53 protein-coding genes and 1 tRNA gene (3 of these 54 only partly in view) are annotated in these 57,037 nt (G+C 61.4%); 19 read left to right on the forward strand and 35 right to left on the reverse strand.

All coding sequences use genetic code 11. The annotated features are described in order from the left end of the window. Nucleotides 1-218 carry the 3' portion of a TRAP transporter large permease subunit gene (locus tag O9320_09700; protein MCZ8311116.1) on the forward strand. Its footprint begins 1,474 nt before the window's first position, so 218 of the gene's 1,692 nt are visible here — the last part of the coding sequence; its start codon lies beyond the left edge, outside the window; the stop codon is at nt 216-218. A gap of 90 nt (nt 219-308) precedes the next feature. On the opposite strand, the gene O9320_09705 is transcribed toward O9320_09700, so the two are convergent. The 4 genes from O9320_09705 to O9320_09720 all read right to left on the reverse strand — a co-directional run bounded on the left by O9320_09705 (nt 309) and on the right by O9320_09720 (nt 3,706). Continuing rightward, the gene (locus O9320_09705) at nt 309-1,400 is read right to left on the reverse strand and encodes a TRAP transporter substrate-binding protein (protein MCZ8311117.1); all 1,092 of its coding nucleotides are present in this window, start codon (nt 1,398-1,400) and stop codon (nt 309-311) included. Nucleotides 1,401-1,723: 323 nt separating this feature from the next. Then, nucleotides 1,724-2,209, reverse strand: coding sequence for a hypothetical protein (locus O9320_09710; protein MCZ8311118.1), 486 nt, complete (start codon nt 2,207-2,209; stop codon nt 1,724-1,726). Beyond that, complete coding sequence (locus O9320_09715; protein ID MCZ8311119.1) at nt 2,190-2,561, reverse strand: rod-binding protein; 372 nt, start codon at nt 2,559-2,561, stop codon at nt 2,190-2,192. Before O9320_09715 ends, O9320_09710 begins: the two co-directional genes overlap by 20 nt. Further along, a complete protein-coding gene (locus O9320_09720) occupies nt 2,561-3,706 on the reverse strand; it encodes a flagellar basal body P-ring protein FlgI (protein ID MCZ8311120.1) in 1,146 nt (381 codons plus the stop codon). Before O9320_09720 ends, O9320_09715 begins: the two co-directional genes overlap by 1 nt. A 205-nt stretch (nt 3,707-3,911) precedes the next feature. Between O9320_09720 and O9320_09725 the strand changes: the two genes are divergently transcribed. Further along, nucleotides 3,912-4,340 carry a flagellar assembly protein FliX gene (locus O9320_09725; protein MCZ8311121.1) on the forward strand — a complete coding sequence of 143 codons (429 nt, stop codon included), beginning with the start codon at nt 3,912-3,914 and terminating at the stop codon, nt 4,338-4,340. A gap of 168 nt (nt 4,341-4,508) precedes the next feature. Continuing rightward, nucleotides 4,509-4,928, forward strand: a complete 420-nt coding sequence (gene dksA / locus O9320_09730) for an RNA polymerase-binding protein DksA (GenBank protein ID MCZ8311122.1) — start codon at nt 4,509-4,511, stop codon at nt 4,926-4,928. A 20-nt stretch (nt 4,929-4,948) separates the two neighbouring features. Here dksA and O9320_09735 read toward each other — a convergent pair whose 3' ends face one another. From O9320_09735 to O9320_09755, 5 genes are all read right to left on the reverse strand, one after another. Beyond that, entirely contained in the window at nt 4,949-5,434 is a 486-nt protein-coding gene (locus tag O9320_09735) for an Lrp/AsnC family transcriptional regulator (protein MCZ8311123.1), read from the reverse strand. Between the two features lie 111 nt (nt 5,435-5,545). Continuing rightward, nucleotides 5,546-6,328: a flagellar basal body L-ring protein FlgH gene (gene flgH, locus O9320_09740; protein MCZ8311124.1), complete on the reverse strand. Its 783-nt coding sequence runs from the start codon at nt 6,326-6,328 to the stop codon at nt 5,546-5,548. 39 nt (nt 6,329-6,367) lie between these two features. Further along, the gene (gene flgA / locus O9320_09745; GenBank protein ID MCZ8311125.1) at nt 6,368-7,327 is read right to left on the reverse strand and encodes a flagellar basal body P-ring formation chaperone FlgA; all 960 of its coding nucleotides are present in this window, start codon (nt 7,325-7,327) and stop codon (nt 6,368-6,370) included. Between the two features lie 22 nt (nt 7,328-7,349). Beyond that, entirely contained in the window at nt 7,350-8,135 is a 786-nt protein-coding gene (flgG, locus tag O9320_09750) for a flagellar basal-body rod protein FlgG (protein MCZ8311126.1), read from the reverse strand. Nucleotides 8,136-8,159: 24 nt separating this feature from the next. Beyond that, nucleotides 8,160-8,906, reverse strand: a complete 747-nt coding sequence (locus tag O9320_09755; protein ID MCZ8311127.1) for a flagellar hook-basal body complex protein — start codon at nt 8,904-8,906, stop codon at nt 8,160-8,162. 309 nt (nt 8,907-9,215) lie between these two features. On the opposite strand from O9320_09755, the gene O9320_09760 reads away from it, so the two are divergent. Together O9320_09760 and O9320_09765 are read left to right on the forward strand one after the other, a co-directional pair. After that, nucleotides 9,216-9,292, forward strand: a tRNA-Pro gene (locus O9320_09760). Nucleotides 9,293-9,408: 116 nt separating this feature from the next. Then, nucleotides 9,409-10,572, forward strand: coding sequence for a tyrosine-type recombinase/integrase (locus tag O9320_09765; protein MCZ8311128.1), 1,164 nt, complete (start codon nt 9,409-9,411; stop codon nt 10,570-10,572). Here O9320_09765 and O9320_09770 read toward each other — a convergent pair. Further along, nucleotides 10,532-11,134, reverse strand: coding sequence for a hypothetical protein (locus O9320_09770; protein ID MCZ8311129.1), 603 nt, complete (start codon nt 11,132-11,134; stop codon nt 10,532-10,534). The genes O9320_09765 and O9320_09770 overlap by 41 nt on opposite strands. 186 nt (nt 11,135-11,320) lie before the next feature. Beyond that, nucleotides 11,321-14,128: a MobA/MobL family protein gene (locus O9320_09775; GenBank protein MCZ8311130.1), complete on the reverse strand. Its 2,808-nt coding sequence runs from the start codon at nt 14,126-14,128 to the stop codon at nt 11,321-11,323. Nucleotides 14,129-14,480: 352 nt separating this feature from the next. Here O9320_09775 and O9320_09780 point away from each other — a divergent pair, with 352 nt between their 5' ends. Next, nucleotides 14,481-14,936, forward strand: coding sequence for a hypothetical protein (locus tag O9320_09780; protein MCZ8311131.1), 456 nt, complete (start codon nt 14,481-14,483; stop codon nt 14,934-14,936). A 225-nt stretch (nt 14,937-15,161) separates the two neighbouring features. Here the strand turns inward: O9320_09780 and O9320_09785 are convergent, their stop codons facing one another. From O9320_09785 to O9320_09835, 11 genes are all read right to left on the reverse strand, one after another. Continuing rightward, nucleotides 15,162-15,596, reverse strand: a complete 435-nt coding sequence (locus O9320_09785) for a hypothetical protein (protein ID MCZ8311132.1) — start codon at nt 15,594-15,596, stop codon at nt 15,162-15,164. Nucleotides 15,597-15,835: 239 nt separating this feature from the next. Next, nucleotides 15,836-16,926 (reverse strand): IS3 family transposase gene (locus O9320_09790; protein MCZ8311133.1). Its coding sequence is split into 2 segments (ribosomal slippage): nt 15,836-16,674 and nt 16,674-16,926, totalling 1,092 coding nucleotides; the frame shifts between segments, so codons are not numbered across the junction. A gap of 89 nt (nt 16,927-17,015) precedes the next feature. After that, nucleotides 17,016-17,777 carry a carbonic anhydrase gene (locus O9320_09795; protein MCZ8311134.1) on the reverse strand — a complete coding sequence of 254 codons (762 nt, stop codon included), beginning with the start codon at nt 17,775-17,777 and terminating at the stop codon, nt 17,016-17,018. Next, nucleotides 17,774-18,304: a hemerythrin domain-containing protein gene (locus O9320_09800; GenBank protein ID MCZ8311135.1), complete on the reverse strand. Its 531-nt coding sequence runs from the start codon at nt 18,302-18,304 to the stop codon at nt 17,774-17,776. The genes O9320_09795 and O9320_09800 overlap by 4 nt, the downstream gene beginning before the upstream one ends. After that, entirely contained in the window at nt 18,291-18,632 is a 342-nt protein-coding gene (locus O9320_09805; GenBank protein ID MCZ8311136.1) for a hypothetical protein, read from the reverse strand. Before O9320_09805 ends, O9320_09800 begins: the two co-directional genes overlap by 14 nt. A 9-nt stretch (nt 18,633-18,641) precedes the next feature. Further along, nucleotides 18,642-19,466, reverse strand: coding sequence for a peptidylprolyl isomerase (locus O9320_09810; GenBank protein ID MCZ8311137.1), 825 nt, complete (start codon nt 19,464-19,466; stop codon nt 18,642-18,644). A 5-nt stretch (nt 19,467-19,471) separates the two neighbouring features. Then, nucleotides 19,472-20,182, reverse strand: a complete 711-nt coding sequence (gene narI, locus O9320_09815) for a respiratory nitrate reductase subunit gamma (GenBank protein ID MCZ8311138.1) — start codon at nt 20,180-20,182, stop codon at nt 19,472-19,474. A gap of 12 nt (nt 20,183-20,194) precedes the next feature. Then, nucleotides 20,195-20,938 (reverse strand): nitrate reductase molybdenum cofactor assembly chaperone, encoded by a 744-nt coding sequence (narJ, locus tag O9320_09820; protein ID MCZ8311139.1) that lies wholly within the window; start codon nt 20,936-20,938, stop codon nt 20,195-20,197. Next, complete coding sequence (gene narH, locus O9320_09825) at nt 20,938-22,464, reverse strand: nitrate reductase subunit beta (GenBank protein MCZ8311140.1); 1,527 nt, start codon at nt 22,462-22,464, stop codon at nt 20,938-20,940. The genes narJ and narH overlap by 1 nt, the downstream gene beginning before the upstream one ends. Then, a complete protein-coding gene (locus O9320_09830) occupies nt 22,461-26,204 on the reverse strand; it encodes a nitrate reductase subunit alpha (GenBank protein ID MCZ8311141.1) in 3,744 nt (1,247 codons plus the stop codon). The genes narH and O9320_09830 overlap by 4 nt, the downstream gene beginning before the upstream one ends. Nucleotides 26,205-26,232: 28 nt before the next feature. Then, nucleotides 26,233-29,001, reverse strand: coding sequence for an MFS transporter (locus tag O9320_09835; GenBank protein MCZ8311142.1), 2,769 nt, complete (start codon nt 28,999-29,001; stop codon nt 26,233-26,235). A gap of 246 nt (nt 29,002-29,247) precedes the next feature. Between O9320_09835 and O9320_09840 the strand changes: the two genes are divergently transcribed. Continuing rightward, nucleotides 29,248-29,946: a cyclic nucleotide-binding domain-containing protein gene (locus tag O9320_09840; protein MCZ8311143.1), complete on the forward strand. Its 699-nt coding sequence runs from the start codon at nt 29,248-29,250 to the stop codon at nt 29,944-29,946. A gap of 1 nt (nt 29,947) precedes the next feature. Next, entirely contained in the window at nt 29,948-30,646 is a 699-nt protein-coding gene (locus O9320_09845) for a Crp/Fnr family transcriptional regulator (GenBank protein MCZ8311144.1), read from the forward strand. A gap of 548 nt (nt 30,647-31,194) precedes the next feature. Here O9320_09845 and O9320_09850 read toward each other — a convergent pair. Next, entirely contained in the window at nt 31,195-31,449 is a 255-nt protein-coding gene (locus tag O9320_09850; protein ID MCZ8311145.1) for a hypothetical protein, read from the reverse strand. Between the two features lie 134 nt (nt 31,450-31,583). Here O9320_09850 and O9320_09855 point away from each other — a divergent pair, with 134 nt between their 5' ends. The 3 genes from O9320_09855 to O9320_09865 are packed head-to-tail and all read left to right on the forward strand — an operon-like array spanning nt 31,584 to nt 34,637. Beyond that, a complete protein-coding gene (locus O9320_09855) occupies nt 31,584-32,798 on the forward strand; it encodes an efflux RND transporter periplasmic adaptor subunit (protein ID MCZ8311146.1) in 1,215 nt (404 codons plus the stop codon). Continuing rightward, nucleotides 32,795-33,928, forward strand: a complete 1,134-nt coding sequence (locus O9320_09860) for an ABC transporter permease (GenBank protein ID MCZ8311147.1) — start codon at nt 32,795-32,797, stop codon at nt 33,926-33,928. Before O9320_09855 ends, O9320_09860 begins: the two co-directional genes overlap by 4 nt. A 1-nt stretch (nt 33,929) precedes the next feature. Continuing rightward, a complete protein-coding gene (locus O9320_09865; GenBank protein MCZ8311148.1) occupies nt 33,930-34,637 on the forward strand; it encodes an ABC transporter ATP-binding protein in 708 nt (235 codons plus the stop codon). A gap of 713 nt (nt 34,638-35,350) precedes the next feature. On the opposite strand, the gene O9320_09870 is transcribed toward O9320_09865, so the two are convergent. From O9320_09870 to O9320_09910, 9 genes are all read right to left on the reverse strand, one after another. After that, entirely contained in the window at nt 35,351-36,697 is a 1,347-nt protein-coding gene (locus O9320_09870; protein MCZ8311149.1) for an MmgE/PrpD family protein, read from the reverse strand. Further along, complete coding sequence (locus O9320_09875; protein ID MCZ8311150.1) at nt 36,694-37,698, reverse strand: Ldh family oxidoreductase; 1,005 nt, start codon at nt 37,696-37,698, stop codon at nt 36,694-36,696. The genes O9320_09870 and O9320_09875 overlap by 4 nt, the downstream gene beginning before the upstream one ends. Before the next feature lie 11 nt (nt 37,699-37,709). Next, nucleotides 37,710-38,858 (reverse strand): mandelate racemase/muconate lactonizing enzyme family protein, encoded by a 1,149-nt coding sequence (locus O9320_09880; GenBank protein MCZ8311151.1) that lies wholly within the window; start codon nt 38,856-38,858, stop codon nt 37,710-37,712. Next, the gene (locus O9320_09885; GenBank protein MCZ8311152.1) at nt 38,855-39,850 is read right to left on the reverse strand and encodes a LysR family transcriptional regulator; all 996 of its coding nucleotides are present in this window, start codon (nt 39,848-39,850) and stop codon (nt 38,855-38,857) included. Before O9320_09885 ends, O9320_09880 begins: the two co-directional genes overlap by 4 nt. Before the next feature lie 83 nt (nt 39,851-39,933). Next, nucleotides 39,934-40,779 carry a formyltetrahydrofolate deformylase gene (gene purU, locus O9320_09890; GenBank protein ID MCZ8311153.1) on the reverse strand — a complete coding sequence of 282 codons (846 nt, stop codon included), beginning with the start codon at nt 40,777-40,779 and terminating at the stop codon, nt 39,934-39,936. Next, nucleotides 40,776-41,393 (reverse strand): hypothetical protein, encoded by a 618-nt coding sequence (locus O9320_09895; GenBank protein ID MCZ8311154.1) that lies wholly within the window; start codon nt 41,391-41,393, stop codon nt 40,776-40,778. The genes purU and O9320_09895 overlap by 4 nt, the downstream gene beginning before the upstream one ends. Beyond that, nucleotides 41,386-44,364, reverse strand: coding sequence for a sarcosine oxidase subunit alpha family protein (locus tag O9320_09900; GenBank protein MCZ8311155.1), 2,979 nt, complete (start codon nt 44,362-44,364; stop codon nt 41,386-41,388). Before O9320_09900 ends, O9320_09895 begins: the two co-directional genes overlap by 8 nt. Further along, complete coding sequence (locus O9320_09905; GenBank protein MCZ8311156.1) at nt 44,361-44,669, reverse strand: sarcosine oxidase subunit delta; 309 nt, start codon at nt 44,667-44,669, stop codon at nt 44,361-44,363. The genes O9320_09900 and O9320_09905 overlap by 4 nt, the downstream gene beginning before the upstream one ends. After that, complete coding sequence (locus O9320_09910; GenBank protein ID MCZ8311157.1) at nt 44,632-45,846, reverse strand: sarcosine oxidase subunit beta family protein; 1,215 nt, start codon at nt 45,844-45,846, stop codon at nt 44,632-44,634. The genes O9320_09905 and O9320_09910 overlap by 38 nt, the downstream gene beginning before the upstream one ends. A gap of 415 nt (nt 45,847-46,261) precedes the next feature. Here O9320_09910 and O9320_09915 point away from each other — a divergent pair, with 415 nt between their 5' ends. The 4 genes from O9320_09915 (at nt 46,262) to O9320_09930 (ending at nt 49,507) form a co-directional block, all read left to right on the forward strand. After that, a complete protein-coding gene (locus O9320_09915; GenBank protein MCZ8311158.1) occupies nt 46,262-47,092 on the forward strand; it encodes a transporter substrate-binding domain-containing protein in 831 nt (276 codons plus the stop codon). A gap of 61 nt (nt 47,093-47,153) precedes the next feature. Further along, nucleotides 47,154-47,900 carry an amino acid ABC transporter permease gene (locus O9320_09920; protein ID MCZ8311159.1) on the forward strand — a complete coding sequence of 249 codons (747 nt, stop codon included), beginning with the start codon at nt 47,154-47,156 and terminating at the stop codon, nt 47,898-47,900. Next, nucleotides 47,897-48,748, forward strand: a complete 852-nt coding sequence (locus O9320_09925; protein ID MCZ8311160.1) for an amino acid ABC transporter permease — start codon at nt 47,897-47,899, stop codon at nt 48,746-48,748. Before O9320_09920 ends, O9320_09925 begins: the two co-directional genes overlap by 4 nt. A gap of 12 nt (nt 48,749-48,760) precedes the next feature. Further along, a complete protein-coding gene (locus O9320_09930) occupies nt 48,761-49,507 on the forward strand; it encodes an amino acid ABC transporter ATP-binding protein (GenBank protein ID MCZ8311161.1) in 747 nt (248 codons plus the stop codon). 530 nt (nt 49,508-50,037) lie between these two features. Here O9320_09930 and O9320_09935 read toward each other — a convergent pair. The 3 genes from O9320_09935 to O9320_09945 all read right to left on the reverse strand — a co-directional run bounded on the left by O9320_09935 (nt 50,038) and on the right by O9320_09945 (nt 53,386). After that, nucleotides 50,038-51,360, reverse strand: a complete 1,323-nt coding sequence (locus O9320_09935) for an amidase (GenBank protein ID MCZ8311162.1) — start codon at nt 51,358-51,360, stop codon at nt 50,038-50,040. A gap of 7 nt (nt 51,361-51,367) precedes the next feature. Continuing rightward, nucleotides 51,368-52,375, reverse strand: coding sequence for a D-cysteine desulfhydrase (locus tag O9320_09940; GenBank protein ID MCZ8311163.1), 1,008 nt, complete (start codon nt 52,373-52,375; stop codon nt 51,368-51,370). Nucleotides 52,376-52,456: 81 nt separating this feature from the next. Next, entirely contained in the window at nt 52,457-53,386 is a 930-nt protein-coding gene (locus tag O9320_09945) for a LysR substrate-binding domain-containing protein (protein MCZ8311164.1), read from the reverse strand. A gap of 152 nt (nt 53,387-53,538) precedes the next feature. Between O9320_09945 and O9320_09950 the strand changes: the two genes are divergently transcribed. Further along, nucleotides 53,539-55,146: an ABC transporter substrate-binding protein gene (locus O9320_09950; GenBank protein MCZ8311165.1), complete on the forward strand. Its 1,608-nt coding sequence runs from the start codon at nt 53,539-53,541 to the stop codon at nt 55,144-55,146. Nucleotides 55,147-55,222: 76 nt separating this feature from the next. Beyond that, nucleotides 55,223-56,206 carry an ABC transporter permease gene (locus O9320_09955; protein ID MCZ8311166.1) on the forward strand — a complete coding sequence of 328 codons (984 nt, stop codon included), beginning with the start codon at nt 55,223-55,225 and terminating at the stop codon, nt 56,204-56,206. Nucleotides 56,207-56,210: 4 nt separating this feature from the next. Further along, a protein-coding gene (locus O9320_09960; GenBank protein MCZ8311167.1) for an ABC transporter permease crosses the window boundary here: on the forward strand, nt 56,211-57,037 show its 5' portion. It continues 1 nt past the right edge of the window; only the first 827 of its 828 coding nucleotides appear in the window; its start codon is at nt 56,211-56,213; the stop codon is cut by the window's right edge — 2 of its three bases fall inside, at nt 57,036-57,037. After that, nucleotides 57,035-57,037: the beginning of an ABC transporter ATP-binding protein gene (locus O9320_09965; protein MCZ8311168.1), read on the forward strand. The gene runs 1,620 nt beyond the window's last position; only the first 3 of its 1,623 coding nucleotides appear in the window; its start codon is at nt 57,035-57,037; its stop codon lies beyond the right edge, outside the window. Before O9320_09960 ends, O9320_09965 begins: the two co-directional genes overlap by 4 nt.

A 57,037-nucleotide genomic window follows, 5' to 3' on the forward strand; every position in this document is an offset into this window, starting at 1 on the left:
AAATCATCTACAAGGGCATTATCCCGTTCGTCGCGATCCAGATCTTTGTCATGGCGCTGCTGTGGGAGTTTCCCGAACTCGCGACGTGGCTGCCCGATCTCATCTATGGGCAGGATGCGCCCACGCTCGAGAACCAACCTTCGATGCCAACCGACTTCCTTGAGGATCCGGACGCGGATTCGCCGGGCGATCCGCCGATCGAAGAAGAAGCGGGCTGAGGCCCGTCGCGATAAAGCACCCAACAAAAAACCCCGCGAGCTTGCTGCTCGCGGGGTTTTCCGTTTGCCCGAAGGGGCTGGGCTTGCGGATTACGTGAGATACTTGAACGCGCGGACGCGGGCATTGAGCAGCGCGCCGTCGTTCCAGCGGGTGTAGGGCATCACCTGCGTGCGGAACTTGAGGTACGAGTCGAACAGCTTCTTCGTCATCGCGTCGCCGCGATCGCGCACTTCGGTGAGGAACTCGCCGGCCGCCGTACCGCAACCGTCGATGATCGCGCCGGGCAGGTTCAGGAAGCGCACGCCGTGGCGTGTGCGCAGCGTTTCCATGGCTTCGCCCGAGCGCGCCATGTATTCGGTCGTCATGTCCATGTCCATCGACTGGGCGGCGAACGTGACGATCGCCTTCAAGTCGGCGGGCAGGGCGTCGAAGCGCGACTTCGAAACCATGAGCTGCAGGTTCGAACCCGGCTCGTGCCAGCCCGGGCCGTAGCACAGCTTGGCAACCTGGTGCAGACCCATGGCGAGGTCGTTGTAGGGGCCGATCCATTCGGCCGCATCGACCGAGCCGGACTGCAGGGCCGCGAAGATTTCGCCGCCGGGCAGGGCCACCTGCTGGGCGCCGAGGCGCGTCATGATCTGGCCGCCCCAGCCGGGCATGCGGATCTTGAGGCCGCGGAAGCTTTCCAAGCCCGTCAGTTCCTTGCGGTACCAGCCGAAGGCCTGGGTGTTCGTGTTGCCGGCCGGGAAGGCTTTGACGTTGTAGTTGGCCGCGTGCTCGTCCCACAGCTGCTGGCCGCCGCCGTAGTTGAGCCACGCCGACTGCTCGGTCGCCATGAAGCCGAACGGCACGCAAGTGAAGAACTGGAACGCCGGGTGCACGCCGATATGGTAGTACGACGCGTCGTGGCCCATTTCGGCCGTGCCGTCGCGCACCGCCTGCAAGCACTGCAGCGCGGGGACAAGTTCGCCCGCCGCAAACACGCGAACCGTCAGGCGGCCGCCCGACATTTCGCCGATGCGCGCAGCCAGGCGCTCGACGCCCGTGCCCACGCCGGGCAGGTTCTTCGGCCACGAGGTGACCATGCGCCATTCCATGCGGCCTTGGCTGATGGCCGGTGCGGCAAGACCGGCGGTGGCGACGCCGGCGGCACCGACGGCAAGAAATTTGCGGCGAATCATGAGGGGGGCTCTCCTGGGTTTCCCTGTTGCGGTCGTCCGCTTGACGACCTTTGCTCTCTTTGCGCGGATGGCTCTTCGGCGACGTTTTGCATCGCCGGTCAATCCGGAAGTTTGTATCGCGGAACTTTGCGGCAAATTCAAGTCAAGATGGGATATGAATGCAAGAAAGCCCATATTTTACTGAGCTTAACCGCAAAATACATGTTTAACATGAACAGACAGTACAACCATCGACAGCGCTACGGCAGGACGGAGGGGGCGTTCTCGCCCGTATGCCGGCGGTTCTCGGACCGGCGCTCGCTATATTCAAATGGCGGCGAGGATCAGCAGCGTTCGTCGTACGCGACGGGCGCATACGAGAAGCCGGGTTTTTTGGTGTTGGCCTGCGGCTTCATGCCTTTGCGCGTGTAGCCGGCGGCGGCCGAGCGGTCGGCGTTCCACACTTCGGCGATCGCCTTCATCACGCCCTCGTTGACCTTGCGCGCCGACTGGATGGCGCGTTGGTTGCGCATGGCCACTTCGTGCACGCGCATGAGGGCGGCTTCGATTTCGCTCTGCACGACCGGGAGCGCGCTTTTGAGGGCCGCCGGATTCTCGCGCAGCTGGCGCACGCTCAACGCATAGAGGCGGCACAGCTCGCTCTTCTGCGTCTGCAGCTCGCCCACTTCCTGGGTCTTCATGTCGAGCAGCAGAGCGGTTTCGCGCTCCAACAGATGCACGAGATTGGCCGAGATCTTGACCAGCGTGTCGATCTGGACGCGGACATTGGCCGCACTCGTTGGCGTGGAATCACTGTTGTGCGGCTGCATTGGCTTGCTCCTGGATTTTGAGAATGTCGCGCGCGATCGACGAGCTCAGGCCCACGCCGCCCGCTTTGACGACGTTCTTGGCGTAGGCGTTGACCAGCAGCGAGCGGACGGTCTCTTCGCCCTGGCCGCCGCCGGTGGTCTTGTCGACCCCGACCGTGCTGAACATGTGGTTGAACATCTGTTCGAGAAACAGGGTTTCGAAATCGTCGGCAGTGCGCTTGATGTCTTTGGGGTCGAGCGTCTTGCCGGCGGCGGGTGCCTTGAGGGGCTTGAAGGCCGCACTCTTCGCGAGGTCGAGGGCACCGGCTGCGTTGCCTTGCGACAGGCCGGGGCTGGAGATCGAGCCCGCCATCACAGCACCGAGATTTCGGCTTGGAGGGCGCCTGCGGCTTTGATCGCCTGCAGGATCGTGATCATGTCGCGCGGCGTAATGCCCAGCGCATTGAGGCCGTTCACGAGCTCCTGCAAGGTCACGCTGCCGGGCAGGACGGCAAGATTGCGGCCGGTCCCTTCGTCGACCTGGATGTCGGTGCGGTTCACGGTCGTGGTGGTGCCGGTGCTCGAGAAGGGATTGGGCTGGCTCACCTGCGGCGTCTCGGTGATGCGGATTGTCAAGTTGCCCTGGGCGATCGCCACGGTCGAGATGCGCACATTCTCGCCCATCACGATGGTGCCGGACTTTTCGTCGATCACGACGCGGGCCATCTGGTCGGGCTGGATCTGCAGCTGTTCGATGTCGGTGAGGAAGCCGATCATGTCGTTGCGCCGGTTGGGCGGCGCCATCACGAGCACCGTGCCCGGATCGCGCGCGCGTGCCACCGGCACGCCCGCAAAGGCGCTGATCGCCTGGGCGATGCGCCGGGCGGTCGTGAAATCGGGATTGCGCAAGGTCACGTTCACGACCTCGAGCGAGGAAAGTTCGAACGTGACTTCGCGCTCGATGATCGCACCGTTGGCCACACGGCCGCCGGTGGGTGTGCCGCGCGTGACCGACTGGCCGGCACCGGAAGCGGCAAAGCCCGAAATCGCGACGGGGCCTTGGGCAACGGCATAGACTTCGCCATCGGCGCCCAGCATCGGGGTGACGAGCAGCGTGCCGCCCATCAGGTTGGTGGCATCGCCAAGGGCCCCGATACTCACGTCCATGCGGGTCCCGGTGCGGCCGAAAGCGGGCAGGGTGCCCGTGACCATCACGGCCGCGACGTTTTTGGTGCGCAAGGTGCTCGAAATGTCGCGGGTGTTGACACCCATGCGCTCGAGCATGCCGATGATCGACTGTTGGGTGAAGGGCGCGTTGGCGATGGTGTCGCCCGTGCCGTTAAGGCCGACCACAAGGCCGTAACCGACGAGCATGTTTTGGCGCACGCCCTCGAAATCCGCGATGTCCTTGATGCGCACGCGGCCCTGGGCTGCGGCGTCGGCGGGCAGCAGAACCGGGCTTGCGCACAAAACAGCGCCGAGGAACGCAAAAATCAGCTTGGTGGGTCGGTTGGCCATGGTCGTTTTTCCCGCAACTGGAGAGGTCCGCGTCAAGCTTTGCGAGACACGTGCCAGTCTCTAAATCGTTTATTTTCAATAGCTTGTTGTTAGCGGCTGGCAGCTTGGCTCGGCAAAACAACGTTTTGGCCCGGCAGAAATTGCCGATTGCGGAAAAATCGCTTCGCCCGCATCTTCTCCCCTGAAAGCCCAAGGAGATGGCGCCATGAAGGTCGGCGATACCGGCGGTCCTCGCAATGTTGGCGGCCCCAAATCGGCCGTCAAGCCAAGTGCGGGCAAAGGCAGCGACTTTTCCAAATTGCTGGAAGCGGCCGAGCGTGGGGCCGAATCCGTCGGCGGGCCGACGGCTGCCTACGGCGTGGGCGCTGTTTTCGGGGCGCAAGAGGTCGAGGACTCGGCCAACAAACCCGCCAACAAGCGCGCCCTCCAGCGCGCCGACGACATGCTCGACAAGCTCGATGCGCTGCGCCAGGGCCTGCTGACCGGCTCGATGTCGCGCGCCGATCTCATGGATCTGGCCAAACTGGTACGCGCGCGCCAGGAAGTGGGCGCGGACCCCGAATTGCGCGCCATTTTGGGCGATATCGAGCTGCGCGCGGCGGTCGAACTCGCCAAGCTCGAAAGCCTTCGCTGAAATTTCACATGGCTTTTCGCTTTCGGCACGGTATGTGCTTGCCCGCAAGACCAAGGCGACTGCGATTCGCGCGTCGCGCTTGATTTCGACTAGGGTACTCGGATACAAGCCGTGTCGATAAACAAAGCCAGTTCTTCCAAGACATCAGGGAGTTCGAACGGGGGCGCCATGACCTATCCTTTGTTGCCACCAGACTACCGCCCTTCGGACAACGAAGAGTTCATGAACCCGCTGATGCGGGAGTATTTCCGCCAGAAGCTGCTGAGCTGGCGGGCCGATCTGCTCAAGGACTCGACCGAGACGCTGCAGCATCTGCAGGAAGAAACGGTGCCCGAGGCCGACGTGACCGACCGGGCCTCGACCGAAACCGACCGTTTCACGGAACTGCGCACGCGCGACCGCGAACGCAAGCTGATCGGCAAGATCGACGCGGCCCTGCGCCGGCTCGACGACGGCAGCTACGGCTATTGCGAAGAGACGGGCGAGCCCATCGGCATCAAGCGGCTCGACGCGCGCCCGATCGCTACCCTGTCGATCGAAGCGCAGGAACGCCACGAGCGTATGGAGCGCATGCAGCGCGAAGACTGACGCCGATTTAGGGGGCCGGGCTAGCCGACCGTACGCAGGTCGGCGGCCGCCTCGGCGGGCAGGCAGGGGATGTATTCGCCGTCTTTGGCGATCGTGCGCACGCGCTCGAGCCGCACGGCAGAAACGCCCGGAATGCGACGCAGGAAATCGTCGGCGAGCGCTTCGATCTCGGCCTTGTCGCGCGCGCGCAGCTTCAGCATATAGCGCCGGTCGGACGCCAGCGGGTAGCATTCCTGCACTTCGGGCCGCACCATGACGGCAGCCAGAAACAATGTCTCGTCGAGCGCGCTCTCGAGCGTGATCTCGGCAAAAGCCAGAATCGGATAGCCCAAACGGGCGGCATCGACGCGCACGGTCCAGCTGCGAATCATGCGCGTGGCTACAAGCTTGCGGATCCGCTCGTTGGTGGCCGAAATCGACAGGCCGATGCGCCGCCCCAGTTCGGCGAGCGAAGCGCGCGCATCGGCTTGCAGCGCTTCGAGCAATGCCAAGTCCCGTTTGTCCATGGTTTCAATTTCGCGAAGCAAATTGCGAAAGTCAATCGCGCACAACCGACAAAACCAAAAAACCCCCGCCTTTCTGGCGGGGGTTTTTCGTCTGCAGGAGGGAGCAAGTCTTTAGAACGGCGAGACGATATCGAATAGTTGCTGCCCCCAACGCGGCTGCTGGAAGTCGGTGATCTGGCCCTTGCCGCCGTAGGCGATGCGGGCTTCGGCCAACTGGTCTTGGCGGATCGTATTGACCGAGGTGATGTCCTGCGGCCGGATGACGCCCGCGAGCTGCAGCACGCGGGCCTCGAAATTGACCCGCACTTCTTGCGAGCCGTTGACGACGAAATTGCCGTTGGGCAGCACTTGGGTCACGACGGCCGCAACCCGCAAGTTCAATGTTTCCGAGCGCTGGATGCGGCCCGTACCGTTGTTCGATGTGGTCGAGCTCAAGCCGCCCAGCGAAACCGTATTGCCGGTCGCGTTGTTGCTCGAGGTGTTGTTGTTGGCGCCGGGCAGGCGCGACAGCAGATCGGTCGTGCTGTAGCCCAGGAACTGCGAGGACACGTCGGCGCCTTCCGTGTTGGTGCGGCCGCGCGTCGTCGTATTGCTGAAGTCGGCCGTGTCCGCGATGCTGACGATTACGGTCACGATATCGCCAACCTGGTTGGCGCGGTTGTCCTTGAAGAACTGGCGGGCACCTGTGCGCCACAGCGAGGCGTTGTTCTGGCCCTCGCCTTCGGCGCGCGGCGGGGACGGCATCGTGATGCGCGGGTTGGTATCGGCCGGGTTCTTGATGGGGGTAAGGGCAGGGCCCTGGCCCATTTCCGAGAGGCGCGAGAGCGTGTTGCCGCAGGCCGCAAGGCTCGCGGCAGCACACACGACGAAGGCAAGGCGGAAGAAGGGTTTCATGGCGGGTCTCCGGTCAAACGAGCAAGAGGCGAAAAGGGGTTAGGGCTTGAGGGCGGCCAGGCGCGGCGACATCGGCACGGCGACTGTGTCGGGGCCGACGACGACGCCTTCGATCTGGCGGTTAGAGGTGGTGTTGAGAACGCGGATCGTGTCGCCGCGCGCACCTTCTTCGACCGCACGGCCCTGAACGCTGAGGCTCAGACTGCCCATTTGCAGCAGCACGGTGACGTTGGCATTGCGGGCCACGAGAGTTGCAGCGCGCACGTCGGTTTCGCGCACCGGCTCACGTTCGCGCAGGCGCTGGCGGGCGACCTGGCCGATCAGCTTGTCGGCACTTGCGATCACGTCGCGCCGTGTTGCGTCTTCGCGCACCTGCACCATTTCGACGTCGGCCGAACGGATCGTTTCGCCCGCCCCGATCGCACGGCGCAAGACCGGCAGGCGGGCCGTGGTCATCACGCGGCCCTGCAGCGTGAGGCGCTGGGCGCCGACATGGCTGCCGCCGGCGATCAGCGTTGCCGTGAAGCGGCCGTTGGCGCGGTCGAACTGGAGTTGGCGAACTTCGAGGTCGGCGGGCGCTTCGATCGGCAGCGAAACGCTGGGGGCGCGGCCGCCGAAATCGATTTCGTCGCTGGCACGCATGCCTTCGGCGAGCAGCGCTTGGCGCAGCACCGGCACGATGTCGGCCGACTCAAGCGTGCGGCCCATGCGTTCGACAAGCACGCGGTCGAAGCGCGTCTGCGGGCGCCAGGCAAGATTGTTGACGCGCGCGATTTCCATGAGCTGGGCGATTTCGACCGCGACGCGGCGGCCGGGCGCGGGCGCGCGCAGCACGGCGCGGTCGCTGTTCACGCCGTCGAACAGGTCCGAGAGGCGCACGAGATCGCCTTCGACGACGACAAGGTCGCTGCGCAGCGTTTGCGCGTGGGCGGCCGGGGCGAATGCTGCCGGCGCTAGGGTCGCGACGGCGGCGGCAAGGAGAAGGGCGAAGCGGGTCATGGTCGGTATCCTTCAGACTGGATCAGCGCATCTGGTTGACGGTGTTCAGCATCTGGTCGGAGGCCTGGATGATCTTCGAGTTCATCTCGTACGCGCGCTGCGCCGTGATGAGCGAGGTGATCTCGTTGACCGAGTTGACGTTCGAGCCTTCGACGAAACCCTGCTGCAGCGTGCCGAAACCGGCCGTGCCGGCCGTGCCGCCGATCGCGTCGCCCGAGGCCGCACTCGTCAGGAAGTTCGTGTTGCCGATCGGGATCAGGCCCGCTTCGTTGATGAAGGCGGCCATCGTGAACTGGCCGACCTGCTGCAAGGCCGTCTGGCCCGGGATCTGGACGAACACCTGGCCCGACTGGTTGACCGAAATGCTCGTGGCGTTGTTCGGCACCTGGCCGGGGCCGACCACCGCGAAACCGTCGGCCGTCACGATCGAGCCCTGGTTGTTGAGCTGGAAGGAGCCGGCGCGCGTGTAGGCGGTTTCGCCGGTCGGCAGCGTCACCTGGAAGAAGCCGCGGCCCTGGATCGCAAGATCGAGCGAGTTGTCGGTCTTGAGCAGCGAGCCTTGCTCGTGGATGCGGTAGACGGCCGTGGGCTTGACGCCGAGGCCGATCTGGATGCCCGCAGGCACCGTGCCGCCGGCGTCGGACGCCGCCGTGCCGGCGCGGCGTTGGGCCTGGTAGAGCAGGTCCTGGAACTCCGCGCGCTGGCGTTTGAAGCCGGTCGTGTTGAGGTTGGCGATGTTGTTCGAGATGACTTCGACGTTCAGCTGCTGGGCCAGCATGCCGGTCGCGGCGGTGTTGAGGGAGCGCATGGGTCTATCTCCTGGTCAAAAGTTTCAAGCGACGCGGGCGAGGCGGTCGATCGCCCGGCGGGCGCGGTCGTGTTCGCTGTCGATGATTCGTTGGGCGCTTTCGTAGCGGCGGGTGATGTCGAGCATCTGGGTGAGCTCGGTCACTGATACGACGTTCGAGCCTTCGAGAATGCCCTGGTGGATTTCGGCGCGTGCATCGGCCGGGACGGGGTCTTGCGTGCTGGCATAGAGCCCGCCGCCGAGGCGCGTGAGCGCCTGGTCGTCGACGAACGACACCAGATTCACGCGGCCGACATTGTTGGCGCCGTTGATGACGTCGCCCTGCTTCGTGATTTCGATGCTGGGCTCGTTGGGATTGACCGCGATCGGGCGGTTGTTGCGGTCGAGCAGCGCAAAGCCTTCCGTGTTGACGATGCGCCCGGTGCTGTCGAGGCGGAAATTGCCGTCGCGCGTGTAGCGCGGGCCGACCGGCGTCTCGACGACGAAATAGGCGTTGCCGTTGATCATCATGTCGAGCGGGGCGTCGGTCTTGATCGCCTGGCCCGGCCGCGTGTCGCGGTAGGTGCCGATACCCTCGACGAAAGCGAGTTTCTGCGCGCCGTCGCCGCCGATGCCGGGATTGCCGGCCTTGGGCGTCAGATACTGTGCGAACAGCAGCCGCTCGCCGCGAAAGCCCGTGGTGTTGGTGTTCGCCAGATTGTTGGCAACCGTCTCCATCTGGCGACGCAAGGCGCTTTGATGCGACAGGGCGAGATAAGAAGGGTTTTCCATCGTTCGGGTCCGTTGGGCAGAGGGGCGGTTGGCACAGGTCCCATTGCGGGGACAACGAAGAGGATTGCAGCCGCCGTGCCAGCTAATTAATCAAGTTAATTCATATGGTTAGGAAAAATCCGGAAGCTTTCGAACATGCCTCCCGGCAATTCCTGCCGGGTTGAAGCTGCCGCTTTGGCGCTTTGGCCTCGATCAGCAAAGCGAGCGTTGAAACTGGCGGGCGGGTGCGGCATAGTCCGCGCCCGTTCGTGCCTGTCTTCGCCCCAAAGACGATCTTGCGCGCAGGAACGGTTGAGGCCGGATCAATGACGGAGCGTAGCGCAGCCCGGTAGCGCATCAGTCTGGGGGACTGGGGGTCGTGGGTTCGAATCCCGCCGCTCCGACCAACAAAGAAGCCCGCTAGATCAATGGTCTAGCGGGTTTCGACGTTTTCGGGCTTGCGTCTGGTTTCCACGTAGTTTCCACTCAGTTTCCAACGGACTTGCCGTTGGAGGTTGGCTGGATGCCCAAAAGCGCGATGTTGCCCGTATTGCCTGGAATCAAGATTGTCTCGAAGACGCTCGCCGACGGGACGGTGAAGACCTTCTATTACCATCGAGCTACGAAGCTTGCCCTTGGCTCGGATCGGGCCCGCGCGGTCGCTCGCGCGGCCGAGATCGAAATGCTCGCTGGACCCGAACCGCGGCGCCGGCAGGCCGGGGCGCTGAGCGACGTCATCGCCAAATTCAAGGTCTCGCCAGAGTATGTCGGGCTTGCCGAGGGGACAAAGACGCTCTGGCTCCCTTTCTTGACGGACCTTGAGGAGCGGGTCGGTGACTGGGCACCAAAGATGTTCTCCCGTGCGATGGCCAGCAAGTTCAAAGCGACCCTGATTGCCAAGCACGGGTCGGGATCGGCCCGGAACCGCTTCAAATGCTATTCGCGCCTATGGAACTGGGCGGTCCAGAACGGCCATATCGAAGTCGTGAACCCGTTTACGGCACCCGGCTCGTTTGCGAAGGGGTGGCATAGCAAAAAGGCAAAGCCAATCTGGCGGCGCAATCACGTTGAAGCCTTTCTGACCGCCACGCGCGAAGTCAATGTCGGCGGAAACCCGGCCTTGGTCACGCATAAGGCTACTCGGACGGAAGGCGTTCCGGACGATATGCGTCTCGCATTTTTGCTGGCGCTTTTCACGCTGCAGCGGCGGGGTGACATTTTAAGGATTACCGGCGATAAAATTCGTGTCGATAATCACGGACGTTGGTGGATGAAGCTCAAGCAAGAAAAGACCTGGGCCGACGTCGAGTTCCCTGTCCATAAGCTCCTCCGGGCCGAAATCGAGCGCCAGAAGATCAATCCGGGAGAGAAGCGCCCGCTTGTGAAAACGAAGAGCGAGGGGATGTTCGACGATCGGAACTTCAGTCGGAAATTCCGGACTTGGCTGGAGGCGGCAAACATCCGCAGCCTCAACTTCCATGCCCTGCGGCGCAGCGGCATGGTTTGGTTAGCCGAGGCCGGTGTCAGTGCCCCGCGAATTGCTGGCCTCTCCGGGCACTCGATTGCCGTGACCCAGAAAATTCTCGACGAATACATCGTTCGGACGAAGGAGCTCGCCGAGGCGGCGATCGACGCGTTCGAACGGATCACTCAAGACGCTTTTCCAGTGCGCGTCGGACGAAGGTGAGGTCATCGTTGGGTGCCCCTGACTCGAACTCAGAGGCGACCTGTCCTCGCGCCAATCGTTCGATTTCAAATCGTGACCAGCGAAGATGGCGGCGCCGGCTGCTGCGATTTGCTGATGGTATGGGATGCAGCATAGGGGCGTAGCGCTGCAAAAAGGTTTTTGAGCTGACTTTGAAAATTTGAGCCGCTTCCGTGGTTGTCAGAATAGGCGCTTGATCGGTTGGGGGAGTTTGCTTGGTGGTGTGTAACTGTGATCGACGGATCGCCGGACGCGCGTGCTTTGAAGCGAGAAGAATTTTGTAGAGATGAAAAAGATCGACCTCCTCGACGACACGATTTAGAGGGGCGTCCGGTCGAAGATTTTTCGACTGAAGAGTTACCGGACCTGAGCTTGTCGCAGTTCGAGCGACGGAGGTGTCTAGATAGCTTTGTTTCTTTGGATTGGGTAAGGTCTTAGCTGCCTGCGCTTTGGCACAAGTCGATGCCTTCCAAAGTCCTTCGACAGGGCTTAGGTGGTTGTGTGAGATATCAATCTCACTTGGCTTGGTGCGTACGAGCTTCACAAGCCGAGAATGGGGCCGGCGTCTTAAAATCCGGCGCGGCGGAAGAAAAAACCGGAATACACTAAATTTATAGGATATTTTATATAAGTGCTATGCTTTCCCATAGGACGAAGTTTTGTAGCCTTCTGTTGCAGAGCTTTGCTCACCCCTCCCCACTGCTCTTCGTTTAGGCTGCGGTAACTCCGGCTACCTCTCCAAACCGAGCTCCTTCCGGCGCCGCATTTGTAGTGTTTCCGCGATGTCGCCTTTGCAGCTTGGTGTTGTTGTCCGCGGGGGAGGAATGTTACCGCCCGTCTCGATCTTTGGCGCCGCCGGGCCTGCCGATTTCGATGCGATTTTTGGCTGGGATTTAGACTCGCTCTTTTGATGACTCCCGTGTTTGGCAGGCTGCTGCACAAATGTGCGAGTTGGCTGATTGCTCGTGCGTGTTGCGGGAGTGTCGCCCCCGGTGTCGTGCTGACGAGTAGCCGACGTTGACGTAGTCGAGGAAAGAGAATTTGGCGACGAGATACCGGAAATCCTATTCCAAAGGCTTCGAATGACGCTCGCAGCACCGTCAAAGATCCCATTCTTGGCTGTATGTGTCTCTGGCGAAGTCGCGTTGCTTGGTGTTCCCTCGGAATGCTTCGGATTATTCGATGAGCTATTGTCCGATGTTTCCGCCGACGCCAAGTTCGGAGGCGGGTGGAAAGCGGCGATTGCATCTTCATGCTTCTTTTGGAGGGAGGGCGATAGTGCGACGAACTTCCTTTCGATCGGAGTTTCATTTCTTGACGTGTCGATGAAACGGAGAAGTGTCGAGAGGCTAACAGGACGATCCACGCGCGTAGGGTCGCCCTCGGGATGAGGACGAGATCGAGAGGCCAAAAGTTGCAGTACGGTGGAATTCGAGTGTAGCCTGCTGCGGGCACGCCGAATTTCCTCGAAAACTCTTCCGAGAGTGTTGTCGTTTCCATAGAGGCTACCGTGGCGACCGTCGGCAGCAAGCCGTAACAGCCCGCCCGGCTTTTGAAATTCCATGGTATTTTGCCGACCGGTCAACTTGACGGGTGAGAGGCCGTGGCGAGTGAGTATCTCGGCCACACGTGTCGCGCCCAAGCTAAGCGTCGTAGTTTCAATGAGCCCTTCTACAAGTTTTCTCCAGAACCGAACCTCATAGGTCGTTTCGTCCAAGTTTTTTTCGGATTTGGATGTTGAATTGACGATGTGCCAACCAGACGCGCGACCAAAGTGTAGCTGAATATCGACATAATCGCCGATCGCGATGGCGACACTGTCAGAGCATCGGCGAACGACGGGAATTTTCTTGTCATTCTCCAACTTCGGTGGAATCCATTTTGGCTTCAGACGCTGCTTCAGTTCCTGGAACACCCACTCGGGATCGACCTCTTCGAGTGTCGCAGGCCCTTTGGCAAACTCGCCCATGAAGTTATCTTGAACTTCTTCGCGCGCCATCTCTTCTTTGTACTTTTCCAAGGATGCGAGCGCCGACGCAACGGCCGCACCGGCACGCGAGAAACGCCAAACAACATCGATCAATTCCAACTGAGCGTCTTTCCCTTCGGAGTCGTGCAGAACGGTTACTTTTCTATTTTGGGCGCTGAAGATGGATTTGAGGAATTCCGCGCACGCCGCAACTGCATTGCGTGCTGCATCGACGTTTTTGACGCATTCAAATCTTCCCGAAAATGTATGTTCTTGTGGTTCGAAAGTTTCGAGCAGAATGTCCAATTCCTCTGTCGTGCGTGCAATTACTTCAAGGTCTTGGGTATGGGCTCGAATGCAGCTTGTGAGGATATCTGCAACACGCGGCGGCACGGAACGCTGTGGCGCGCCTGCGTCGCGGCGCAACAGCGCCGAGCGAGCCGGTCCAAGATGCTCGCCGGGTGGGCTGAGAATACCAATCTCGGTCGCGCGGCCGGGATAGAACAGTCGCTCGATCGGTTTGTCACCACGGCGTGCTACTTGTTCGGCGACTTCGTTGACGATCTCTGCATATCGGCGCCGAAGATAGGTCACCCAGTCGGGGCCTTGGAGGTTTCGGTTCTTTGTTGGCGCAAAAACCCAATCTGGAGCGCTGCTGCGTTCGAGATTCGCATGAGAAGGCATTGTTAGTATCGGCCGCGTACCGATCACAAAATGCGCGTGAAAATTTCTGCTGTCGCCCTGTTCGTCCGGTTTGTGTGTAGCCGCGAACCAGCCCAGTCTCTGGCGTGTGAATTCCTGACCAAACCGCTCGATTATCGCACGACGATCGGCCGACGAGACCCAATGTGGAAGCTCAATGATGATCCTGTCCTGGACGCGGGAGTCGCGTCTGTTTTCTGCGATATTCGCGGCGAGCCAGAACGCCTCGCGTTGCTTCGGCGAGTCGCCGATATTTCCGGTGCAAATAGGTCCCCGTTCGTCGCGTTCGATGTCATTGGCAGTTTTGGAATAGCCGCCCGAGCGCTCGATGTATCGTTGATGCTGCCGACAGCGATCAAGCGCACGCTTTGTTGCATTGAATTCGCGACCGACATGTGACGACGTCTTCGCGATATTCGAAGCCATCAGTTGACCGGCTGGCGTCTTCAGAAATGCGTGCCCGGACGGGAGAGACCACATCCGGGCGCCGCTATGGCGTTTTGCCTCCGACAGGGTTTTGAGGTGGAAAATCTCGGTGCGGGTTGGCCATAGTCCGACGCGATGGCCGCGGCGGACCTCGCGGGGGATCTGAGGGGCTGGTTTCCGCGACGTCGATGCCATCCGGAGATGAAAAGTCGATGCACCGACGCTCGTTGGTGCTGTTCCGAGCGACAGGGCGCGATAGCCGGGGCCTGATGTGGGCGAGGTGGTGCGTTTTGATGGTTGCTTTAGAGCGGCTGTCCGCAGTCGAATTCCGGGGCCGCGCGGGCCTCGTAGCATCTTGTTGATGGCTTCCCACTCGGCGGACTCGTCGAGGCGGCCTGCGCGTGGGATCTCCAGTTCATCGTTCGAATGCTTACGCGCCATTTTCTCCTCAATTCTCTGGCATCAGCGTTGCCGCCAACTGCGGCAACGCGTAATTGCGCCCGCTTTCGGGCCAGAATGGCCCGAAAGCGGGAAATCGGTGTCCGCTAACGCGGCCACACGTTGCTTGTGCGGGTGCTTCGCGGCTGCGCCGGTATTTGCCCGTTGCGCCTTACATAACCCCAATGTTCTTAAAATCCGGGGCGGCGGAAGCAAATCCAAACAATCGGGCCCGTGCCGGGCTCGAAGCCGGTTCTCAAAACGCGCTCCCGCCGCTCTGGATTTTAAGAGAGTCGAGGCAATACTTGCATTGCGCCGCGCCAATTCATGGCGCGGGTGGACTTAGGAGATAGCGATGTCGAAGAAAGTCGATATGCCCCGGCAGCCTGCGGAAACTACCGATCTGGCTATTCCAGTATCACAATCAACCACCGCCCTCGAACCGGCGCCGGCCTCGGGGGGATTTGACGGGTTGGACAGGGTCGAAATGGCGCCGATGACAGCGGCGGAGGAGCGGGCCGAGCGTCGTGCACGAAGAGCCGAAGCGGACTTCGTCAGAACGGAGGCGCGCAAAAACAAGTATCAACGCAAGCTGTATGAAATTGAGCGAGATGCCCGAGCGAGAGGGCGTGCGACGGAAACGCAGAAGAATCTCGCCGCGACTATATCTCTCCAGGAGATGCTCGCGGGAGATCTGCGCGCACGCGGATTCACGATGGTACGAATCAAAAAGCTGTTTGCGCTTTTGTCGCGCACGCCATTGACTGCCGAGCAGGTCGCGCAACTGATTGCGTCACATCAAATAAAGTAGGTGGGAGCACTGTCTATCGTCGTGGTGTCGCCAGTTGACGCTCGAAATCCTGGGCGCAGGGCGGTCAGCATTTCTGACGCTGCGGCTTGGCGATTTGAGCAGGCAATTGCAAGACCATGGAGCTGGCCTGATGCGGGCGACCCACCAAGTCTGGGCGCTAAGCCGTCCGCCCCGTCAGGCCAGAGACCAATCGTATTCCGAGAAGAAGCCGCTGGACGAAAACACTCAGACATTAACCCCGGAATTATCGGAAATCGTTCTCGTCCAGCGACGGTGTCGAGATAGCGGAACCAATCGGAACCGAAAATCGGCGTCAATCTCTCCGGATTCCTCGCCGTCTGAACGTGCCCATTCGAATAGATCTTGGATTTCAATAAGCCAAGCGCAGTTTAACCCGGGGAAAGTCTTCTCGTAGGCGTCCGCCCAAACAGCAATAATGTCGGCCCGAGAACAACGGTGCCGTTCGAGTGACATCGGCATCGATCCTTGCGAGAGCGATAGGGCTTCGGTCTCGGTGACGCGATGCAAATACCTATTGAAACGATTCTGAAGCGCGCCGATCGTCTGGATTCGTACGGTGCGGCGGGTGGCGATTGGAAGCGATTCCGTCTCACAAAACATCTCGTACAGTTCGCGCGCCGCATCGTTTCTATTCAGCATGCTGCCTCCACAAATGACGGAATTAACTCCGAAGTCCCGTCGAATTGTCATAAACAGTGTTTCTGATGAATGCGAAGTGTAAGTGATCTGGTCGAGCTTTCGAACCAATCCGAAATACAGACTACAGTGTAACAGCGCCCGCGTTGGGTGATCGGCCCCCATCGAGTGGTCCGAGTGGAATGTTAGTGCATTCGGACCTGGTCCTGCCCCGAACTTGGGTCCATTCGCTAAGCGAGCTTTCAGGCACGGTCTATTTGGTCTGCGAAGGCCTTCGGCGTCAAGCCGCCGAGTGCCATGTGGGGTCGTTCGGTGTTGTAGTCCGTCCTCCATTCTTCGATGCGCTGCCGGGCATCGGTCATCGAGATGAACCATGAGGCATTCAGGCACTTGGCACGAAGACGACCGTTGAACGCCTCGATGAACCCGTTGTCTGTTGGCTTTCCTGGCCTTGAGAAGTCGAGCTCAATCTTGTTCAGATACGCCCACTGGTCGAGCATCTGACCGGCGAACTCTGGGCCGTTGTCGACCCGAATGCTTCTTGGCTTGCCGCGGACCCGCGCCAGTCGATCCAGTTCTTCGATCACCTGGTATGCCCTGAAGTTTGTCCTCGCGCAGGTCGCGAGAGCCTCTCTCGTATGGCAGTCGACGATCGTCAGGATTCGGAACGGCCGTCCGTCGAACAGCCGCTCGGAGACGAAGTCCATCGCCCAGGTGTCGTTGACGCCACCTATTGCCGGTCGCCCTACCCGATACCGGCAAGATCGGCGCCGGCGTGGCGTTTTCGTCCGGATCGACAGGCCTTCTTCACAGTACAGCCGATAGATCCGCTTGTGGTTCGTCGACCAGCCTTCCCGGCGCAGCAGCACGTACAAGCGCCGGTAGCCGTACCGTATACGCGCGGCTGCAAGCTCCTTCAGCCGCATCCGCAGCGCCGTTTGCGGATCCCGGATGGATCGGTACCGGTAGGTCGACCTTGCTGAGCCGCTGACACGAACGGCCCTCCGCTCACTGACGCCGTAAGCCGCCTTGAAATGGTCAACGACCTGGCGCTTCGCGGAGGGCCTTACCATTTTTTTCGCAGAACATCCTGCAGCATGGTTTTGTCGAGCGTCAGATCCGCGACCAGCCGCTTCAGCTTCGTGTTCTCGTCCTCGAGCTGCTTCAGGCGGCGGATCTCCGAGATACCCATCCCGGCAAACCGCTTCTTCCACCGGTAGAAACTTTGTTCGCTCATCCCGAGTTTTCGGCAGACCTCGCCCACCGGCGTGCCGCTCTCCGCCTGGCGAAGTGCAAACGCGATCTGCTCCTCGCTGAATCCTTTTTTAGGCATTCCGCACACTCCTCTTTTCGAGAAAATGTGCCCAATTCTCGCTTAACCTTTGGACCCGAATAAAGGGTCAGGATCAGCTTCGGCATTGCTCACGGCTCGCTATCCGCGATCGGTGGCGTGCAGCAGGGCTGCGATGCCATATCGTCCAGACCCATGGCTGAAAAAGCTTCGAATGCATGGCGGCGCCGCGCGCTCAACGGTTCGGAACTCGCGGTCGCGCGTTGGTCGATCGCAGGTGCCGCGTCCCGCGCTTGGATCGACGACAGGGTCGCGCCCAGATCGCGCAGCAATCCGTCGTGCATGCCGTAGATCCAGCCGTGCAAATGCAGTTCCATGCCGCGCCCCCATGCCGCCTCGACGATAGGCGTCGCGGCAACGCGCCGAACCTGCATTTCGACGTTGATTTCGCAAAGTCGGTCAAGCCGATGTTCGTCCGTCACGAGTGCGTCGAACGCGCTTCTATGTGTGCGGAAAAATATTGAAAGCGGCTGTAGCCAATGGTCAACCAAGGTCCCGCGCGCATCTGCCATCGCGCGCTGCACGCCACCGCAGCCATAATGGCCTGCGACGATCACATGCCGAACCTTCAGTACTTCGATCGCGAATTCCAGCACGGCAAGAACGTTCATGTCGCTGCTGTGCACGATATTGGCGATGTTCCGATGCACGAATACCTCGCCCGGATCCAAACCGAGCACGTCGTTGGCGGTGACTCGGCTGTCCGAACAGCCGATCCACAAATAATTCGGCGTTTGTTGCTCGGCCATGCGCCGGAAAAAGTCAGGATCGCGCTCGGTCTTGCGATTGGCCCACTCGAGATTGCGGTCGAAGAGATGGTCGAGTCTGCTCATGCGACGACGACTCCGCGTCGTAGCTTCATGCTACGGCCGATCATCGTCAAATCGGCTCGCGTCAGGCGAATACGCGCGAGCGCCAGCACAACGCCGTTTTCGAGAGCAAGATGCTTGAGTTCGCATGCAGCATAGGCCTGTATCGTCGCGTCGAGAGCCGCCCCGATCTGAATCTCCTCGTCCGCCGGCTTTGCCGCTAGCGCCGCAACAATCTGGTCGGCTATTGCCGTACCTTGGCGATGTTCCTCGCCGAGACGAGCCAGAATGATGCCAAGACCGTCCGCGGGCAACGCGCGCCGCCGCAGCACGGGATAGAGGTCGATATCCTCGTCTTCGTGGTGCAGGCGCAGATCTCCGACAAGATAGGCGATCATCCTGTCGGCCTCGACGCGGCCGACAACACGCGCCGTCGCGAAGCGGCGCAGCACGGCGCAGATCGCGCGCTGCCGAAAATGCGCCGCAAGCACATAGGCCAGCGGATCGTCGAGCAGCGCCAAAGGCGTCGGCGCCGTATCATTCCGCAGCATCGCCCGGCCTGCTCGCTGCACACCCACAGCCGGTCGCAGTCGGCCCCGTCGCGTCGCGCGCCAGCGACCAGCGCAGCATATTGTCCAAAGTCGCACGAGCCGGATCGTCGCTGCGTTCGATGGCCGTCATCAGCGCCAGCCAATCTTCGCTTGATGCGTCGGCAGCAAAGCGCCGTGTCGCGCCGCAAACGTACTCCGCCGGGCTCTCCGCATGCCGATCTGCCATGGCTTCGACCTCGGCGAGGCGAACGATGTCGTTCATGGCATCGAGGGCTTGAGCCGCATCGGCAGCATGCCCCAGACGCTTCAGAATGGTGCCGAGCAACATGCCATGCCCTCACTGGACCAGCGGCGAAGAAGCAGCCGTCAGTTCGATGCCCTGGATATCGGCCTTGCCGACAAGGATGGCGACATACTGGCGAATGGCGCCGCGGCGGACTTTTTCGTGCATCCAAGCCGCAATTTTTTCATGCACAAGTTCGAAAGGCAGGAAGCGCCCGTCGATGCGCCGATCGAGCGCAACGATATGCAACCCGTAGCGCGTTTTGATCGGCTCGGGGTGAATCGTGCCGACCGCGATGCGCGCCAAGGCGCTCTCGAACTCCGGCACGGTCTGCCCGGGGCCGATTTGGCCAAGATTGCCGTCCGTCTTTCCGGACGGACAGGCCGAATGGGCCGCAGCCAGAACTGCAAATTCGTGCGGATCGACGACAAGGCGCGCCAAAATCGTTTGCGCGACTTCCGGGCTGTCGGTGCGGTTTGCGGGCAGCAGAATGTGCCGCACCTCGTGGAGGTCGGGCGTGCGAAAGCGGCGGCGATTCTGCTCGTAGTACCGCAAACACGCAGCCCTGTCGGCTTCGGGCGTGCGCACTTCGCGGTCGATCAGGCCGCGCACCAGCGCTTCTTCGTCGGTTTCGCGACGCCCCTCGCCGTCGCTCGCTGGGTCGATCGGCACGGCAAGACGGCGGGCCTCCTGCAACAGCAACTCGCGCACCACCAAAGCTGCAGACGCGGATTTCATGGCGTCGAGCGGTCGGCGCGCCGGATGGTGCTGCGTTTCCTGTGCGATGGTGGCGCGGGGAATCTCCACGCCGTTTACGCGGATCGTTTTGCTGCCGACAGACGATGTCGTCGTTGCGGAGCGAGCGGTTGCAGTGTCCATGGCGATTACTCCGCCGCCGAACGCGGTGCGATCGGGCGCCGACTGCGCACGATCTGGTAGCCCCGCCGCCCGAGATACCAAACCGGCGCCGACCACACATGCACAAGCCGCGAAAAGGGAAAGATCAGAAAGATCGTCATGCCCAGCACCAGATGCGCAAGGTACGGAAACTCCAGCCCCTGCAGCGTGCCCGCATCCACCGGCTGAAGCGTCAGGATGCCTTGCGCCCAATGCGCGAGGACAAGCATGGTCGAGCCGTCGGAATGCGCGAGCGAAAACGGCAGCGTGACGAGTCCGAGCAACAACTGGATCCAGAGGATCGCCAGTACCGCCAGATCCATATACGTGGAGGTCATGCGGATGCGCGCATCGAAAAGGCGGCGATGCAGCAGCAGCGAAAGCCCGACGAAACAGATCAAACCGGCGATACCGCCAGCAATGACGGCTATTAGCTGCTTCTGTTCGACGGTGACGAACATTGTATAAACGAACGTCGGCGTCAGCAATCCCGCCGCATGGCCAACGAAAAGAAACAGGATGCCGCCATGGAACAGATTCGAGCCCCAAGCGAGCTGCCGCTTGCGCAGGAGCTGGCTGGAGCTGGCGCGCCAGGAATACTGCTCGCGGTCGAAGCGAATGAGGCTGCCCAATAGAAAAGCAGTCAGACAAACATACGGGTACCAGACGAAAAGAATGTGGAAGATGGCGTCGCGCATGGTGGCTTTCCTTCAAGCTGAAGTGCGGTTCGCAGCGGCGGTGCCCTGGCGTTGGCGCGGCAGCGGCTCCAGACCCGGTGCGGGGCGCGCCGCCTGGCGCAGCTTGGCCGACAATGTGTCGGTGCCGCAGGCCGTGGCAGCACCTGGACCGAACGTCACTTCCTCCGCCTCCCACGCGGCATCCAGCGCTTCCAGGTCGTCGGGCTCGGGATCGGGTTCCGCGCGCAACTTGGCCAGTGCTGTCGCATCAAGCTTTGCACGGGACAGCGCCGCGAGCGCCGCAAAGACGCTTTCGTATGGCGAAGATCGCTTGGCCAGGCGCTCGCGCAAGGCGGCAAAGACATGCGCAGGCTGGCCGATCATCTCGATCGCTGCGGCAGGTGCGCGGGTTGCCGCGTATTCCAGAAACAGCGGCAGGAAATCCGGCAATTCAGCCGTGGTCGGCGTGAAGCCGCCATCTTCGTAGATCTTGATAAGATCGACCATCGCCTGGCCGCGGTCGCGGCTTTCGCCATGAACATGCTCGAACAGATGCAGCGAGAGCGATCGCGTGCGATCGAACAGCAGAATGTACCGCTCCTGCGCATCGTAGAGGTCGAGGGCGGCAAGATCGGCGATGAGTGCCGCGACTGCCGCGCGCTCGCGCTTGGGCAGTGCGCCTTCGGTTTCGAGCACAGCCCGAAGCTCCGCTCCGGCCGCGACCAACTCTGCGGTCGGATATGTCAGCAGCACGGAAAGGACTTTGAGCGTGCGCATTACAGAACCCCCATCTTCGGCTTGTCGTTTTTCAGCTTCATGCCGCCGAACAAATTGCCCGATTGCTCGCTCGGCGCGCAGCCGTCGCCGAACGAGAAGCCGCAATTGCCGCGCATCTCGTACGCGTCTTCGCTCGCCTCGCGATGCGCGGTCGGAATCACGAAGCGGTCCTCGTAATTAGCGATCGCCATGATGTGGTACATTTCTTCGATCTGCGCCCCGGTCAGGCCGACCTTGTTCGCGATCGTTTCGTCGATAACGCCATCCACAGTCTTGGCGCGCTTGTAGGCCCGCATAGCGAGCATGCGCTCCAAACCGCTCGCCACAGGCGCCTCGTCGCCGGCCGTCAGAAGATTGGCGAGATATCTGAGCGGGATGCGCAGCGAACGCACGTCCGGCATGCCGCCGTCGATGCCCATCTGGCCGGCCTCGGCCGCAGCTGTGATCGGCGAAAGCGGCGGCACGTACCATACCATCGGCAGCGTGCGGTATTCGGGATGCAGCGGAAAGGCGACCTTCCACTCCATCGCCATCTTCCACACCGGCGACTGGCGCGCTGCTTCCAGCCAGGACTCGGCGATGCCGTCGATGCGCGCTTGGGCGATCACCGCCGGATCGTTCGGATCGCAGAAGATGCCCATTTGCGATCCGTAAAGATCCTTTTCGTCGGGAACGCTTGCCGCCGCTTCGATGCGATCGGCGTCGTAGAGCATGACGCCAAGATATCGAATGCGCCCGACGCAAGTCTCCGAACATACCGTCGGCTGCCCCGCTTCGATGCGTGGGTAGCAGAAAATGCACTTCTCCGATTTTCCGGACGACCAATTGTAGTAGATTTTTTTGTAGGGACAGCCCGAGACGCACATGCGCCAGCCGCGGCACTTGTCCTGGTCGATCAGGACGATGCCGTCTTCTTCGCGCTTGTAGATCGCCCCCGAGGGACAGGCTGCGGCGCATGCCGGATTGAGGCAATGTTCGCACAGTCGAGGCAGATACATCATAAAGGTGTTCTCGAATTGGCCGTACATTTCCTTCTGGATGCCTTCGAAATTGACGTCTTTCGAGCGTTTGGAGAATTCGCCGCCCAGGATCTCTTCCCAGTTCGGACCCCACTCGATCTTCTCCATGCGCTCGCCCGTGATGAGCGAACGGGGCCGCGCGGTGGGAAACGCCTCGAGCTCGGGCGCCTTCTGTAGATGTTCGTAGTCGAAAGTGAAGGGTTCGTAATAGTCGTCGATTTCCGGCATGTCAGGGTTGGCGAAGATGTTCGCCAATATGCGCCACTTGCCGCCGATGCGCGGCGCGATCTTGCCGTTGCGCTTGCGGGTCCAACCGCCCTTCCATTTGTTCTGGTCTTCCCAGTTTTTCGGGTAGCCGATGCCAGGTTTGGTCTCGACATTGTTGAACCAGGCGTATTCGAGACCCTCGCGATTGGTCCAGACGTTTTTGCAAGTGACCGAGCAAGTGTGACAACCGATGCACTTGTCCAGATTGAGAACCATGGCGATCTGGGCGCGGATTTTCATGCCACTTCTCCCGTGACTGGCGTTGCATCGGCATGCGGGCGTTCCAGCCAGTCGATCTCGTTCATCTTGCGGACGACGACGAATTCGTCGCGGTTCGTGCCGATCGTGCCGTAGTAGTTGAAGTCGTAGGCTTGCTGCGCGTAGCCGCCGATCATGTGCGTCGGGTTGAGCACGATGCGCGTCACCGAGTTGTGGATGCCGCCGCGATGGCCGGTCATCTGCGAACCGGGCACGTTCACGATCTTCTCCTGCGCATGGTACATCATCACCATGCCGTCCTTGACGCGCTGCGAGACCACGGCGCGCGCGACCAACGCGCCGTTGCTGTTGAAGGCCTCGACCCAGTCGTTGTCGACGATCCCCGCGCGCTTTGCGTCCGGTTCGCTGATCCAGATGCACGGCCCGCCGCGCGACAATGTGAGCATCAGCAGATTGTCGGTGTAGGTCGAGTGGATGCCCCATTTCTGGTGCGGCGTTATGAAGTTCAGCACGAGCTGCTTTTCGCCGTTCGGCTTCATGTCGATCACCGGTGCGATCGCGCGCAGATCGACCGGCGGGCGATAGACGCACAATGCGGTACCGAAGGCACGCATCCACAGATGGTCCTGGTAAAGCTGTTGGCGCCCGGTCAATGTGCGCCACGGGATCAGCTCGTGCACATTTGTGTAACCGGCGTTGTAGCAGACCTTCTCGCTCTCCAGTCCCGACCAAGTGGGCGCCGATATGATCTTGCGCGGCTGCGCCACGACGTCGCGAAAGCGGATCTTTTCGTCCTCTTTCGGCCGTGCAAGATGCGTGTGCTCAAGCCCGGTCGCCTTGCCGAGCGCTTCCCAAGCGTGCACGGCCACTTCGCCGTTCGTTTCCGGTGCGAGCATCAGGATCACTTCCGTCGCATCGATGTCGCTGACGATGCGCGCAAGGCCCTTGTTGGCACCCTCGGCATGGACGCCATTCAGCGCCTTGAGGTTTTCCACTTCATGGCCCGTTTTCCACGTCATGCCTTTAATGCCGTTGCCGATGCTCTCCATCAGCGGCCCGAGTGCGGTGAAGCGTGCGTAAACGTTCGGATAGTCGCGCTCGACTTCGAAGATCATCGGCATTGTCTTGCCGGGAATGGGCTCGCACTCGCCGCGTTTCCAGTCGCGCGGGTCGAAAGGTTGCGCGATCTCGTTGGGGGAATCGTGCTTGATGGGATTGAGCACGACGTCTTTTTCGACGCCAAGCACCTCCGGTGCGACACGCGAAAAAGCTTTTGCGATGCCCTTGTAGATCTCCCAATCGCTGCGCGCTTCCCACGCCGGATCGACCGCACTGGTCAGCGGATGGATGAATGGGTGCATGTCCGACGTATTAAGGTCGTTCTTCTCGTACCAGGTGGCGGTCGGCAGGACGATGTCGGAATACACGCAGGTGGTGGACATCCGGAAGTCGAGCGTGACGAGCAAGTCCAACTTTCCTTCCGGGGCGTGCGCGTGCCAAACGGCCTCGGTCGCCTTGGCGCGACCCTCGGGACCGAGATCTTTGCCCAGCACGCCATGCGTCGTGCCGAGAAGGTGCTTCAGAAAATACTCGTGCCCTTTGCCCGACGAGCCAAGCAGGTTCGAGCGCCACACGAACATGTTGCGCGGCCAGTTCTTGGGATTGTCCGGATCTTCGCAGGAAAGCTTGAGCGAGCCGTCTTTCAAGCTCTTGACCACATAGTCTTTCGCCGCCATGCCGGCCGCAGCCGCATCCTTGGCGACTTGCAGCGGATTGGTTTGAAGCTGCGGTGCCGAGGGCAACCAGCCCATCCGTTCGGCGCGGATATTGTAGTCGATGATCGTACCGTCCCACGGGCCCTTGGGTGCCGTCGGCGATACGATGTCGCCGACATTCATGGTTTCGTAGCGCCACTGGTCGGTGTGCGCATAGAAGGCCGACGTCGAGTTCTGCTGGCGCGGCGGACGCGTCCAATCCAGCGCGAATGCCAGCGGCGCCCAGCCCGCCTGCGGACGCAGCTTTTCCTGGCCCACATAATGCGCCCAGCCGCCGCCCGACTGGCCGACGCAGCCGCACATCACGAGCATGTTGATGACGCCGCGGTAGTTCATGTCGGCATGGAACCAATGGTTCATCGCCGCACCGATGATGATCATCGAGCGGCCTTTGGTTTTTTCCGCGTTGGTTGCAAATTCGCGCGCGACCTGGACGATCTTGTCGCGCGATACGCCGGTAATCGCCTCAGCCCAGGCAGGCGTGTAGGGTGCGGCCTCGTCGTAGTTCTTGGCGATGTTTTCGCCCCCGAAGCCGCGATCGACGCCGTAATTGGCTAGGAAAAGATCGTGGACGCTGGCCACCAGCGTTTCGCCTTCGACCAGCTTCAGCAGCTTGGCCGGGACGCGACGAACCAGCACACTGGCATGCTTGGTGGACGCAAAATGTGCGTGTTCGATATTGCCGAAATAGGGGAATGAGACTTCCGCCATCGCGTCGTGGATGCCGTCGAGCGTCAGACGGAGCTTTACGATGGCGCCGTCTGCGGCTTTCTCCTCCAAATTCCACTTGCCGCTTTCGCCCCAACGAAAACCGATCGTGCCCCGAGGTGCGACGATCTTGCCGGAATTCTCGTCGAAAGAGACCGTCTTCCAGTCGGGGTTATTGGCTTCGCCAAGCGCGCTGGCGAAGTCGCTTGCCCGCAAGAAGCGCTCGGGCACCAGCTGGTCGCCCTGCTGCACCAGCTTAACGAGCATCGGCATGTCGGTGTATTGACGCAGATAGTCGCGAAAATACGGCACTTGGCGGGCGACGTGGTACTCCGTCAGGATGACGTGGCCCATAGCCATGGCAAGCGCCGAATCCGTGCCCTGCTTGACCGACAACCAAATGTCGCCGAATTTCGCGGCCTCGGAATAGTCCGGGCAAATCACGGCGCTCTTCATGCCGCGATAGCGCGCTTCCGTGTAGAAATGCGCGTCCGGCGTGCGCGTCTGCGGAACATTCGATCCCCAAAGGATGATGAAACCCGCATTGTACCAGTCGGCCGATTCCGGCACGTCGGTCTGCTCGCCCCAGGTCTGCGGCGAGGCGGGCGGCAAGTCGCAGTACCAGTCGTAAAACGACATGCAGACGCCGCCGATCAACGAAAGATAGCGCGAACCGGCCGCGTACGAGACCATGGACATCGCGGGAATAGGCGAAAATCCAAAAATACGGTCCGGGCCATAGGTCTTTGCCGTATAGGCATTTGCAGCCGCGATGATCTCTTGTACGTCGTCCCAAGGTGCGCGTACAAAGCCGCCATGGCCGCGCTTGGTAACGTAGGCCGCGCGCTTTTCCGGGTTCTCGACGATCGAGGCCCAGGCGGCAACGGGTGTCATCGTCGCGCGTGCCGCACGCCATAGCCGCATGAGGCGCGAGCGGACCAGCGGGTATTTCACTCGGTTTCCGGAATAGAGATACCAACTGTAAGACGCACCGCGCGAACAGCCGCGCGGCTCGTGGTTGGGCAACTCGGGACGCGTGCGCGGATAGTCCGTCTGCTGGGTTTCCCAGGTGACGATGCCGCCTTTGACGTAAATCTTCCACGAGCACGAGCCCGTACAGTTTGCGCCATGCGTGGAGCGAACGATCTTGTCGTGCTGCCAACGCTTGCGATAGCCGTCTTCCCAACGGCGATCTTCGTTGGTCGCGATGCCATGGCCGTCGGAGAACGGTGCGTTGACCTTGGTGAAGTATGTCAGGCGGTCGAGAAAGTGGCTCATGTTTGCATACCTCGATTGTCGGTCGGGATCACTTCGCGGGCGCGGCGAGGGGAAGCGTGCGGCTGCCGCGTTCGATGTCGTGCAGCAGGCCGCCGCGACGCGTGTAGAACCACCAGGTGGCCAGCACGCACGTCACGTAAAAACCGAGGAACCCGTAAAGTGCTGTTTCGGCGCCGCCGGTCATGGCGATCGACGTGCCGAAGCTCTTCGGGATGAAGAAGGCGCCGTAGGCGGCGACGGCCGAGGTGAAGCCAATAATGGCCGCCGCCTCTTTGTCGGACTGCTTCACGCGCTCCGCCGCATTCAAGCCGGGCTCCAGTCGCGCCGTTTCCTTGCGCACGATCGCCGGGATCATCTGGAAGGTGGAAGCGTTGCCGATTCCGGTTGCCGCGAACAAAAACAGGAAGCTTGCGAAGAAGATCGGGAAGGAAGACGGGTCGCCCTTCATGCCGATGGCCGCGAGGATGCCGACGACCCCAGCCGACATTGCGATGAAAACCCAGAAGGTAATCCGGCCGCCGCCGATCCGGTCGCACGCTTTGCCGGCCGCTGCGCGCGACAACGCCCCCACCAATGGCCCGAGAAAGGCGTATTGCAGCGCGTTCACGTCCGGGTACAGGATGCGCGACAGCAGCGGAAAAGCCGCCGAAAAGCCAATGAAGGAACCGAACGTGCCGGTATAGAGCCAGCACATGATCCAGTTGTGCGTACGGCGGAAAATCACCGCCTGATCCGCAAACGAAGCCTTCATGGTCGCGATGTCGTTCATTCCGAACCACGCCGCGAAAGCGGAAGCGACGATGAAGGGCACGAACACGTAGCCCGCATTCTGCAGCCAGAGCGTAGCGGTTACGCCTGCTACCGTGGCGGTCTGCGGCGCGCCGCCGAGCCAGCCGAACATGCCTGCGGTGATCGCCAGCGGCACCACGAACTGCACGACGCTGACACCCAGATTGCCCAGCCCTGCATTGATCGCCAGCGCGTTGCCCTTTTCGTTCTTGGGGAAAAAGAACGAAATGTTGGCCATCGACGACGCGAAGTTGCCGCCGCCGAGTCCGCACAGGAGCGCCAGCGCAAGAAATATCCAGTAGGGCGTCGTCGGCTCCTGGACAGCGAATCCCATACCGAGTGCTGGAACCAGCAACGACCAGGTGGCCAGCGTCGTCCATAATCGACCGCCGAAAATGGCAGGCATAAAGCTGTAGGCGATGCGCAGCGTGGCACCCGACAGGCCGGGCAGTGCTGCGAGCCAAAACAACTGATCATTGGCGAATGCGAAACCGACGCTTGGCAGCTTGGCCACCACGACGGACCACACCATCCACACGGAGAACGACAGTAACAAACAGGGCACGGATATCCACAGATTGCGATTCGCGATCGCGCGGCCGCCAGCGTCCCAAAATTCCTTGTCCTCGGGCCGCCAATCCTGGATCGGACCGGTGGCGGCAAGCGCGCCCTGTTGCGACGTACCGTGGATCGGCTGCATCTCGGGCAGCTCCGGCAGGCTGCGCACGGCGATGCCCTGCTCGGCCGCCTGTCGTTCCATTTGGCGGATCGAAACATGCATCCAAAAAAGCGAAACCGCGACGATCACGAACAGCAGCCAGAAGCAGCTTTGCCATACGCCCGTCAGATCGTTGAGCGCGCCGAACGCGATCGGCAGCACAAAACCACCAAGGCCGCCGACAAGCCCGACGATGCCGCCCACCGCGCCCACGCGATCGGGGTAGTACACCGGGATATGCTTGAAGACGGCCGCCTTGCCGAGGCTCATGAAAAATCCGAGCGTGAAGGTCGTGACCATGAAGCCGACGAGCCCCATCGACATACTGAACGTGACGGGTCCGCGGATTCCTTGCACCACATAGTCGGTCGGCGGATAGGAGAGGACGAACACGCAGACGACCGAAACCATGAAAGTCCAGTACATGACGCGGCGCGCACCGAACTTGTCGGAAAGGTGGCCGCCATACGCGCGGAAAATCGACGCCGGAATGGAATAAGCCGCACCCACCATGCCGGCCGCCACGATATCCAAGCCGTAAACGCCAATCAGATAGCGCGGCAGCCACAGCGCCAGCGCCACGAAGGCGCCGAACACGAAGAAGTAATAGAGCGAGAAGCGCCAGACCTGGATGCTTTTGAGCGGCTCCAACATGGCCGACAGCGCCTCGGGCTTCGCACCAGTAGCACGGCGACGCGCCAAGTCTGGATCGTCTTTGGTGAACAGGAAAAACACGACAGCCATTGCCAGCAGGGCTGCCGCCCAGATCTGCGCCACTGTTTGCCAACCGTAAGCCACCATGATCATGGGTGCCGCAAACTTGGTGACCGCTGCCCCTACGTTGCCGGCACCGAAGATGCCAAGGGCCGTACCCTGTTTTTCCTTTGGATACCACTTGGCGACATAAGCCACACCGACTGAAAACGAGCCGCCCGCAATGCCGACGCCCAGTGCGGCAAGCAAAAAGGTTGGATAGTCGTAGGCAAAGGTCAAAAGCGCCGTCATCACGGCGGCTGAGAGCATTGTGACGGTGAAGACCATCCGGCCGCCATACTGGTCCGACCAGATGCCCAAGATCAGGCGGATCAACGAACCGGTAAGGATGGGCGTGCCGACCAGAAGGCCGAATTGGGTTTCGCTCAACCCCAAATCGCGTTTTATCTGCACGCCGATGATCGCGAAAATCGTCCAAACGGCGAAGCAAACAGTGAAAGCAACGGTCGAAAGCCACAGCGCTCTGCTCTGGTCAGCGCCGCTTTGGACCGGTAACGATTTGCTGGCGCTGGACATTCGGTCCCTCTTGAAAAAATACGTAGCGTCCGGAAGAGCTGCAATCGAGCGCCGAATGCGCACGTGACGAATTGATCGAAGTCAATCCGGCGTGCATTGCCCAACGATTCAAGATAGGCACGCACGGACGGCAATCCCGATTTCGTTGCATGTCAGGCGGTATCAGCAGCGAAACAGGCAATCGACTTGACAAAGGTCAAGGCAGACGCCGGTAGATTTGCTAAGGTGCTGGTAGCGAGGTATGCCATGCGAAGCCAAGACATCGAGGAAATGCGGCGACTCCCGCTGTTGCAATCTGCGGATATCGGCCAGATCGACGCGTTGTTGCGCGGCGCCTTCCTGCAGCGCTTCCCGGCGCATGTGGAGCTTGCACGCGACGGTGATCCGGCGGACTTCCTGCACATTGTCATAGAGGGATCGGTCCAGATGTTTTCCGGCCATCGCGGCCGCGAAACCACGCTTAGCATCTCCGGTCCAGGGCAGAATTTCGTGCTGGCCGCAGTCATGCTCGATCGTCCCTACTTACAGTCGGCGCGGGCGTTGACGGCTTCGCGTATTCTGTTGATACCAGCCGATGCCGTGCGCGAGGCATTTGCAGCGGATACCGGCCTTGCGCGGCTATTCGTCGAAGATCTTGCCGTTGCCTATCGCGGCGTCGTCAAAGAGTTGAAAAACCAAAAGCTGCGTACCGGAATGGAACGCTTGGCCAATTGGCTACTTGCCCACGATGCTGCGAACGGCGCGCATGGTCATTTTGAATTCCCGTTCGACAAAAAAGTGCTGGCCGCGCGGCTCGGCATGGCGCCGGAAGTTCTCTCGCGTGCCTTTGCCGCACTCGGCGCCTACCACGTCGTCGTTGACGGGCCGTCGGTAGCCATCAACGACATTGCCGCTTTGCGAAAGCTTGCGCATCCTTGCCTCGGCATCGATGGTGCAGAGAGCTAGCATGGGCATAGCGCTGACAACGAATGATTGGGCAACATTACGTACTTGTGCGATCTTACGCGACCTTTCGGCTGCCGATTTGATGGCACTGCTCGACGAGCGCAGCGTACGCGCGGTCGATCGCGGCCAAGTGCTATTCCGTCAAGGCGATCCGGCACAGGCGTTTTTCCTCGTGCTCGAGGGCCAGTTCAAACTCTGCCGAATTAACCCCGGCGGCGACGAGGCAATCGTGCACATTTACGGCGTTGGCGAAAGTTTTGCCGAAGCAGCGATGTTTCTGGGCGGGCGTTATCCTGTCGCTGCCGAAGCGGTGACCGCATCGCGCATATTGCGGATTGAGAGCGCCGCGCTGCGTCGCAATGTCGCCGAGAGGCCGGAAGTTGCGTTTGCCATGATGGCTTCGATGTCGCGCCATCTGAAGGTTTTGGTCGATCAGATTGAGCGGATGAAACTACTGTCGGCCGATCAACGCGTGGCCGAGTTTTTGCTCGATCTGTGCGGCGAGCGAACGGGCGCGGTGACGCTCGTATTGCCGCATGAGAAAAAGTTGATCGCCAGCCGCCTTGGCATGAAGCCAGCGACGTTCTCTCGCGCGATCGCTCGAATGAGAGAGCTTGGCGTCGAGGTGACGGGCAACGAGACGCAGATAAGAGATACGGCAAAGGTGTTGGCATTCGTCAATCGGGCGAACGAGGATTGAATCGTTTCATCCTCTGTCTCGGACGCCTCCTGCATCGGGCAGGCACCTGTCGATACCGGTAGGAGCGGGCATCGGCTCGATCCGGCTCTCTATTGTGTTGCAGCAAGCGAACACCAGCAGTCCAGTCTCCACTGGACTGGTTCAAAACCGTGCAGGCTACTCTGCAATATTGATCGAAAAGGCGGCGTCCGCGAACACGGCAGACAAGACTAAAGCGAGCTGGTCCCGAGCATGATCGAGAAACCTCGTATCCAATAGAGATGGGCTTGATTTTCTAGCGTTAGTGATTAGGCGGATCGCCAAAAAAAGCGATACTCTCAATGTGCTAAGCGATCCCGATACAGGGGATGAGTTGCTTGATGCAGATCAATGCACGGTCATACGAATTTAAATAGCCTCTATCTGAGGCAGTTTCTTGCAGGCGCTCGTGTCGCTAGCCCGCCATTCTCAGAAACTGACGATACTCAAAGATCTTCCCAAGGTACCTGAACATGTCGATCCAATCATCCGACAGGACGAGGTATTCATCAGCACGTCCGCGCTGGGTGCTATTTGTGGCCCCAGCTGCGGTTTTGTTTGGTGCTCTCACCGTGTTTTCTGGCGGTCGCGCACTTTTTGGTGACGATACTGCACGAGCAGCAGTCGGCAACGCAGTCGAGTTCGTTCTCTGGTCCAACTTTATCGCTGGCTTCGGTTACATAGTTGCGGGGATCGGCCTGTTTTTGTGGCGCCGGTGGGCGGCCCCGCTTGCAGCCTTCATCGCTATCACGACACTCGCGACCTTCGCCGCGTTCGGCGGACATGTCGTCTTCGGCGGCGCTTTCGAAATGCGGACCGTCGGCGCGATGGTGTTGAGGAGCGTTACCTGGATCGCCATAGCGTTTGCCGCGTATAGGTCGCTGGTATGCCAAGTCCTAGATCGATCGGGATTGGTCCGATGACGCCGACCCAGGGCACCGAAACGCGGCCACGCCAGTTGTCTGGTTTCTTTCGTAGGCCATGGGTGAGAACATCTCTGTCGGCGATCGCGTTCCTCGCCGTGACCGCAGCAGCCGTAGCCGTATACTCGAACCGCCCAGTTTCCGTTGTGGTCGCGACGACAGAGCAGAATGTGCCGATTCGAGTTTTTGGCCTTGGTACGGTCGAAGCCCGCGTGCTCTCGAAGGTCGGGTTTGAGGTCGGTGCCACGCTTGTCGAGCTCAATGCCGACCATGGCGACCGCGTCTCCAAAGGCCATGTTCTAGCCCGTCTGGCCGTCGGCGAACAGGATGCGAAGGTCGCCAAGGCGCGCGCGGCCGTGGCTGCTGCCGCGACCGGCATCGTCAGAGGGGAAGCACTCCTCGAAAAGGCTCGGGCAGTCCAGTCGCAGAGACAGTCCGCCAACCGGCGCAAACAGGCCCTAGTCGGCCGCGACATCGTCTCCCAGCAGGTCGCTGACGAAGCCACGACCGACGAAGCGGTCGCGAGGGCCGATGTTGCCGTCGCGCGCAGCGACCTTGAGACCGCCAGATCCCAGTTGGCCGACGTGCAGGCCCAGCTCCAGTTCGAGGAAGCGATGCTCCGTCATCGAACCCTTGTCGCGCCGTTCGACGCGCTTGTCATTGACCGCCACAAGGAGCTGGGCACCGTGATCAAACTTGGCGATCCGGTTTTCACGCTGATTGCTGCCGACAGCTATTGGGGGCTTGCCTATATCGACGAGGCCCGTGCGGGCTTCATCGAGGAAGGCCAGACGGTCGATGCTCATCTGCGTTCCCGCCCGCAGGATGCCTTCACGGGCCAGGTCGTGCGCATTGGTCTGGAGAGCGACCGCGCGAGCGAGGAACGGCGCGTCTATATCAAGGGAGACAATCCGCCGGCTCGCATCTTTCTCGGCGAGCAGGCCGAATTCTGGATCAGCGTTGCCCGGCTCGAAACGGCGCTGCTTGTTCCGGAATCGGCTGTGCAGGGTTTCGACGGCCGGGCAGGCCGAGTTTGGACGGTCGAAGCCGGACGCCTTCACCGTCGCCCGGTACGCTTCCGCCACCGTACCGAGGACGCACGACTGGAGATCGTCGATGGACTGCCGACCGACGCGCGCGTCGTCACGCGCCTGAAGAGCGACCTTCGCGAAGGCCGGCGGGCGACGATGGTCGAGGCCGGGCGCGAATGAACCTCGCTTATCGCGACATTCGGCACAATCTAGGTCGGTTCCTGCTGACCTGTGTCGGGCTCGGGCTTCTGCTCGGAGTCGTCATGGCGATGATCGGGATCTATCGCGGACTGGTCGTCGAATCTCTGGCAATTGCTCGCGCGCCGGCGATCGATTTGTGGGTCGTCGAGGCGAATACGCGCGGTCCGTTCGCGGAAGCATCGCGTATTCCCGGCGACGTCCGTGAAGCAGTTGCCCGCATCTCCGGCGTCGCTGCAGTCGGCGGGATCACCTACCAGACGGTCGAAGCCGAGCATCGTGGCGACAAGTTGCGAGTCTACGTTATCGGATACGAGCCGACCCGGCCGGGCGGTCCGCCAGAGATCGTCGAGGGCCGCGCCATCGCCCGCAATCGTCATGAAATGGTCGTCGACCGAAGCGCCAACGTCGAGGCGGGCGACCGAATCAAGCTTGGCAGGAACCTCTTCACGGTCGTCGGGACTACAAGCCAACAGGTCAATGCTGCCGGTGATCCGGCCGTCTACATCACGCTCGACGACGCCCAAAAACTGCAGTTCGAACTTTCTCCGTCCGCCCAGCGCGTGCAGTCGGCTCGCGGGGTCGGTGCCGCGAATCCGGATACCGTCAATGCCGTCGTCGCCCGGCTGAAGCCCGCCGCGTCAGCCGAAGCCGTCGCTGATGTGATCCGTCGATGGAAGCACCTGTCGGCGATAACGCAGGAAGCGCAGGAAGCCATCCTTTCGAGATCGCTGGTCGACCGTGCGCGGCGCCAGATTGGCCTCTTCACGTCGCTGCTGCTCGCCGTCTCCACCGTGATCATCGCGCTCATCATCTACACGATGACAATTGAGAAGCTGAAACCGATCGCGACCCTCAAGCTGATCGGCGCGTCCGATCGGACCATCGTAGGCATGATCGTGCAGCAGGCCTTGGCACTAGGCTTTATCGGATTCGCGTCCGGTACCGTCCTCATCGTCGCCATCAAGGATCAGTTCCCACGTCGCGTCGTCGTTGAACCTGATAACGTCCTCGCTCTGGGGCTGATGGTATTTGTGGTCTGCCTATTGGCGAGTGGACTTGGCGTGCGCGTCGCTCTCAGGGTGGACCCGGCTACGGCGCTCGGAGGGTGAATTGACGCTCGAGACAGGCGAAACGGCGCTCGTGCAGGTTCGCGGCATCTCCAAGCACTTTGGCGAGGGTACAAATCGCGTCGATGCGCTGAGGGACGTCTCCCTCGACGTCCACCCCCGGCAACTTGTCGCGCTGCTCGGCCCCTCGGGCTCGGGAAAATCGACGCTACTCAATGTGATCGGCTGCATTGTTACCCCGTCGTCCGGCGACATGGACATCGATGGCGAACCGATCGTCCGGAACGGACGATGGCAGCGCGGCGATCTCCGCCGCCTTCGGCTCGACAAGATCGGCTTCATCTTCCAGTCCCACAATCTGTTGCCCTTCCTGAACGCCACCGACAACGTCGCAATCGTTCTGCAACTGGCCGGATCTGGGCCGGTGGACGCGCGCCGACGGGCGGTCGATCTCCTCGACTATCTGGAGGTTGGTCACCGCAAGGACGCGATGCCGGCGAGCCTTTCAGGTGGCGAGGGGCAGCGAGTTGCCATCGCGCGCGCGCTTGCGAACCGGCCTCGCATAATCCTTGCCGACGAACCGACAGCGGCTCTCGACTCGAATCGGGCGCAGATCGTGATGGACCTGCTGCGCAAGCTCGCGATCGAGCAGGATGCAGCAATCGTTGCCGTGACGCATGACGAGAAGATATTCGATCGCTTTGACAAGATTCATCAATTGCGCGACGGTCGGCTGTCGCCTGACAACTGACCGAAGAGTTGACTCGGTTTGTTTGAATAGTTTTTCGGGTTCTATAAGTGGAGCGGCTGTCAGTTGAAGTACGCCCGATCCGGCGGCCGCAGGCCAAGGCTCGAGTGTCCCCACCGTGTGACGGGCGCTCGATGGCCCCGCTTAGCGACCGACAGGGACGAAACATCAGGTTCGCCTGAACCAGCGCTTCCTGGAATAACCCGTAGTTCGCTGGCGCCAAGCTAGAAGCGAGGCTTTTCAACGTCTTGCACCGATTCGGTCGCTGTCCAAAGGTTCTCACCTACATCCACTATGGCACGCCAACGGCGACGAAAGTGAGAACCTATCCGGCCTACGCGCGTTGCAATCGGCCATTGATGGGCACAGAAGGCAGTCCCAATACTGCCCAGCTTCGCCCGCTACGGCACGCCATTTTGTGTGTAACGACACAAAGCGCGCGACGGGGCACAATCTTCGCTAAAGCGACTGCATTCTATCCTGTATGTGCGCGGCAATATCTTGGCTTGAGGCGACGAATTTGAACCTCCGACGCCGGATCGATCTTCTTGGGCGCTTGGCTCCCAAGCGCCCATTCGCGCCGATTGTCCGGCGTCACTGAGGCAGGCTTCGTGCCTACAGGCGCTGAACGTCCTGTCTTCTTCGCGATTGATCGACCTGCCGAAGGCATGGCGTCGATCGATTTCTTCGCTCAGAAACGCCGTGCACCCAGTTCTTCAGATTTTTTTAGCCGGAGCTTCCTGCCGCCAGCGTATCGATCCATCGCCTTGAAGCACGTAGAGCTGGAGCGCTTCTGCTCCCTCGGCGCCTAGGCTAGGCGTGACACAGTCGGCAAATTTCTTGGCTTGCTGTTCGTCTGTCATCGGGCGTCCAGGTGTGCCCGTCGCAATTGCAAGCCGCCGCCGCAAGCGTTCGCCGTTTGCCAGAATAACGGTTACCTCTGCCCCTTCCGGTTCACTTACTTCGTCGAACAGGCCAGGTTGATGAGACATACGGATTTTGTTGAGCTGGACACCGGCGCGCGGCGCTTGCCATGCCTCTTCGGAGAGTTCCTTAACGCCGAAGCGGTCAGTATCGATTAGGCAGGCGAGGGCCGCTTGTATCGAAAACTGGGCTTGCGCTGTCGTTTCGGGCCTTTCGAAAATGAGGGATTCAACCACCAAGCGTGTAGTGGCGCACTCGATGGCGGTGATCGCTTCCGCCTCGATCGCATATTCGCGTTTGAGTTCGAGAAACGCCTCGCCGGCTGCCTGCACGGCAGAACAAGCGGGAAATATCTTTCGTGCCGCGCCGGGAGAAAGCATGCGCCACACCTTGTACGGCAGGGGTATGGGCGCCAGCGCACGGCCGCGTGTTGCGGCAAAGCCGAAACGGTGTTCGAAGATGTCGAGCCGCGCGTCGAGACCCGCCGCCGCAAGCGAGGCCGATTCGACGCCGAGTCGGGCGGCATGCCCGCAGCCGAGGGGCTTAGCCGCCGTACCCAAGACCGCCCGCAATCCCGCTGCCGCAGTCGCTGCATGCGCGATAGCCATCGCGGAGGCATGCGCATCAAGTCCGAGAATGCGCGCAGCGCCTGCGGCCGCGCCGATGGAACCGAATAGGCCGGTCGTCCACCATCCGTCGAAATAGACGGCGTTGCTGAGCGAGTCGCCGAGGGCGTAGATCGTTTCTACGCCCGCGACAAAGGCGGCGCGCAAGTCGCCGTATGTGGAATTGCGCGATTGCGCAAGTGCGGTGATTGCGGGCAACACGACCGCACTCGCGTGGACTATTCCGGCATAGCAGGTGTCGTCGAAGTCCCAGGCATGTGCGGCAGTCCCATTTACGAACGCTGCACCTGCCGGTGTAAGATCGCAACCGGCGACGACCGTGCGGCAAGCACCGGTGCCGTAAATTTCGCGCGCCGTCCTGCTTACGGCTTCAAGCATTGGATGGCGCGCGCCGGCAATCGCCACTCCAAGAGTATCGAGTAAGCAACGTCGTGCTTCCCGATCGACGTCGGGTGGCAGGGCCGCAACTGCAAGGTTGGCGGCAAAGGCCCCGAGTTCGCGCGCGAAAGTCATTCGCCGGCCCTTTGGCGCAAATCCGCCAGATTGGCAACGGTGAGGCGAATTCCGTGCGCTCGACCCGTCGCTGCTGCGGCCGCACGCTTAGCACCTGGCACGCGAACCCCGGGCTGTTCGGTCATGCGCGCCATCAGCGCTGCCACGCGTTCACCAAAGCCCGGACCGAACGCCGCCGGATCGACCGCGAAGAATGCCTGACCCGTTCGCGGCGGGCCGCCGTCCGGCGTGGCGAAGGAAGACGCCTCGAAGCCGAAATGCGCGCCTGTCAGGGCCGCGGCCAGGATCTCTACCATCAATGCTTGACCTGACCCTTTGTGTCCGCCCGCCGGCAGCAGGCTTCCTTTGAGCGCGGCCGCGGCGTCGCGGGTCGGATTGCCCTGTGCGTCAAGCGCCCAGCCCTCGGGGATCGGCTCGCCGGATTTCGCACGCAGCATGATCTCCCCGCGCGCCACGACGCTCGATGATTGGTCGAGGACCAACGGATCGCCATCGGCGCGCGGCGCGGCAAAGGCCACTGGGTTCGTGCCGAACAGCGCTGTTCGGCCGCCCCAAGGCGCTATCGATGCGGGCGCGTTGACGAAGCCGAGCGCCACAAGCCCCTCGCGCGCTATGCGCGCGACATGATCGCCGACGATGCCGCAATTGTAGGAATTGACGACGCCCAGCATCGCTGTTCCGTTCGCGCGCGCCGCTTCGACGAGTGCCGGAACGCCGAGGTCAATCGCCGGATGCGCGAAGCCTGTTTTGGCATCGACCACGACGAGACCGGGGCGCGGCTTAGACAGTTCTGGCTTCGCCCTGCCATCGACCTTTCCGCAGGCGGCGTGGTCGCAATAGGTGCCGAGGCGCAGAAGCCCGTGGCTCGAGATTCCCTGCAATTCGGCAAGCGCGACCGACGCCGCGACCGAGTGGGCGTTTTCGGGCGATGTTCCCGCCCGGACAAGCGCCAAGCAAGAAAGTCGCTCGATTTCTGCTGCCGTCACCGTCGCGTGGATCATGCCGTTCTCCGTCAGGACGCGTCGAAGCGGGTGAAGGGGCCGTTTTTCCGGTAGCGCTCGGCGTAGCGCGCGAGCGAGTCTTGGTCGATTTCGATGCCCAGCCCGGGTTTCTCGGGCGGGCGGACGCCGCCGTCGCGGACATGCCAGACGGGCCCATCGATCAGATCGTCCTCGCACCAGTCGATGAGCGACTGGGCGGGGCGGTCCGCCTCGGGACAGGCAACCCCGAAATGAGACAAGGCCGCCCAGCCGATACCCGTCTCGCCGTTCGACCGTAGCCAGAACCGCTTGCCGATCGCAGCGGCAATCGCGGCCGCGCGCATGCAGCCGCCCAAGCCACCATCGACATTCAGGTCGCCGACGAGATTATCGATGCCCGGATAGTGTTTGATCTTCTCGAAATCGGTGCAATGGGTTGAAATTGGCACGCCGAAATCGGCGCGCAGGCGTTGCATGTCGTCGAGACGGGCGACGGGCTCCTCGATGTCCGCAAGCTCGCGCCCGGCGCCTGCCAAAAAACGACGCGCTTTGTCGATCCCCATCCCGAGATTGGCATCGACGGCAAGGTCGATCTTGGGGCCGAGAGCGGTGCGCACCGCGTGCACGGTCGCGATATCCGTTTCGACCGGGTGGCGCCCTATCTTGAATTCGAACGCGCAGGCGCCGGACGCGGCGATCGAGCGTCGGGCGATGTCGGCCATGATGCCGGGAACGTCGGCCAGCGCGTGCCCCTCTTCGAGTGCCACCGTGTAAGCGTAAGATACGAAGGGTGCCTGGTCGCGGACGGGGCCGCCGAGAAGGCGGAAGATCGGTTGGCCGGTCGCTTTGCCCAGGATATCCCACAGCGCGATTTCGATACCAGCGAAGGCGAGCGCGCCCGCTGGATCGGCGAGATAGCCGAAATCCCTGTGTTCGCCGAGGCACAGGCGCAGCGCGGTCTCGCGTTCGAACGCGTTGGCGCCCGCAAGACGCGGCGCCAGACGCTGGGCGATGACGGCGGCCGACCCGTCGCCGGGCGCTTCGCCCCAGCCGGTGAGCCCGTCTTCGGTGAGGACCCTGACGACGGTACGCGTGTGCCCGTAAGACCGACCGAACGCCCAGGTGCAGGTGCGTGTCGCGGGGATGCTGACGGGAATTGCTTCGATGCTTGCGATTTTCATGTCGTCCTCGGGTCGATTTCGATGGCGTTGCCGAGCCATGGAACGAGGGCCCGGATATCGGGCAGCAGACGGGTTTCCGCGACGCGACGCGCGCGTTCAGCCAGCGCGCGCGGCAGATCGCCAAGTTCGCCGCGATGGGCGATAAGCGTGATGCGCCTGGTAAAGCCGGGTGCGGCAAGCGGCAATGGCAGCACAAGTTCCGGACGAACTCGCGCCTCTTGCAGGCATATCGGCGTCGTCAGCGCCCATCCGTGTCCCTCTGCCACTGCGGCAACAAGCGCGGAACTCAGGTCGAATTCCATGTAGCGAGGAATGTCGAGCCCGAGCCGCCGCAAATGACGCTCGATCAAAAGACCGGTCTGCGAGTGCCCCGAATAGCGCAAGAAGGACATTTCGCGCGCAAGTACCTGCAGGCCTGCGCGCCCGAGTTGCTCGCGCCCGCGCGGCACGATGATCAGAAAAGGTTCGACCAAAATTGAGTGGCGCTCGATGCCGTCGAGATCCTGCAAGTCCTCAGAAGACACGATGATATCGACATGGCGGCGGAGTAGGTTTTCACTGAGACCGGCGGCGAGGTCGGACAACAAAGTCGTATGCGCGGCGGCATCGCTCAACGACTTCGCCAGCGGCGGGCCGAGCGAAGCGGCGAGCGAATGAACGATCCCGAGGCGGACATGCGGCAGTTTGGTGCGCGCCGATTTTAGAACGGCCGGAACCGTCTGGAGCGCTTCTTCTAGAATCCGCTCAGCCCTGCGCCGTAGCGTTGCCCCCGCTGGGGTCACGCCGAGCGGGCGAAGTTTGCGGTCGATCAGCTTGACGCCGAGCACCCGCTCCAGCGTTCCGATCGCGTGAGAAACGGCGGGCTGCGTCATCCGGAATCGGCGCGCCGCTTCCGTCATCGATCCGGTATTGCACACGGCTTCGTAAATCTGCAGCGTGCGCAGCTCGAAAGGAAGGTCGCGCGGGCTGGATTTTTTGCGGCGCTGGGCCATCTTCTAAGCCTAGCAATTCCGGGCTGCGGACGCACCGGCATAAATCCGATCTAAGGACGCCATGTCGATTGCGGATCGGGGCGTCATCGGAACAGGACCGTCTTGTGTGCATTGAGCAGCACGCGGTTCTCGATGAAGGCCCGCACTGCGGCAGCGAGCACTCGGCGTTCGATATCGCGCCCCTTGCGTACGAGGTCCTCGGGCGTGTCACGATGCGTTATCCGCTCGACATCCTGTTCGATAATCGGTCCCTCGTCGAGGTCCGACGTAACGAAGTGCGCCGTCGCACCGATCAACTTGACACCTCGCGCATGTGCCTGGTGGTAGGGCTTGGCGCCTTTGAACCCCGGCAGAAACGAGTGATGTATGTTGATACACTTGCCCGGCAGCTTTGCAACTAGCCCGTCCGAGAGGACTTGCATATAGCGCGCGAGTACGACCAAGTCTGCGCGGGTTTCGTTCACCAGTTCGGCGAGCTGTGTTTCTTGCTCGAGTTTAGTTTCTTTCCTCACGGGCAAATGGTGGAAAGCTATGGTGCCAAGATCGACCAGTGCATATGTCTCGCGCGGATGGTTGGCGACGATACCGACGATGTTCATGTCGAGTTCGCCGATCCGAGTGCGGTAGATGAGATCGACGAGACAATGGTCGAACTTGGAAACGAGAATCAGAACGCGGGGCCGGTCGTCGGCACTCCGTAGGCGCCATTCCATGCCAAAGCGCTCGGCAACACGATCAAAGTCGGCAAGCACGGCGCCGTCTTCGAACGGCCCGAACACGACACGCATAAAAAATCGCTTGGTCTCCGGATCGTCGAATTGCTGAGCATCGACGATGTTGAAGCCATTCTCCGACAGATGGGATGCGACCGCTGCGACGATGCCTGGACGGTCGGGACAGGAGAGGGTGAGCGTATAGGGAGGTGTCATTCAAACGGCTCCAGCTCAACGCCATGCTCCGCACCGGACTCCGCGAGCCAATGCCATATGTCGCCAGCGGCGGCTCGGGGACACATCAGTTCAAATCCTTGCGCTTCGTCGATCGCGGTCAATTGCGTTTGCAGATGCGCGATCTGGACCAACGCCGTGTCGCCGGATCTGAAGGCCTTCGGATGAAGATCGATCGACACGCCCTTGGCCAGCGTCTCGCGCACGCGCGGTCCGTCGAGCTGCAAAACGAAGCGGCCGTCGGACTGATCGACGATCGCCGCGGATTGGCCGCAAACCTTGAGCAGCCGTGCTTCGATATCGACGTCCTCCGAGAGCGTCATGATGAACCGGCCGGGACCGGACCAGGAAAGCCGTGCCCCCGCGACGCCTGGCGACGATCGGCGCGGCGCAATATTTGCCCAGTCGGCACCGTATGCAGCGGCGAGCGCACCGAGACATAGGTCGCCCGCTCCCGGTGTCGGCGCAATCAGCGCGATCGACAGTGGCGACAGCAACCGCGCCCGAACGCCTGGCACGCCGTCGGGGTTGCCGTGGCGCCCGGCGGGCGCGACGTTGTGAAAGGCGGACAACGCCGCAAAGGTTCCGTCAGCCACGCAATCGCTCCCCATCCGGATCCACAAAACACGGTTCGCAGACGCGGACCTGAATATCCTTGCCTCGCACCAAATCGACGGCCCTCAGCGTCTCGCCGATCCGCGAGCGTCCGTTGGCCAGCAGTCCGAGGCCGATCCAATGGCCGAGCGTCGCCGAGTAAGTGGCAGTCGTCATATAGCCGAGATCATGGACCATGTCCGAAGATGCCCCGACATCAAAGAAATGCGCGCCGCCATCGAGTTTCGCGTTGCGATCAAGCGGCGCAAACCCGACCAATATCGGTCGTTCCGGTTCTTCGAATGCCGTGCGGCCTGCCAGCGCCCGACCCACGAAGTCCTTTTTTACAGACATCATCCTGCCCACGCCGAGGTCGCGGGCGGTCGTGTGACCGTTCAATTCGCCGCCGGCAAAATGTCCTTTTTCCGCGCGCAATATCGTCAACGCTTCCGTGCCGTAGGGTGCAATGCCGTGTGCTCGACCGCACTCCATCAGCGCGCGCATCAACGCATCGCCCCACCGGGCGGGGACTGCGATTTCGTAGGCACGCTCGCCGGAGAACGATATGCGGAAAATTCGCGCAGTCGCGCCGAACTTCAGTCGGCCTTCGCGCGCACCCATGTAAGGCAACCCTTCGTTCGACACGTCCAGCGAAGGATCGACCAGGTTCGCGAGCACCTCGCGCGCGCGCGGTCCCGCGAGCGAGACTTGCGCCCATTGGTCGGTGATGCTCGTAAAACGTACATCCAGCGACGGCCAGACGACTTGGTGGTAATACTCCATGTGTTGCAAAACTTTAGCCGCATTCGCTGTCGTCGTCGTCATGAGCCAGCGCTGAGCCGACAGGCGCGCAGTCGTGCCGTCGTCCAGCACGATGCCGTCCTCGCGCAACATCACGCCGTAGCGGACCTTGCCCAGCGCCAGCGTCGAGAACATGTTGCAGTAAAGCCTGTCCAGAAAAACTCCGGCGTCCGCGCCTTGGATATCGATCTTGCCGAGCGTCGATACGTCGCAGAAACCGACGTTCTCGCGAACGTTTTTGGCTTCGCGATTCGCCGCATCGAGCCAATCCTTGTCCCCGGGTTGCCGATAGTACTGCGCACGAAGCCAAGCGCCGGCCTCGACGAACACTGCACCTTTCTCCTGCGACCATTCGTGCGTCGGCGCGCGACGGGTCGGGCGGAAATGCAGGCCTCGTGCATGTCCCGCGAACGCGGCGATCGCTACGGGCGTATATGGCGGGCGGAACACGGTGGTGCCGGCAGTCTCCATCGGCACTCCTGTTATCTCCGCCATGATCGCGAGACCGTTGACGTTGGACGTTTTTCCTTGGTCCGTCGCCATGCCCAGCGTTGTGTAGCGCTTCATATGTTCAACACGTCGGAAACCCTCGCGCGCGGCGAGTTCAACGTCCTCGTCGGTTACGTCGTTTTGGAAATCGACGAACGACTTTCCCGAAGCATTGCGTACCCGCCAAAGCGGCGCGCCGGATGGTGATTCCGCTGCCGTCTCGGGCGGTACGACGCGCGTCGCAGCGAAACCCAGTTCATCCAAGGTGGCGCAAGCCGCAGCCGCTCCGTCGGCGAGACAATTGGCAAGTTCACCGTGCCCGGCGGCCGCCCCAGCGATCCGCATGCCAGGCGGCAGTTTGACGGCGACAAATCCGGCAATTTCGGCGTTCCAAACGGGCCGGTGGCCGAGATGGGACGATAGGTGCAACGCCGGGTTCCATCCGCCGGACATCGTCAACAAATCGCACTCGGCGCGCACTATTTTGCTGCCGGTATGGATTTCAGCCGCGACAATTCCCCATTTGCCGCCGATTGCACGCCGCACGACACTACCTTGGTACAGCGGCGCGCCGGATCGGCGTGCGGCGGCGCGCAGCACATCGCTCGACGCGGTCCGTGGGTCGACGATTGCGGCGATCGCGACGCCCGCTCGCGAAAGGTCGTCAACCGTGCGAGCCGATTCATCCGACGGCGCGAACACCACCGCCCGCCTGCCCGGCAAGACTGCAAAGCGATTGACGTAAGTACGGACCGCGCCCGCCAGCATCACGCCGGGCCGGTCGTTGTCGCCGAACACGAGCGGCCGCTCGATCGCGCCGGCGGCCAAAACAGCGGCGCGGGCATAAATTCGCCACAGGCGCTGACGCGGCTGGTAGGTGGGCGTTAGAACGTGATCGGCAACGCGTTCGACGGCCGCGTAATTGCCGTGGTCGTATGTGGCGACGACGGTCGTCCGCCTCAGGACCGTCACGTCCGCGAAGCTCGCGAGTTCCGCTTCGACATCGGCGATCCATGTGACTGCCGGTGCGCCGTCGATGGTGTCATTTTCCGACAGAAGCCGTCCGCCGAGGGCGAAATCCTGTTCGCAGATCGTCACGCGCGCACCGCTTCGCGCGGCGACAAGCGCCGCCATGAGACCGGCCGGTCCAGCGCCAATAACGAGTAGGTCACAATGATGCGTTGTTTTCTCGTAGCGGTCCGGATCCTCGAGCCCAGAAGCGCGCCCCAGACCGGCGGCGCGTCGAATCAAGGGCTCATAAACTCGTTCCCAAAACGCGGCGGGCCACATGAAGGTTTTGTAGTAGAAACCAGCACCGAGCAACGGCCCGAACCACGAATTGACTGCAAGCACGTCGAAAGCGAGCGAGGGCCAGCGATTTTGGCTCGCAGCTTCGAGGCCGTCATAGATCTCGATTTGCGTTGCGCGCGTATTTGGTTCGCGTCGCGCGCCGGATCGCAGCTCGACCAGCGCATTCGGCTCTTCCGGTCCGGCCGACAGGATCCCGCGCGGGCGATGATACTTGAACGACCGGCCGACGAGCCGCACGCCCGAGGCGAGTAGGGCCGACGACAAGGTGTCGCCCGCATAGCCCTGGAGGCACCGGCCGTCGAACGAAAAACTGAGGGGACGCGTACGATCAATCTGACCGCCTTGCGTTAGCCGATGCGCCTGCACGTTCATGCCGCTACTCCGGCCGGCCGAACGGAATTGATCGCATGGGTGACCGTGTCTCGTTCGACGACCAGAATCGCACGGCACCCGCCCGCATGCTGGAATATCTCGCTGTGTATGCCGGCTGGGTTCTCGCGCATATAGACGTACTCCACGAACGCCGCGACGCCGGAATCCAGGGTGGGGCGTTTGGGCGCGGCGGCGCCGAGCTGGACAAATTCGTGGATCGGTCGCGGTCCGCAATGGGGGCAGTTGATGAGCATGTCGTTGGGAACCTCACTGCAAGTTGGGCTGCGCGCCTTGGCCTTTTTCATCGATCAACCGACCAGTGGCAAAACGGTCGAGGCGATAGGCCGCACTGAACGGATGCGGTTCGTCTGTCGCGATCGTATGGGCGAAGCACCAGCCGGATGCGGGCGTGGCCTTGAAGCCGCCGTAGCACCAACCAGCATTCAAATAGAGCCCGGCGACGGGCGTCCGGTCGATGATAGGCGAGCCGTCCATCGACATGTCCATGACGCCGCCCCAGCTCCGCAAAACGCGCAGGCGGCCGATCATTGGCATAAGCGCCATCCCCTCTTCCAGCACGTGTTCTACCGCGCCAAGATTGCCGCGCTGGGCGTATGAGTTGTATCCATCGATGTCGCCGCCTAAGACAAGCCCACCTTTGTCGGATTGGCTGATGTAGAAATGCCCAGCGCCAAAGGTGACGACGGTGTCGATCAGTGGTTTGATCCCTTCGCTGACGAACGCCTGCAATACGTGGCTTTCGATGGGCAGGCGCAGCCCCGCCATCGCCGCAACGCGCGACGAGTTTCCGGCGGCAGCCAAACCGACCTTCTTCGCGGCCACGAAGCCGCGTGTTGTCTCGACGCCCAGCACGCGTCCCTGCTCGATACGTATGCCAGTAACCTCGCAATTCTGAACGATATCGACGCCACGTTGGTCGGCCGCGCGCGCGTAGCCCCATGCGACCGCATCGTGTCGCACAGTTCCGCCGCGTCGCTGCAGCAAACCGCCGCGTACCGGAAAACGAGCATTGTCAAAATCCAGATACGGAACCATCTTGCGCACAGCATCGCGATCCAGAAGTTCGGCGTCGGCACCGGCGATGCGCATCGCGTTGCCCCGCCTCGCGTACGCGTCGCGCTGGGCGTCGGAATGGTAGAGATTGAGCACGCCGCGTTGGCTAACCATTGCGTTGTAGTTGATATCCTGCTCGAGCCCTTCCCAAAGCTTGAGCGACCATTCGTAGAATGGCGTGTTGCCGGGCAATAGATAGTTTGACCGGATAATCGTCGTATTGCGCCCGACATTGCCTGACCCGATATAGCCCTTCTCCAGCACGGCAACGTTTGTCAACCCGTGCATCTTGGCCAAGTAGTGGGCCGTGGCCAAGCCGTGCCCGCCGCCGCCAACGATCACGATGTCGTAAGCATCTCTCGGCGCGACGTCGCGCCAAGCGGGGGTCCATCCCGACTGATTGCGCATCGCTTCGCGCACCAGACGCAACCAGGAATAACGCGCCAACCGACTCCTCCGCCATGTGCGATCCGTAAGAGACGTATGTCCTGCATCGCCCGACGATAGACCCCATAAAAGTACGTTATGGAGTTTCGTCGAAGCGCTGCCGGTCCTTATTATTCTAGAGCGGGAGTGGCACGTTCGACGTTGCCAACTAACACTATGAATCATTTTTATGACAAAGCCCAACGACGCTTATCGTCGAAAGACCGGGAAATTCCTCGTGAAATCAGACGATTGTCGGCAGCGCCCAAGCCTTGAAGTGGCTCGGCTGGCGAGGAACGAGTGCCTCGCACTGAAGGGCGATTGCGTCATACTCGAACGATCGCGCTGGTGCGGAATCTGGCTTTCAGCGGAACGACAATTTTAACGGAGGCAGAAAATGACTCTTGTGCGCACAATGCTTGCGGTGCTCGCGTTGCTTCTCATCGGACAAGGAAACGATGCGAGCGCGCAGACGCTCGATCGTATCCGTCAGGCTGGCAAGATCGCGATCGGCGTCAAGACCGACTATCCGCCGTGGGGCATGCTCGACCCGCAGGGCCGCCCGCAGGGCATGGAAATCGATATGGCGAACGACATTGGTCGACGCCTTGGCGTTGCGGTGGAGATTGTCGTTGTTTTGTCGTCGAACCGCCTCGATTTCCTCCGTCAGGGCCGAATCGATCTGGTGCTCGCGACGCTGACAGATACGCCCGAGCGGCGGCAGATTGTTGGCGCGATCGATCCGACCTACTACGCGGCGAGCGTCGCCCTCTTTTCACTTAAGTCGGTGGGGCTGAAGCGCTGGGAAGATTTGAGAGGCAAACCTATTTGCGCCATTCAAGGCCCTTGGTACAATCGACTCGTGCAAGAGCGCTACGGTGCCGAACTAATCACGTTCCCCGCGCGTCCAGAGGCGGAAGCAGCCACCTTGGCGCGTCGCTGCGTCGGCTGGCTGTGGGACGATACAGCGTTCCTGCCCTACAGCAATCAGCCGCAATGGGCGCAATGGGAATTGGCACTGCCGCCGATAGAACCCGCGCCTTGGATTCTCGCCGTGCCGCTGGCGGAGCGCGACGGCGCCTATGGCAAAGCCATCTCGGCGATCGTCGAGGACTGGCACCGGACCGGCTATCTGCTTGAGGTCGAGAAGAAGTGGGGAATTCCACAGACCCAATGGCTCCTCGATATGAATGCGAAGTACAAAAACACGCCGCGTACGGGCGGTTAATGCTCGATAGCTGTCGCCGACCGGTAAGAACCGGTCGGCGGCTCTCCGACAGGGAACGACATTGGACATTCTAGCCGATCTGGGACTCTTCGTTCGGGACAGTATCGGCTGGAATTTTTCGGTGCTGTACGATCCGTTCGACCGACGCCAGTTCCTCAAAGGAATTCTGGGCACGATCCGGTTGGGCGTTGTTTGCGTCGTGCTATCGCTCGTCGTGGGCGCTGCCGGTGCAATGATGCAAGGCGCATCGTCGCGATTGGTTCGCGCAATCGCACAAGGGTACGTTCAGTTTTTCCGCAATACGCCGCCACTTGTGCAGCTTTACTTCTTCTATTTCGGAATTGGGCCGCTAATGCCCGAAGTCATCAACGAATGGGGCGTGCCTCAGCCGGTTTTGGGAAGCTTCGGTTGGGCTGTGGTTTCTCTGTCGCTGTTTGCAGGCGCCTACAACGTCGAGATTTTCCGCTCTGGCATCGAAGCCGTGCCGCGTTCAACGGTCGAAGCGGCCGAAGCGCTCGGCTACACACGCTTGCAGGCGTTCCGGTACGTCGTGTTGCCGCTCGGCTTCCGGGTGTGCCTTCCGGCGCTGAACAACAATCTGATCAATCTTGTCAAAACTACGTCTCAGGCTTACGCGATCGCGGTGCCCGAGATTCTGTATGCAGCCGCTCAAATCTACGCTGATCGCCTGAACGTCCGAGAGATGATGATCGTCATGCTCCTGACGTATGTCTCGGTCGTTGCCTTTCTCGTTTGGGCGATGACGAGTTGGGAGAGGCGCCTGCGGATCCCGGGATACTCGACGTGACGCGGCTCGCCGTCCTGGCAGTGCCTGCCAAGAGTAGCGACGCATCGGCGGTCACTGGTTTTTTTTCGGGTTGGTCTCTCGCGATCGTTGTCGCGACGTTTCTTCTCACGCTTGCTGCCGCGCCTGCGCTCGCTGCCCCGGCACGAGCGTCGGTCGTCGAACTTCTGCTCAAATGGATGCCGCTGATCTTGTTTGGCCCGGCTGGACAATTCGGTGGTTTCGCACTGAACATTCTCGTAAGTTTTCTCGCGATGACGATCGGTACGGCGTTTGGTCTACTGCTTGGGATTGCGCAGGTTTCAGACTCCCGCACCTTGCGGACGGCTAGTTGGGCGATCACGCAATTTTTTCGGAACTCGCCTTGGCTGGCGTTGCTTTTTTTCGTCACGTTCCTTCTTCCGTTCGAATTTACAATGCTCGACGTGAAAGTGCCGATGCCAGGCTGGCTCAAGGCGACGATCGGGCTTTCGCTACCGGTCATGGGCAATGTTTCGGAAATCGTGCGCGGCGCTGTCCGATCGGTTTCGGCGACACAGTGGGAGGCAGCAGAAGCGCTCGCCTTTTCGCGACGGCAGACATTGTGGATGGTTATCCTTCCGCAAACTATCAAGCGTATGACCCCGCCCTGGATGAATTGGTATGCGATCCTCACCATGTCGACGCCGCTGATTTCCATCGTCGGCGTTGCGGATGCGATGTCGCTTGCCCAGGCGGCGCTCAACGCAGAAAAGCACGAGGGACTTCTGCTGCCGATGTACGCGATGCTTCTCTGTTTCTTCTTTCTATACTGTTACCCGATCGCGCGAATGACCGCGCGGCTCGAACGGCGCTTCAATGTCACGCAGTAGGCGGGCTGATCCATGAGCTGGAAACCAGGCGACCCGATTGTTTCCATTCGCGACGTGCACAAATCCTTCGGCGCCATCGAGGTGCTCAAAGGGATTACCTTTGACGTCGCCAAAGGCGAAGTCGTTTGCGTCATCGGCCCTTCGGGCTCCGGAAAGTCGACTCTGCTACGGCTGATCAACGCGCTGATACCGTTTGATGGCGGTTCGATCCTCGTCGAGGGACAGGAGGTGCGTGATCCGAAGCTCGACAAACTGGCGTTGCGCCGCAAGATTGGCATGGTGTTCCAGCAATACAATCTTTTTCCGCACCGCACGGCGCTAGACAACGTCATGATGGCCCCGCTGCACGTGCTGAAGCGGAACAGGGCCGAGACCGAAGCGAACGCGCGCCGCCTGTTGGCCAAGGTCCGGTTGGCGGGAAAGGAGAACGCGTATCCCGGAGAAATGTCCGGTGGGCAGCAGCAGCGCGTCGCGATCGCTCGCTCGCTCGCTATGAACCCCGATATCATGCTGTTCGACGAGGTTACCGCCGCGCTGGATCCGGAGACCAAAAAAGAGGTTCTGGTCACAATCCGCGAACTGGCCGAAGACGGCATGACGTGCATGCTGGTAACACACGAGATGGGCTTCGCGCGCGAAGTGGCAAACCACGTCTATTTCACCGACAGAGGGCGCATTGTCGAGCATGGTGCGCCGGGAGACATATTCGCGTCGCCGCGTGATCCAAGAACCCGTGAGTTCCTCGATCAGGTTCTTTAACTTAGGCGAGTCTTGGCTCTTAGCTGACCAAATCGAGTTTTCAAACCAAGCCGATTAAGATTTTTTAGCTATTTCACGTTTCGGAGCTTAGGAGAATATATTATATTTTTCAATAATTTACGTCGTTATTTGAAAGTTACATATCTCACGCCAAAGGTTCTCACCTACATCCACTACGGCACGCCGTAGAGGAATCGAACTTCGGGTTACGGGACACCAGTTCGTTCGATCGATGCCGCTAGACCATCGCCAAGATTTCGAAATGAAAGGCGAGGGTAGGCGTTGCTTTCGAAGGGCCTTAGATGCCCTTGGTTTCCACTCAATTCTTTTTGTTGCCTAAAAACACGGAAACTAACATTGAAAATATTTAATATTTGAAGAACTGGGGGACTGGGGGTCGTGGGTTCGAATCCCGCCGCTCCGACCATCAAAGAAGCCCGCCGCTGGGAAACCGGTCGGCGGGTTTCGTGTTTTTCGAAACGAAACGCGTGCTGCCTGAAGTCTCGAATGGCACAAAGCCAGTCGCGAGATTAGGCGGCTGCGACGGTCGCGGCGATATGCTCGGCGAAGTCGAGCAAGGCCATGTCGCCTTCGCCGATCATGAGCGGCTGGAATCCCGTCGGCAGGCCTGCGGTGGTCGAACCGTTGGGCAGGCTTATTGCGCATAGTTCCAAAAGATTCGCTGCGCGGGTATAGCGCGACATCGGAATCGTCGTTTCGTCGATGTCGGCAACGGGAATAGCGGGCAGGGGTGTGCCCGGCAGCGTGATCGCGTCGAACTGGGCAAACGCTGCCTTGAATTCGGCGACGGACGTGCGCCGCCGCACCTGGAGAGCGTCGTATTGCTTTGCGTCGATGTCGCGGCCGGAAAGTACGCGCTGGCGTACATGCGGATCGATTGGCGTTGCTGGATCCTCGACGACGGCGCGATGCTGGCGATAGGCCTCGTAAGCCACAATGCTGCCGCACAGCGCCTGGTACTCGGTCAGCGCTTCGGGAAACGCCATCGGCACGAGGGTATGGCCCATTGCGCGCACCCGGTCGAGCGACCGGCGGTAACTTGCAAGAATGTCGGGATCGCATGGCTCGAGTTGGGCAGGTTCCGGCGTGCCCACGCGCAGCAGGCGGCGGGGCGGGCTTTCAACGACAGACAGCCCCGCCATAACGCAATAGAGTAAGCGCGCATCCGCCACATTGCGCGTAATCGGGCCGAGCGTGTCGAAGGTCGGGCCCAACGCGGCGATGCCGTCGAGTGGGATGTGTCCAAAGGTGGGTTTGAAGCCAACAATGCCGCACAACGACGCTGGAATGCGGATCGAGCCTCCAGTATCCGAGCCGATCGCGGCGGGAACGAGACCGGCAGCCACCGCAACGGCCGACCCACTGCTCGATCCGCCGGGGGCGCGATGCACATGGGGATCGACCGGGTTCCATGGCGTGCCCATCGCGTAGTTGGTACCCCAGCCACCGAGGGCGAATTCGACCATATGCGTCATGCCGACGATCACGGCGCCCGCATCGATCAAGCGCTGGATCGCCGGTGCAGTTCGCGCCGGAACTTGGGCGGCGTAGCATTTCGACCCGAAGCCCGGCGCGCGTCCTTCGAGGTCGGCAAGATCTTTGACGGCGATCGGCACACCGTGCAGCGGGCCGACCGCACCCGCTTTAGCCGCGTGACGGTCGAGTTCTTCGGCGCGCCGCATCGCCGCTTCGGCGAAGACCTCGACGAAGGCGTGCAGCTTGCCGTTCTGGGCTTCGATCGCGTCGAGCGAATTCCGGACGAGTGTTTGGCTCGACAATTGGCCGCGCGCGCAACGCAGCGCAAGTTCGCCGACGGAAAGCGCTTGGCTCAACTCTGCCTCATGCGGCCCGAGGCAGGAACAGCGCTTTGTAGCCGAACAGCGACGTGGCGCCGCCCGTGTGCAGGAACACAATATTCTCGTCGGCGCCGAACGTGCCTTTACGGATATGGTCGATCATGCCGGCCATCGCTTTACCGCTATAGACCGGATCGAGCAGGAGCCCCTCGGTCCGTGCGAGCAGCGTCACGGCTTCGATCATGCCCGGGGTGGGTACGCCGTAGCCCGCACCGACATAGCCGTCGTCCGCGAATACACGCGCGCGCTCGACGCTGCCGGCGTGGCCGAGATGCTCGGCCGTGCGGCACGCGAGATCGAAGACGATCTCTTCCTGCTTCTTGCGCGGCTGGCGCACCGAAATGCCGAAAACTTCAACTGAGCTGCGCAGCGCGGCAAAGCCGGCAACGAGCCCGGCTTGCGTGCCGGAACTGCCCGTGCCGTGCACGACGCGCGAGATTTTGATGTTGTTGTCTTTGGCTTGCTCGACGAGTTCGACGGCGCAAGCGACATAGCCGAGTGCCCCGACCGGGTTGGAGCCGCCGCCCGGAATGACGTAGGGCTTCGCACCTTTTGCCGCGAGATCCTTCGCGACGTCGGCGCAGGCGGCAGCAACGTCGGCGCCGCTCGGCACGTAGGTCCGCGGGCAGCCGAGCAATTCGTCGAGCAGGACGTTGCCGTTTTCCTCGTAGTCCGTATCCGTTGCCGTGACGCGGCGTTCGAGAACCGCGTGCGCCTTGAGCCCGAACCGTGCGGCGGCGGCGGCCGTCATTCGCACATGGTTGGATTGGACGGCACCCGGCGTGATCAGCGTGTCGCAGCCCTTGGCCAACGCGTCGGCCACGAGGAACTCGAGCTTGCGCGCTTTGTTTCCGCCTTGCGCGAGGCCGGTGCAATCGTCGCGCTTGATCCACAGGCGCGGACCGCCGAGTGCCGCGCGCAGCCGATCAAGGGGCTCCAAAGGTGTTGGTGCGTGGGAGAGATTGACGCGCGCAAACTTGGAAAGGAGCATCTGAAACCGCCTTGGTAAAATCGACCGGTAATTCAGGTTAGCTGCGGACGTTGCCGTTTTGAAATTCCGTTTGCACAATGCTTATGCAGAATTTGCATGATCTTTAGGCGAGGCGGCCAAGGCGCGCCAAATATGTTCGACGATCGAACGCTCGCGCGCCGAACGGCGGTAGGCCCGAATTTCGACGTCCAACGCGTATTTGCGTGCGTCCTCGCAGGCGACCAGACGGCCTTCGGCCAAGTCCGCTTCGATCGCGGCGCGCGGCAGCCAGGCGATGCCTTGCCCCGCCAGCGCCATTCCCTTGAGCGCCTCGACGAGCGCGCTTTCGTAAGAAGGGTGCGCGCGACCGCTCAGATTCCACGTCTCGAGTGCCGAGCCGACGAGCCGCCCGAGATAGGAATTGCCCGCATAGGCCAGTAGCGCAAAGGGCTCGGTGCCTGTACCCCGAATGGCATGCAGCGGGCGCCCGCGTTTGCCGGGTGCGGAAACCGGCAGGATGACGTCGGCCCCGATTGTCACGGTCTCGAACTTCGCGATGCCGAAAACCGACGGCACCGACTTCGCGTCGTAGGCGAGGACGAGATCGCACGCACCTTCCATCAAGGCTTGGCCGCATTCGTGCAGATCGGCTGCAATCATCTTGACGGCGATTTCCCCGCCGCCGAGCCGCCGCACGGCTTGCAGCCATTTCGGCGCGAAATGGATCGCCAGGGTATGGGTCGCACTGATCGTGATCGTGCGTTCGTCGCGCTGGACCATGCCGCGCAACTCCGCGCGCTCGCGGTGCAGGATGCGCACGACGTCGAGCGCCGTCTGATAAAATGCATGGCCGGCGGGCGTAAGTGTCGTTGGAAAGCGCGACCGATCGATCAAATCGGTGCCAAGCCAATGCTCCAGCGCGCGGATACGACGGCTGAATGCCGACTGGCTAATGTTGCGGTCGTCGGCCGAACGCGAAAAATTGCCGGTCGCCGCGAGACTGACAAAATCCTCCAGCCATTCGACTTCCATGCGTTTCCTTGTGCAGCATTGACCTAATGCAGAATGCGCATAACGTATCGAAAATGAGCAATGGCCGCAATCCAATACGAGCCGTTATGGTTTTTGCAAGCCTCCTCCGAGGGGCGTTTGAACAGGGTTTTGGCCACCATAGGAGATGTGCGATGCGTTTTGTCGGACGTTTTGCCACTGCCGTCCTTGCGGTCGGTGTGGGTTTCGCCGGGGCGATCTTCGCCGCCGAGCCGGCTGCGGCGCAAAAGCGCGGCGGCACGCTGGTGCAGATCACCCAACCCGAGCCGCCGACGTTGGGCTCCTACATTTCGACCGCCTCGCCGGTCGGGCAGGTCGCCGCCAAGATTTATGACGGGCTCTTCGAATACGACTTCAATCTGAAGCCGGTTCCGGCTCTGGCGCAATCCTGGACGGTCGCCGACGACGGCAAGACGATCACATTCCGTCTGCGACCGGGCGTCAAATTCCACGACGGCAAACCGTTCACCAGCGCCGACGTCCAATTCTCCGTGATGGAAGTGCTCAAGAAGGTGCATCCGCGCGGCATCAACACCTTCGCCGAGGTGACAGCCGTCGAGACGCCCGATCCGATGACGGCGGTGTTCCGCCTTGCCAAACCCGCGCCCTACATTATGTCGGCGCTCTCGGGCTACGAAACCCCGATGCTGCCCAAGCACATCTTCGAGCAGGGCGACATCCGGACCCATCAAAACGCCAACAATCCGATCGGAACGGGGCCGTTCAAATTCGTCGAGTGGCGGCGGGGCGAATTCGTCCGTCTCGATCGCAACCCCGACTATTGGAAGCCGGGCCTGCCGTATCTCGATCGGGTCGTCGTGCGCTTCATCGCCGACAACGCGACCCGCGCAGCCGCACTCGAAAAGGGCGACGCGCATGTCGCCGGTCTCGGTGCGGTGCCCTACAACGACGTCAAACGGCTCGAGCGGATGCCGAACATCCAGATCGAAACGCGCGGCTCCGAAATGCTGTCGCCCGTGGTCGAGCTGATGTTCAACACCCGAAAGGCGCCCTTCGACAATCCGAAGGTCCGCCAGGCGATCTCCTACGCCATCGACCGGAAGTTCGTCATCGACAATATCTGGTTTGGCTTCGGTCAGCCGGCGACCGGCCCGATTAGCTCGAATTTCGCGCCGACGGGGCTCTACAGCGCCAACGTCGCGAACTACAACGTGCCCGATGGCGTCGAGCGGGCGAACCGTCTGCTCGACGAGGCGGGTTTCCCGCGCAAGGCCGACGGCACGCGCTTCGAGATCGTGCACGACATCACGCCCTACGGCGAGGAATGGCGTCGGTTCGGCGAGTACACGCAGCAGGCGCTCGCGCGGATCGGCATCAAGGCGACGACGCGCTACGAGGACGTCGCGACGTGGCTCAAGCGCACCTATACCGACTACGATTTCGACATGACTTCGAACTGGCTGTTCAATCTCGCCGATCCCGTGCTCGGCGTGCACCGCGCCGTCCACTCGCGGTTCATCCGCCAGGGAACGGTCTTCGTGAACGGAGCGCGCTGGGGCGATCCTCGTGCGGACGAGCTCATGGACATGGCCACGATCGAGACCGACGCGGCGAAGCGCTCGGCGCAATATGCCGAGGTCCAAAAGATCGTCGCCGATGCGGTGCCGATCGCTTGGGTGCTCGAGGTCAAGTTCCCGACCGTCATCGACAAGCGCTACCGCGACGTCATCGTGAGCCCGCTCAATATCTTCTCGAACTTCGACCGGGCCTGGCGCGAGTAATGCAATAAGGGGCGGTCTGCAGCGATGCAGACCGCCTTTTTCTTTCGCCTGCAGCCGATCGGAGGGACGCGCAGCCATGAAATCCGGTTCCTTGGGCGGCTATATCGTCCGACGGCTGGTTCAGACTGTGCCGGTCGTTTTCGGCGTCGTGATCGTCAATTTCCTGCTGCTGCAGCTAGCGCCGGGCGATCTTGCAACGGTGTTGGCGGGCGAGGCAGGCGGCGCACCGAAGGAGTATATCGACCAGTTGCGCGCGCGTTTCGGGCACGACCAGCCGGTCTACGTCCAGCTCTTCAACTATCTGCGCAATCTGGTCGTCCTCGATCTCGGTTATTCCTTCCGCCAGAGTGCCCCGGTGCTGGATTTACTGCTCCAGCGCCTTGGGCCGACGTTGCTGCTGATGGTGTTCACGCTCGTGCTGTCGCTCGGTTTCGGCATCCTGATGGGATTGCTCGCTGCACTCTGGGTCCGTACCTGGAAAGACAATGCGATCTCGGTGGCCGCCATCATTGTCTACGCCACGCCGCTTTTCTGGGTCGGCCTGATGCTGATCCTCGTCTTCTCGATCTGGCTCGACTGGTTCCCAACCTCGGGCATGGAGGATGTCGTCGCCTTCCACGAAGGCTGGGCGCGGATCTTGGACATCGCCCATCATCTTGTATTGCCGACGCTGACATTGTCGCTGTTCTATTTGGCGCTCTATGCGCGGTTGATGCGCGCCTCGATGCTCGAACAGCGCGGCCTCGATTACGTCGTCACGGCGCGTGCCAAGGGGCAGACCGAACGCAAGATCACCACGCGGCATGTGTTTCGCAACGCGCTGCTGCCGGTGGTGACGATGGCCGGGGTGCAGACCGGCGGATTGATCGGCGGCTCGGTCGTCGTCGAATCGATCTTCGCGTGGCCGGGTTTGGGGCAACTCGCCTACCAATCGCTGTTCGCGCGCGACTACAATTTGCTGCTCGGCATCTTCTTCATGTCGGCGGTTCTTGTCGTCGTGGTCAATCTAATCGTCGACGTCATCTACGTCTTTCTCGACCCGCGCATTCGGATCGGGTGAGCGGATGAAGACCTTCTGGAACCGATTTCTCGGCAATCCGCGTGTCTATCTCGGGCTGATTTGGCTCGCGTTGCTGCTCGTCGTCGCGATCGCGGCGGATCTTTTGGCGCCGATCGATCCGTTCGCGATCGTTGGCAAGCCGATGTCGAGCCCGAGTGCGGCATTTCCGCTGGGCACCGACAGTCTCGGGCGCGACGTGCTTGCGGGCCTTCTGCATGGGACGCGCGCCACACTCGTGATGGCCGTGCTCGCCACGCTTGCAGCCGTTGTGTTCGGTACCTTCGTTGGCGCTGTCGCCGGCTATTACGGTCGAACGATTGATGACGCGCTGATGCGCTTGACCGAGTTCTTCCAGACCATTCCGTCGTTTCTGTTCGCCATCGTGTTGATCGCGGTTCTTTCGCCCTCGGCGGCGAACGTCGTGATCGCGATCGCGACCGTCAGTTGGCCGCCCATCGCGCGGGTCGTGCGCGGCGAAGTGCTGACTGTCAAGTCGCGCGAGTTCGTCCAGGCGGCGGTCGTGGCGGGGCAGGGCGACGCCGCCATCCTGCTCAAACAGATTCTTCCGAACACGCTGTCGCCTTTGATCGTCACGGGGTCGCTGTTGGTGGCGACTGCCATCCTCGTCGAAAGCGCTCTGTCGTTTCTCGGCCTGGGTGCGCCGAACCTGATGAGTTGGGGCTTCATGATCGGTGCGGGGCGCTCGTTCATGCGCGAGGCATGGTGGCTCGTCACGGTTCCCGGGATTGCGATTCTGCTCACGGTTCTGGCGATCAATCTGATCGGCGAAGGGCTCAACGACGCCCTCAATCCGAGGCTTGCGGATCTATG

This window comes from Magnetospirillum sp., from assembly GCA_027532905.1.
Classification (GTDB): domain Bacteria; phylum Pseudomonadota; class Alphaproteobacteria; order CACIAM-22H2; family CACIAM-22H2; genus Tagaea.

Excerpts from the sequence above, each read along its gene's own strand:
- O9320_09705 (MCZ8311117.1), bottom strand. The coding sequence starts at position 1,400 with ATGATTCGCCGCAAATTTCTTGCCGTCGGTGCCGCCGGCGTCGCCACC.
- O9320_09710 (MCZ8311118.1), bottom strand. The coding sequence starts at position 2,209 with ATGCAGCCGCACAACAGTGATTCCACGCCAACGAGTGCGGCCAATGTC.
- O9320_09715 (MCZ8311119.1), bottom strand. The coding sequence starts at position 2,561 with ATGGCGGGCTCGATCTCCAGCCCCGGCCTGTCGCAAGGCAACGCAGCC.
- O9320_09720 (MCZ8311120.1), bottom strand. The coding sequence starts at position 3,706 with ATGGCCAACCGACCCACCAAGCTGATTTTTGCGTTCCTCGGCGCTGTT.
- O9320_09725 (MCZ8311121.1), top strand. The coding sequence starts at position 3,912 with ATGAAGGTCGGCGATACCGGCGGTCCTCGCAATGTTGGCGGCCCCAAA.
- dksA (MCZ8311122.1), top strand. The coding sequence starts at position 4,509 with ATGACCTATCCTTTGTTGCCACCAGACTACCGCCCTTCGGACAACGAA.
- O9320_09735 (MCZ8311123.1), bottom strand. The coding sequence starts at position 5,434 with ATGGACAAACGGGACTTGGCATTGCTCGAAGCGCTGCAAGCCGATGCG.
- flgH (MCZ8311124.1), bottom strand. The coding sequence starts at position 6,328 with ATGAAACCCTTCTTCCGCCTTGCCTTCGTCGTGTGTGCTGCCGCGAGC.
- flgA (MCZ8311125.1), bottom strand. The coding sequence starts at position 7,327 with ATGACCCGCTTCGCCCTTCTCCTTGCCGCCGCCGTCGCGACCCTAGCG.
- flgG (MCZ8311126.1), bottom strand. The coding sequence starts at position 8,135 with ATGCGCTCCCTCAACACCGCCGCGACCGGCATGCTGGCCCAGCAGCTG.
- O9320_09755 (MCZ8311127.1), bottom strand. The coding sequence starts at position 8,906 with ATGGAAAACCCTTCTTATCTCGCCCTGTCGCATCAAAGCGCCTTGCGT.
- O9320_09765 (MCZ8311128.1), top strand. The coding sequence starts at position 9,409 with ATGCCCAAAAGCGCGATGTTGCCCGTATTGCCTGGAATCAAGATTGTC.
- O9320_09775 (MCZ8311130.1), bottom strand. The coding sequence starts at position 14,128 with ATGGCGCGTAAGCATTCGAACGATGAACTGGAGATCCCACGCGCAGGC.
- O9320_09780 (MCZ8311131.1), top strand. The coding sequence starts at position 14,481 with ATGTCGAAGAAAGTCGATATGCCCCGGCAGCCTGCGGAAACTACCGAT.
- O9320_09785 (MCZ8311132.1), bottom strand. The coding sequence starts at position 15,596 with ATGCTGAATAGAAACGATGCGGCGCGCGAACTGTACGAGATGTTTTGT.
- O9320_09795 (MCZ8311134.1), bottom strand. The coding sequence starts at position 17,777 with ATGAGCAGACTCGACCATCTCTTCGACCGCAATCTCGAGTGGGCCAAT.
- O9320_09800 (MCZ8311135.1), bottom strand. The coding sequence starts at position 18,304 with ATGCTGCGGAATGATACGGCGCCGACGCCTTTGGCGCTGCTCGACGAT.
- O9320_09805 (MCZ8311136.1), bottom strand. The coding sequence starts at position 18,632 with ATGTTGCTCGGCACCATTCTGAAGCGTCTGGGGCATGCTGCCGATGCG.
- O9320_09810 (MCZ8311137.1), bottom strand. The coding sequence starts at position 19,466 with ATGGACACTGCAACCGCTCGCTCCGCAACGACGACATCGTCTGTCGGC.
- narI (MCZ8311138.1), bottom strand. The coding sequence starts at position 20,182 with ATGCGCGACGCCATCTTCCACATTCTTTTCGTCTGGTACCCGTATGTT.
- narJ (MCZ8311139.1), bottom strand. The coding sequence starts at position 20,938 with ATGCGCACGCTCAAAGTCCTTTCCGTGCTGCTGACATATCCGACCGCA.
- narH (MCZ8311140.1), bottom strand. The coding sequence starts at position 22,464 with ATGAAAATCCGCGCCCAGATCGCCATGGTTCTCAATCTGGACAAGTGC.
- O9320_09830 (MCZ8311141.1), bottom strand. The coding sequence starts at position 26,204 with ATGAGCCACTTTCTCGACCGCCTGACATACTTCACCAAGGTCAACGCA.
- O9320_09835 (MCZ8311142.1), bottom strand. The coding sequence starts at position 29,001 with ATGTCCAGCGCCAGCAAATCGTTACCGGTCCAAAGCGGCGCTGACCAG.
- O9320_09840 (MCZ8311143.1), top strand. The coding sequence starts at position 29,248 with ATGCGAAGCCAAGACATCGAGGAAATGCGGCGACTCCCGCTGTTGCAA.
- O9320_09845 (MCZ8311144.1), top strand. The coding sequence starts at position 29,948 with ATGGGCATAGCGCTGACAACGAATGATTGGGCAACATTACGTACTTGT.
- O9320_09850 (MCZ8311145.1), bottom strand. The coding sequence starts at position 31,449 with ATGTCCGCCGAACGCGGCGAAGGTCGCGAGTGTCGTGATAGCGATGAA.
- O9320_09855 (MCZ8311146.1), top strand. The coding sequence starts at position 31,584 with ATGACGCCGACCCAGGGCACCGAAACGCGGCCACGCCAGTTGTCTGGT.
- O9320_09860 (MCZ8311147.1), top strand. The coding sequence starts at position 32,795 with ATGAACCTCGCTTATCGCGACATTCGGCACAATCTAGGTCGGTTCCTG.
- O9320_09870 (MCZ8311149.1), bottom strand. The coding sequence starts at position 36,697 with ATGACTTTCGCGCGCGAACTCGGGGCCTTTGCCGCCAACCTTGCAGTT.
- O9320_09875 (MCZ8311150.1), bottom strand. The coding sequence starts at position 37,698 with ATGATCCACGCGACGGTGACGGCAGCAGAAATCGAGCGACTTTCTTGC.
- O9320_09880 (MCZ8311151.1), bottom strand. The coding sequence starts at position 38,858 with ATGAAAATCGCAAGCATCGAAGCAATTCCCGTCAGCATCCCCGCGACA.
- O9320_09885 (MCZ8311152.1), bottom strand. The coding sequence starts at position 39,850 with ATGGCCCAGCGCCGCAAAAAATCCAGCCCGCGCGACCTTCCTTTCGAG.
- purU (MCZ8311153.1), bottom strand. The coding sequence starts at position 40,779 with ATGACACCTCCCTATACGCTCACCCTCTCCTGTCCCGACCGTCCAGGC.
- O9320_09900 (MCZ8311155.1), bottom strand. The coding sequence starts at position 44,364 with ATGAACGTGCAGGCGCATCGGCTAACGCAAGGCGGTCAGATTGATCGT.
- O9320_09905 (MCZ8311156.1), bottom strand. The coding sequence starts at position 44,669 with ATGAAAAAGGCCAAGGCGCGCAGCCCAACTTGCAGTGAGGTTCCCAAC.
- O9320_09910 (MCZ8311157.1), bottom strand. The coding sequence starts at position 45,846 with ATGCGCAATCAGTCGGGATGGACCCCCGCTTGGCGCGACGTCGCGCCG.
- O9320_09915 (MCZ8311158.1), top strand. The coding sequence starts at position 46,262 with ATGACTCTTGTGCGCACAATGCTTGCGGTGCTCGCGTTGCTTCTCATC.
- O9320_09930 (MCZ8311161.1), top strand. The coding sequence starts at position 48,761 with ATGAGCTGGAAACCAGGCGACCCGATTGTTTCCATTCGCGACGTGCAC.
- O9320_09940 (MCZ8311163.1), bottom strand. The coding sequence starts at position 52,375 with ATGCTCCTTTCCAAGTTTGCGCGCGTCAATCTCTCCCACGCACCAACA.
- O9320_09945 (MCZ8311164.1), bottom strand. The coding sequence starts at position 53,386 with ATGGAAGTCGAATGGCTGGAGGATTTTGTCAGTCTCGCGGCGACCGGC.
- O9320_09950 (MCZ8311165.1), top strand. The coding sequence starts at position 53,539 with ATGCGTTTTGTCGGACGTTTTGCCACTGCCGTCCTTGCGGTCGGTGTG.
- O9320_09955 (MCZ8311166.1), top strand. The coding sequence starts at position 55,223 with ATGAAATCCGGTTCCTTGGGCGGCTATATCGTCCGACGGCTGGTTCAG.